We start from the raw sequence: 51,098 nt of genomic DNA, 5'->3' as shown, positions 1-51,098 counted from the left end.
TTATATTGTCTCAAAAATTTAGGTTAGCCCAGCTGACACGTGTCAGTTCCGTCTTGTTTTATGATTTGTCGCAGACCAACACGATTTTTCCGTCTTGAATCTCGCCTTCGAGCGATTCGACCATCTGTTTCGTCAAGCCGAGGCTCTCGAGCTGCTCGATGCGGTCGTCCGAGTTCTTCGTGAACTTGGACATGAGCGACTCCCAAAGTCCTTTCTCGGTGATCCGATACGGCTGGACACCGGCCTCGGCGGCGAGACGGAGCGTCAATTCTTCATCTTTGGCAAATAAGTAAATGTGCTCGTTCACACAGCCGCCCGACACCATCCCGTTCACTTCATGGTCGACCGACGTCATATCTCGTACGATTCTCGTTTCTAACATCCTTCATCCTCCTAAACGTTCACAGTCAAAATCGAATAATATACTATTCCCAAAAAATGAGCGCTAAAACCCGATTTCTGACGGATTGTTTGAAGGATGGTTCATGTGAACGTGACGGACCAAGATTCGATGTTGAAATGTTCGACGAGTTGACCGACCCGTGCCTGCTCGTCTTCTCCCGAATGAACGCCGTCCCGTGTCGCCTTGAACGTCAGCTCTCCCTGTCTCGGGGTGATTCGTGTGATCCGATAGCCGGCCTGCTGCAATAGCGAAGCGATGATCTCGAGCTTCTCACGCTCGATTGAGCGAAACGTATGATGCGCTTTCATGTCTCTCCTCCTCGCTGACTCCTCAGTATGTACGCTCAAATCAATGATGCTATACTTATGTCAATGAGACAAGGAGTGATATGGATGCCGAAACAAGATATGAATGCGATCATGCTCGACTACTTGAATGAGAAAGAAGACTATGAGGCGTTCGCGGCCAAACTGAAGCAATTGCTCAGCGAGTTGCTCGACAACGCCGGGATCCAATTCCATTCCATCGTCGCTCGGGCGAAAGAGGCCGAGAGCCTCTATGCAAAACTATCCAGGAAGCCGTATCAATATCGGTCACTTCGGGACGTACAGGACTTGGCCGGGCTACGGATCGTCACGTATTTTCATGACGATGTCCGGGCCGTCGCGCAAATCCTCGAAGAAGAGTTTCGGATCGACCGGGAACAGTCGATTGACAAATCGACGCTGCTCGATGCGAACGAGTTCGGTTACTTATCCGTCCATTATGTCGTCGGGTTGAGCGACAAGCGGCTCGCGCTCGGTGAATATGAGCGCTATCAGGAGAAAGAAGCGGAGATTCAGGTCCGCTCCATCTTGCAACACGCCTGGGCCGAGATTGAGCACGACCTCGGCTATAAGAACCCGAACGCCGTCCCCCCAGAAATCAAGCGTAGCTTCAGCCGCGTAGCCGGGCTCCTCGAGATCGCTGATTCAGAGTTCGTCAATATCCGGAAACAGCTCCGGACGTTCGAACAGGAGACGGTCGAACGAATCATCGCTTCCCCTGAAGAAGTGACGATCACCCGTGACAACTTGAACTATTATATCGCGAACGATCCGACGGTCGAGAAGCTCGACAACGCCATCTTCCAGAGCGACTGGTTGCTCGAGACGGACTTGTCGACAATCATCGAGCTGACGCGCATGTTCCATTACGCCCAGATTCGCACGTTCCACGACTTGAGCGAGACGCTCGATTTGTATTTCAACCGGGCCGTGAACTGTTCGGCGCTTCTCCCGTCTTCGCTCCTTCCCCGTCAAGGGATGGGTGTCGTCTATGCGGTTCTCGCCAAACTGCTCGTGGAAGGGGACGACCAACAGATTGAGTTTTTCTTCCGTCGCTTCTATCCAGACTTGAAACATTATGACGAAATCATCCAACAATTACGGATCCGGGAAGAGCCGACATAACTTTACAGACTTCATGTTTTTATTGTAGAATGTTTTTATGTACTGAAATATATGCAAATAATGATTTTAAGTAGGAGGTACTTCCGAGGATGACAACCCCTGTACAGACAGCATCCCGCCGTCAGCTCGTCGCTGACGCCGAACGCGGGATCCGCATGAACTATCGTGGAGTGAAAAAAAACCTCCGGGCGATGTTCTCACAGTATTTGACGCGTAACGAATTTTTCATCCTTCGGTCACTCTGCCAAACGAGTCCCCAAATCGCTTCGGCACTCTCGAACGAGTTCCAGTTCTCGGCCTCGATGATCACGGCACTCGCAGATGAGTTGACGAAGAAAGGACTCATCTCGCGTGAACGGAGCGAGCGCGACCGCCGCGTCGTCGAACTCCAAGCGACTGAAGAAGGCCGCGCCTTGTTCGAGACGTTAGAAGACATGAAAATCGAGTACTTGATGGACGTGTTCGAGGACTTCTCTGACGAAGAGCTCATCGTCTTGTCGAAGTTGCTCGACCGTATGGACGCGTAACGGTTTACGACGACATCAAAATAAGCCATGGACCCATCCCGATGATGGATTTATGGCTTATTTTTTTACATCTATTATTTAGTTTTCATGAGTCGCTCGATCCCGTTTCTTTTCTTCCCACCTACGTTTAGCCTCTTTATGCAAATCGTCCTCGTTGCGAAGGCGCATTCCTCTTAGCTCTCGATTTATCGCGCGTGCCTGCCTTCTGACTGATCTCTTGGTTACGTTGAACCAGATTCCATAGATCGCACTCGCAAGGAACAAGCTCCAAGCGGCCTGTTCTGTGGCGATATAGACGAGAAGGTACATCATAAGCCAAAGACCGACCGATGCGACATACTTTCTAAATGATTTGATAGTTATCTTCCCCGTTCCGCGTCCTGAATAAAAGTGACGACACCCCATTTAACAATAAACAGCCCGGAGTGGCAATCACTCCGGGCCATCGATTTAATTTCGTATGAGCTTCGCAGTCACGATGATTCGATCGCGATACCCACGTTCAGGGTCATAAGGCCCTGCACAGGTGATCAGTTGCAACCGTTCGGATTGTGTGGCCGCGAAGATGGAAGCGAGCGGCACGTCCTCGAGCCGGTATCGATTCACGGAGACGACCTCATACTGTGCGACTCGCTCGTCACGTTGGAGCGTCACCGTCTCTCCGAGTTGTAACGTGGCGAGTTCGCTGAAGATGGCCGGACCTTGGAGATCGTCCAAATGTCCGGATAAGACGACGTTGCCGATTGCGCCGGCACGTGCGCCGTATTGATACCATCCGACTGCATTGACGTCATCCGGCGTGTCCATCCGGTCGAGTCGGTCTTTCCCGACCGGTTCGATTGTCGCATCGACATCAATGGATGGGATGATGAGTCGTTTTGGGATGAACGTTTCCCGGTGAAACGACTGCCGACTGACCTCGGTCGAGGCGAGGACGAGCGGTTCGGCGAATCCGACGGTTGGGAGTCGGAACTCTTTGTCCGGCGCATCGACCTCAGCGGCCATCGAGAGAAACGCGAACGATCCAATCAGTAAAAGCTTAGGCGTCTTGCTGCTTACGACGAAAGACGTAGAAGCCAGCCGCTGCCGCACCGAGGACTGCTGCTGCGAGCAACCAGTTCATCGAAGCAGACTGGGCGAGTCCGCCTTGTCCAGTCTCAGGAGCTCCAGCCATTTCCCCGCCGTCTGCTGCGAGCAATACTTCAAACGCTGGTTCACCTTCGAGGAGTCCGATCGCGAATGCCGTGTAGTTCTTACCACCTTCAAGGGCGACACCGTCGAGCGCCTTCACGACGTCCGTTGCGCCGGCTGGGCGAACTTCGAGGTCATACGTTCCGGCGTCAAGTGTACCGTAGTCAGATACCGCTTTGAACTCGAGGTTCGAGAAGAGCGGGTCTCCGCCTTTCGGTGCCACATCGACTGCTGGCGCGTCTGGTGCGAAGTGAGCGACACGGACTTTCGACTTGCCATCTTCGAAGTTGGCGTCATCTTCCATCGCTGCGATCTCGATGTTCTCGAGTTGTCCAATCGCTGCAGCGGTATAGAATTTGCCAGCTTCAAGTGAGAGATCCGCTGCGACGACGACCGTCTCAGAGTCACCGGCTGGTTTGATTTCGACGTTATAGTCGCCGGCTGGTAGTGTCAAATAGTCAGTGAGCGCTTTGAACTCTGCGCCTTCGACCGCGACTTCGCCGTTGACATACACATCGACCGCCGGAGCATCAGGTGAAGCGTGAAGCACCCGGACCATCGCATCGCCGTCGTGACCGTCCGCGCTGACTGGTAAGACGAGTGCGAACGCGAGAGCGAGCGTTCCGAGTAGAGACATCAGTTTCTTCATGTGAAATTTCCTCCCTTTTCCCCTTAAGTGTGACCGATGGACTACGTACAACAGATTTGGTGTAGTGCTGCATAGCGTGCTACATCTGATTGCTATGTAGCTGGTGACATCTTAAACTTAAGACAACGGGACGATGGCGTAAAGGCGACAGTGTGTCTCGAATGTGCTGTGACGCCTTCTTCGAGTGTTACCGCTTTCTTTACAATATTGTTACTTCCCTGTCTCGATTAAATAAAAACCCCGTGACATACATTGTCACGGGGTCAAATGTGCTCGGGCCCATTCGACGTCGTTGACGAATAACGCGTCGACGCCGAGCCTGCTGAAGCGATGCAATTGTTCTTCCGTCTTGACCGTGTACGGCCGGACACGGATTCCTGCTTCGACCAATGCCTCGATCTCGGCGTCGGTTAACGCGCGGACGCTCGGATGAAGCGCATTCGCCCCGAGCTGTTTCAAATAGGAGACCGGGTCCGTCATCCGTTTTGAGGACAGGGCGGCAAGTTCATATTCGGTCGTCAACTCGCGTAAACGTCGTAACGTCTCGTGATTAAAGGAAGAGACGATAAGACGCTCGGCTGGAAAACCGGTCCGTTCAACGATTTCGATGAGACGACGCTCGATGCCCCGATAGTGCTCGACATCCGTCTTCAGCTCAAGGTTGACGAGGAGCGGTGTCGGCTTGACCAACTTGAGGAACGCTTCGAGTGTCGGAATCGGTTCCTCTCCCCCGAACCGGAACGCCGCGTTGGCTGTCCGGAGCTCGGCGAACGTCTTGTCGACGACACGGCCACGTCCGTCCGTCGTCCGCTCGAGCGATTCGTCATGGATGAGCACGAGTTCCCCGTCCCGCGTCATGTGCACGTCCGTCTCGATGCCGTCCGCACCGACCTTGATAGCGGCCTTGAACGCCGACATCGTGTTCTCTGGGTAGTGCGCCATCACCCCACGGTGGGCGTATAGCTTCATCGGCTCACGCTGTGCCATATTTGGCCGTCAAATAGCGCACGAGCGGACGGACCGAGATGTCTTCCCCCGTCACTTCCCGAATCAACTCGTTCGGTGTGAGCGATTTGCCGTGGCGATGCACGTTCGTCTCGAGCCACTGCTTGATCGGACCGAACTCCCCGCTCGCAATCCACGTGTCAAGCTCTGGGTGTTGGGCCCGTAGCGTCTCCGTCAATTGGGCCGCATAGACGAGACCGAGGGCATAGCTCGGGAAGTAACCGAACGAACCGCCCGCCCAGTGCACGTCTTGAAGCACGCCTTTCGCGTCGCTCGGGACGTCGACACCGAGGTACTCTTTATAGAGGCGGTTCCACGCCGCCGGCAGCTCGGCAACGGACAACGTGCCTTGGATGAGCGCCTTCTCGAGCTCATACCGGATGATGATATGAAGGCTGTACGTCAACTCGTCGGCCTCGATTCGGATGAGTGACGGTTTCGCCTCGTTCACCCCGGCATAGAACGTCTCGAAATCGATGGACGAAAGCGGCGGATGCTCGGCTTGTAGGCTCGGGTAGACGCTCTTCAAGAAAGCGACGCTTCGGCCGACGAAGTTCTCGAAGAACAACGACTGCGACTCGTGGATGCCCATCGAGGCACCACCGCCGAGTCCGAGTTCGTCGAGTGCGGCATCGATTTGTTGCTCATACGTCGCGTGCCCCGCCTCGTGCATCGTACCGAACAAGGCGTTCCGATAGTCGGCCTCATCATATTTCGTCGTGATGCGGACGTCCCGACGGTTGATCGTAATCTCAAACGGATGGACGGTCGCATCCAAACGTCCGCGGCTCAAATCGTAGTCGACGACCCGCATCCAGTCGTGACAGATTCGTTCTTGCGCCTTCTGGTCCATCGACCAGTCGAGGGGCGCCCCCGCCTGTTTCAGTTGACGGATGAGCGGGACGAGCTCATCGCGCAGTCCTTCGAACAATCGGTCGAGTTGCGCGACCGTCATCCCTGGCTCGAAGTCATAGAGCAACGCGTCGTACGGATGTGACGCATACCCGAAATAATCGGCGAACTTCCGTTGATACGCGACAATCTTTTCTAAATATGGTGCGAACATCCCCCAGTCATCCCGTTCTTTCGCTTTCTCCCAAGCGGTCTCCGCTTCTGACACGAGCGTGACGTACGCCTGGTACTCTTCAGGCGGAATCTTCGCATTGCGTTCATATTGCGTCTTGGCGACAGACAGCGAGCGGGACTCGATTGGCGTCAATCCATCTGCCCCTTCCATCTCGTCGAGCAGTCGTTTGAACGATTCGCTCGTCTGACGCTTGAACGCCTCGGTCGAAAGATACCCGATCGTCTCCGCCCGTAACGGTGCCGACTGTTCCGGCATTTGGGTCCGCATATCCCAATAAAGTAACGAGATCGCCTCGTCGAAGGCGCGCAACTGTTTAAAATGCTCGCGCCACTGCTTTGTCAATTCCATGTCATGACCACCCCTGTTCATTTATCCTTACATCACTACTTTATTATATTCGTCAGACGTTGCCTATCTCCGCATATGGATTTCGACACGGTTTACATTTATGGAACGGAATCCTGAGCCTTGTAAAAAAATATTGACCTGTTTCTTGATTTTTCTGACGATTTATTTGTTTGATATCCATTATGGTAGAAAAGTAAACAATAAAGGGGCGAATGTAGAGTGAATCGAACACGGAGACATAAACAACGAACATATATGATGCGACGAATCATTTTTGGCTTGATTTTGCTCGCAATCGTCGCATTAATCCCGGCCCTTGTCGGGTTCAAACGGGAGACGCCCGTCCAACCTTCAATCGAGGCTCCTGTCGTCGAACCGGTCAGTCAAGGTCCGACGTTTCCCAATATCCCGATGAGCGACTGGCGACTAGACGTCATGGAACAAGTAGACGATGAAGAGATCCTCGTCGGCGCGATGACGTTCGTCGATTTGACAGACGGCGTCATTTTACTCGATAAACAAGGGGAGGCCCGTGTTTATCCGGCGAGCACGACGAAATTGATGACGGCACTCCTCGCCTATGAGCAAGCAAGTCTCGCCGGCGAACTCGACCTTCCACTCGTCGAGATCAAACCGTCGACACTCGACATCCCATGGGACAGTCATATCGCACACCTCGCGGTCGGTGACACGTTGTCCGTCCGCCAAGCGCTCTATGCGACGTTGCTCGAGTCGGGCAATGATGCGGCCAACAGCCTTGCCGAGTATGTGAGCGGGACGACGACCGCTTTCGTCGAACGGATGAACGCTCGGGCGGAAGTCCTCGGTTTGACGGGAACGCATTTCATGAATGCCCACGGCTACTCTGACCCGGACCACTACACGACAGCTCATGACATGGCGAAGATTGCTTATGTGTTCGCTCGTTATCCAGAGCTCGTCGAGATTGCCGGCACATATGAGTACGAGGCAAAGTTCACGGACAAGGACGGGAACGGCAAACGTCGTTGGTGGTATCACCTCGGTTCGGCCGTGAACGAGCGCAGCATCCATTACTCTGATTTAGTGACGGCGACGAAGACGGGATATACGGACGAGTCAGGCTACACGATGGTCTTTTTGATGGAACAAGCGGGCAAACAGTATGCGCTCGTGACGATGCAAGCAAAGTCGGGTCAAACGTTCCCGACGATGCGGACGGTCGAACGAATCGCCTTCGGTCGGACGCTCGAATAGAACGTACATAGTTAATGAAGGGACTGCTCGAATGAGCCGTCCCTTTTTATTTTTTCATCGGATATCCACCACTTTTGTTACAACGAGATGACAAAGACGTCTCGACAAGGTGACGAAAATTCAGAAAATTTAAACTTTATATGTGAAAAAAGTAAGGCTCATGCCTTGGTATTATGCGATTTAGAGCCGTTTTTATGAAAAGGTTGCAGTTTGCAATGACTTCCGAGGTCCGTTAAGGTTAGTCACAAGTTCGTCTTTACCGTCCGCTTTCGTCACATTGTGGGAATGAAACCACATTGTCCGAACGGACGATTGAACCATATTTGAATCGCGTACAGGAGGTAATACAATGTTATGGCAAGAATGGGTATCCATCGCGCTTTACCTCGTGATGATGCTCGCAATCGGTTATGTCGCGTATAAACGCACGACCGACTCATCGGATTATATGTTAGGTGGCCGCAAGATGGGGCCAGGTGTCACCGCCATGTCGGCCGGAGCGTCAGATATGAGTGGGTGGATGTTAATGGGACTACCGGGGGCAATGTATGCCACGGGATTATCAGCAATTTGGTTAGCCGTTGGATTGGTCATCGGAGCTTACTTGAACTACTTGTTGGTTGCTCCGCGTCTTCGCGTCTTCACTGAGATGGCGAACGACTCGATCACGATTCCAGATTTCCTTGAGAATCGGTTCCGAGATCACTCGAACTGGCTACGGATCTTGTCTGCGTCCGTCATCATCATCTTCTTCACGTTCTACACGTCGGCCGGACTCGTATCGGGCGGTAAGTTGTTCGAAAGCTCGTTCGGCATCGACTATCAGACAGGTGTCATCGTCACGATTAGCGTCGTCATTTTGTACACGCTGTTCGGCGGCTTCACGGCCGTCAGCTGGACGGACTTCGCGCAAGGTGTCATCATGTTCCTCGCGCTCGTCCTCGTCCCAATCGTCGCATTGACTGACGTCGGTGGGATGACGAACGCCGTCAACACGGCGACGGCCATCAACACGGACCTGTTCGACTTATTCAAAGGGACGACGACGCTCGGCATCATCGGTCTCCTCGCTTGGGGACTCGGTTACTTCGGTCAGCCGCACATCATCGTCCGCTTTATGGCCATCAAGGACGTGCCATCGCTCAAGACGGCTCGTCGCATCGGGATGGGTTGGATGACCGTATCGATTATCGGTGCCGTTATGACGGGACTCGTCGGAATCGCGTATTTCCGCGGTCAAGGCAATGCCCTCGCCGACCCGGAAACGGTGTTCATCCAATTCTCGGACGTCTTGTTCCACCCGTTCATCACAGGCTTCTTGCTCGCTGCGATTCTCGCGGCGGTCATGTCGACGGTGTCGTCACAACTGCTCGTCACGTCATCTGCGTTGACGGAAGACTTCTACCGGAAGTTCTTCAATAAAGATGCCAGCGAGAAGACGATGGTCCTCGCCGGACGGATCGGGGTGTTACTCGTCGGTCTCGTCGCGACGCTCATGTCGCTCAGCCCGTCGAACACGATTTTGACCCTCGTCGGCTATGCATGGGCCGGATTCGGCTCAGCCTTCGGACCAGCGATTCTCTTGTCGCTTTATTGGACGAAGATGACACGCCAAGGTGCGCTCGCCGGAATCCTCGTCGGTGCCATCACGGTCATCTTGTGGATCGTCACTGGTTTATCGAACGTCATCTATGAGATGGTGCCAGGCTTCTTCCTCAGTATGCTTGCCATCGTCCTCGTCAGCACGTTCACGAACCAACGTGAACAAAAACGAATCAACCGCGAATTCTCTGAGATGGAGGCAGAACTCGCCGCCGCCAAAGAAGAATAAGCTTCAAAAGGCTCGCCCCGAACAATGGGGCGAGCCTTTCTTATGTCATTGGATTCACATCGTCGAGGCGAGCAACCAGACACGGATTGCGAACGGGACAAGCACGAGGACGAGCATGACGTTCCGCAGCGTCCGGTTCCGGTTCCAATAATAAGCCATGAGGACGAACGGGTGTAGCGCGGTCAGTTCATACGGATTGAACCAGAACCAAGTCAAGACCAAGACGATTAAAAAGTAAAGGACCGAACGTTGTTTCGTCGTCCGGTACTCTCGAAACATGTCATACGCCCCTTTGAAGAACGCGAGGAACGCGACGATCCAAAAACTGATGACGATTACATTTTCCAATCAAACAACCACCTTAAGAGACATTTTCGAAATAGAAGCCGCCCCAATAAATATGACGATACGTAAACTCTTTCCCACTCTCGGCCGTGATCACGATCTCATCTTCCGTCAAGACGAGCACATGGACCGGGATCTCACCTTGCTTGAGCATCGGACTGAATAGACGAAACTGCTTGTTGAGCCATTTGCGTTCTGTGAAATCACGGTAATGATGCAAGGCGAGCGTCGGGTGGACGAGAAAGACGGCGACGAGAAACGCGATGGCCGTCGGGGAAGCGGCTACTTCAATGAGCAGTGACGTGACGAGCACGAGAGATAAGACGCCATACCCGAATTCGAGCAGCTCCATTAAAGAGGCTCGGCTCGCAATCACATACTGGACGACCCGAAATGCCACGTAGAGCAAAAGACTGACCATCACATATTGGGAAAACGGGGCGACACGCATCGAGACGTCTAAATAGAACAAGACCGGTAGCAACATGATCCACTTCCATAATTGTAAGGCGAGGTAAAACAATGATTGATCGATGAAACGACGATTGTGTACGAGCCGTTGCATATCCATGTTTCCCACCTCCGATTAAAAGATGCGATCTTACGAATACCATTCCCCGTATCGAAGAATGCTAACTTGCAATTACACGTTAATCGGATTTTTCTTTTTGCTCGATGCGCGTCGCGTTGAGCAGCCCGCCGATCAAGATGACGGAAGCAGCCAAGTAGAACCAAATGAGCAAGACGATGAACGCCCCGAGTTGGCCATAGAACCGCTCATAGTTTGCATACTGTGAATAGTAGCTGAACACGTTCGAGACTGTCAAGATACCGATGGTGGCGAACGCCGCCCCACCCCAGCTGTCGCGAATCGTCCCGCGATGGCTCGGCAACCATTTATAGACGAGCAAGAACACGCTGAACAAGACGAGCGACCCGACAATCCAGCGGAAATAAAACCAAATCTGGGCGTAGGTGGCTACGATATCTTCGATGAAGATGATGTGCGTCGACACTTCACGGAGCGCCGCCTCGACGACCGGGATGACGAGCGAGAACGGAAGTACGAACATGAGCGCGAGCGTCACGGCGATATCTTGGAGCGCACCTCGCAAGAACGATTTGTTTCGAATCAATCGATAGGCATCGTTCAACGAACGGACGAGCGACTGAACCGCCATCGATGAAATCCATAGCGCCGGCAAGATGCTAATCGAGGCGAGACCAAGCCTTGAGTCGTCAAAGATGGATTCGATGTTGCCTTCTAACAGCTCGAAGCTCGTCTCTGGCATGACGAGGGCGAGCGCCTCAATCACATCCCCACTCGAGAACGGCAAAAGCCCGACGATCCCTAGCACGAACAACAGGAACGGGAACGTCGACAAGATGAAATAATACGCGAGCATCGCCGCCTGGTCGAAGAACCGTTCCACGAAAAAACGCTTGAATACAATTTTGAATGTGTGTAGCATGACTCTAACTCTTTTCTTTAGTGTTTTTTTAAAATAAATTCGGTAATTGAAATAAATATTTTATAATCGATTGAAAGCAAGGACCGGATGATGGCCCTTGCTTCGGCTCAACTGATATGTTCACGCTTCGGCTCCCACGCCTCGACGTGCTCCTTGCCCGGCAAGTCGACGTCATCCCGGCTGAAATGCGGGTCTTTCCCGGCCCGCTTCTGGGCGACGTAGTCGTCGAGCAGCACCCGGGCGATCTTGCTCAATCGGAAGATGGCGTACATGTTGACGAGCGCCATCATGCCCATGAAGATATCGGCGATCGACCAGACGAGCACGGCCGAGCGGACGGCACCGAACATGACCATCCCGACGACGGCGATCCGATAGATGACGAGATAGACTTTGCGTTCCGAGATGAACTCGATGTTCGTCTCCCCGTAATAGTAATTTGCCAAAATCGAGCTGAAGGCGAACAAGAGAATCGCGATCGTCATGAGCGAGGTCGCGACCGGACCGATCTCCGTCAAGAGCGCCTCTTGGGCGAGCTCGATCCCTTGAAGCTCCTCTGAGCCCGGCACACCTGAAATCAAGACGATCATCGCCGTCGCCGTACAGATAAAGAGCGTGTCGACGAAGACGCTGAGCGATTGGATGAGCCCCTGCTTCACGGGATGACTGACCTCGGCCGTCGCGGCCGCGTTCGGAGCGGATCCCATGCCGGCCTCGTTCGAGAACAGACCGCGTCGAATCCCTTGAAGCACGGCCGCACCGACCGCGCCGCCGAACAACTGTTGGAACCCGAGCACACCTTCAGAGAAGATGGCCGAAAAGACGGCCGGGACGACATCAAGGTTCGTCAAGACGACCCAAAGCGCCAACAGGATGTAGCCGCCGGCCATGATTGGGACGATGATCCCCGACAGTGTCGAAATCGAGCGAATCCCGCCGAAGATGACGATGCCCGTGACGACGGCCAAGATGAGGCCGACCCAGACGGTGTCGATGTCGAACACGTTGTTGACAGACAAGGCAATCGTGTTCGCTTGTACCGAGTTAAAAGCGAACCCAAATGAGAACGTGATTAAAATCGCAAACACGATACCGAGCCAACGCTGTCCGAGCGCCCGTTCGATGTAGTATGCCGGACCGCCACGCCACGCCTTCCCGTCATGCACTTTGTACACCTGGGCGAGCGTGCTCTCGACGAACGCCGAAGCCGAACCGATCAAAGCGATGAGCCACATCCAAAACACGGCACCCGGCCCTCCGAGCGCGATCGCCGTCGAGACACCGGCGATGTTCCCCGTACCGACGCGGGCGGCCGTCCCGATGGCGAACGCCTGGAACGAGGATACCTGCCCTTTCTCATGCTTCAATCCTTTGACGAACAACAACTTGAACATCTCCGGCAGCATCCGGAATTGGACGAAGCCCATCCGAATCGTGAAGAAAATCCCACCGGCAATCAACACAAAAATGAGGACATACGTCCATAGCAAATCGTTCGCCTGTGAGACGACATCTTGAAAGTCCACGTTACATCCCTCCTCTTTAAGGAGTTCTTACCCGCTCTCTGACAGCGGAAAACGAATCAGCGGCGCTTGACCGCCTCGACGATCCGTTCACAAATCAAATGTGTCTCGAGGCTGTCCTCGGCCCGGACCGACTCGTTCGGTTTTCCGGCGACGAGAGCCAAGAACGACTCAATCATCGACGTGAACCCGCGGCGGTCCAGATTCGACTCCCACGGGTTTAAGGCGTGTTCGAGGACACCAGTCGCGGTATGGTCGTATACGCGCTCGACGTCGCGAGATACTCGTTTCAGCCGCGAAGACATCACTTCCATCACTTCCTCTGTACAGCCGTTGTCTCGGTTCATGATGCCGATCGCCTCGATGCCGCCCGCTGTGAACTGGATCTGCAGCTGCTTTAACGTGTCACCTTCGAACCGCGGTCGGACGGTGAGCGCCTCGATCGGTTGGCGACCCGTCAAGTAACGGAGCGTATCGACGACATGGACGAAATCCTCGACGATGAACTCTCGAAGCGTCGACGGATTGTATGTCCGATTTTTCTGAATCAGCACCATGTTCGGGTCTTCGACTTCTTTTAATGCAGACGTCGCCGTGGCGAAGCGACGATTGAACCCGGTGACGAGTTCGACGCCTTGTGACGCCGCGAGACGGGCGAGGCGCTCGGTCTCTTCGAACGTGAACGTGACCGGCTTGTCGATGAACACGTGTCGCCCCTGTTCGAGCACGTACGTCACTTGGCTGACGTGGGCGGCCGTGGCCGAATGGATCAATACGGCGTCCGCGTCTTGGAGCGGCGCCTCCTCGAGCGAGCGAGAATGACCGTTGAACCGATACTTTGCAACAAGTTGCTCGGCTTTGGCTGCATCCCGTGAGACGAGATGCACCTCCACCCCGTCGAGTCCGGCATAAACCGGGAGGTACGCCTTCTTTGCGACGGCCCCTATTCCTACGACAATCAATTTCATCGTGATACCTCTCCTTTTCGGTCGACCAAACAAATCCCCCGGGCTCATGCCCAGGGGTGATGTGTCAGCGAACCGCTAAAATTTCAAAGCTTGTGATCGGTTTACGGATCGCATCCGATACGATCTGATACATCTGGGCCAATTGCTCGTTGTCGTTCAAATCGGGCGTGCGGTCGAGCTGGACCTCACACGTCCGGGTCGTCTGCTCTTTGTCTTGAAACGCGTATTCAACGGTATATGTCTGCATGACTCGTCTCCTCTCACGATGTATACGTATGTATAGCCTGTATCGAAATGATTGAAACGCCTCCCCGACACGTCCGGGCCATGCCGCTTCTCGACGCCTCGTTTACGATTGTACCATGCGGCAGCCTCCAACATCCGACGTCGACGTCGGGTAAGGTGCAATCGCTTGTCAAACGTCACAATCCTTTCTACACTAGACGGATACATCATTTATCGTAGGAGGCAACATATGACATCTTATCAAACGATTCTCGCATTCCCCCTCGGCTTCCTGCTCCTCGTCGGCTGTGCCGCCGAGACCGACTCCGTCACATCGACACCGATCGAGACCGAGTCTCAAGCAATCGAAACGACGACGCCCGAACAAACCGATTCGCCTGAACACTTCGATGGGTTCGAGCTGATCGAAGTCGACGGTGGTGATTTATCCGGCGAGCGGAGAGCGAACGTCGTCGTCGATGTCGGCTATGGCGACCGGACGTATTGGGCGTTCACGAATGAATTCGGTCAGCTCGTACGCGTCATCGCCGACTCGCTCGGAGGCGTCTCGAACGCCTATAACATCACCCCCCAAAACAGCACGCTCAACCGGCACGGGGACCAAGCCTATATGGAGACGATGATTCGCAACGCGGGCGGCGTCACCGACTTCGAGGCGCTCATCACTTATTCAACCCCTTCGACCCATATCCCGTCTCACTATCAGTATACATACACGCTGAACGGGAACGTCATCGTCGACAGATTCGACAACGTCAACCCGGACGACGTGAACGCGGCACTCGGATTGACCGAGAAGTCGCCACAGACCGCTCGGCCCGAAGACGAAGGCGACGTCTCGACCGTCGATACGAACGGCAACGGACACGTGACGATACAAGAGGCGAAAGACGCCGGCTTCACGATGCCGATCACGCGTGACCATTGGCTTTATCCGTACATGCGTGACAACGACAACGACGGCATGGTCGGCGAGTGACGGACTGGTCATGAAACGACGCCCCTCTTAACAGGGGCGTCAGGCTGTTGACGAACCAAATCGCCCCTTGCGATTTGGTTCGTCTTTTTTTGTGTTCAACGAGCTCGAGGCGCTCTGCCCGACATAAAATTGAAGAACTGCTATGTAGACGGTCTTTTTCGGCCAACAGGTTGGCCAGCTTCTTCATGTTTTGTGCGGTGGCTGCCACCAGGTTGGCGCGCTGGACCTTCTCGGTCCCCCGGTAGAACGTGAACCGGAGCCCGTGAAGCTCTTTCGCGTCGGCGAACGAGCGCTCCACGGTCTGCGGCCGGAGGCGATAGAGGGATCGTCCGGATGCGGACAGCCGGTTCTGGTTCACCACTTCGCGGTAGCTTTCGTCAAGATGACGGGTGATGACGCGACGGTGGGCGCGATTGGACGTGCACTTCTCGAGGAGCGGACAGTTCTGGCAGATCGCGGGGTCGGAGGCGTAGTGGCGATAGCCGTGTCGGTCGGTCGTGCGATAGGTGAGACGCTGTTTCGCCGGGCAGATATAGACGTCCTCTTCTGACACATAGTTGAAGCTCGTCCTCCGGTACATCCCCTTCTTCCCGCCGAAGCGACGCCGGGCGATGACCCCGAAGACGCCGCGCTCGACGAGCGCCTTCGCGATCTCGGTCGTGAAGTACCCGGCATCGAGGGCGACCGCTTCTAACGGAAAGGCGAACCGGTCGAGGATGTGCTCGAGACGGGCGACGTAGACGGTGCTGTCTGAGACGTTCCCGGGCGTGACGTGCACGTCGACGATGAAGTTGTGTTTGGCGTCGACCGTCCGGTGCGCCAGCCAGAAAAAGCCTTCCGGCTTCTGGTCACGATACATGTAGCCCGCGTCCGGGTCGGTCCGGCTCACCTTGATGAACCGGCTCTCCTTTTTGGGTGGGGCGGGCTTCAGCGCTTTTTTCCCCGGTCCGACCGTTCCTCGTTCACCCGGTCCAGGAGTTCGTCCTCGATCGTGTTCACCACACGTTCGACCTCGACCTTGTCGAACTTTTTCTTGTTCGCGTTGGCACGGATGTGGGTCGAGTCGGTGATCAGGATTCGCCCCGACACGAAGCCGTGGGCTTCGGCCTGGCCCAAAATGTCCTCGAAGATCTGTTGGAAGACGTCCTTCCCTTTGAAACGACGCCGGTAGGCCTGGCTGATCGTCGAATGGTCGGGCACCTTCTCATCGATGCCGAGTCCGAGGAACCAGCGGTAGGCGAGGTTCGTCTGGACCTCTTTGACCGTCTGGCGGACGGAACGGATGTTGAACAGCGGGCCGAGGAGGATGATCTTGATGATGATCTCGGGGTCGATGCCGGGTTGTCCGGTGTTCGAGTACAGGGGCGCGCAAAGCCGGTGCACGATCGAGAAGTCTATGTGGCGGTCGAGCTTTCGGACGAGGTGGTCTTGCGGGACCAGTTGGTCCAGGGTGGTCTGCGTCCGGATCGGTTCATGTCTCTTCTCCGGGTGGGCACGGTACATATGGGTTCCTCCTTAGTCAGCGGACGGGTTCGGCGTTTATCTGCCTTTTCCCGTTTTCCCCCGGTTCGAAGAACATGTCCGAGGCTTTTTCTTCGGCCATCGAGGCCTCAGAAAAAGACAAACGGCCGCCAGATGGCGACCGTTTGCGTTGCTCGTCCGACGGCGCCCCGACTCCTGCAGGAGAGCAATCCGACGGAGACCCAGCAGCGACGCTAGTCGCGATGCGGCTCCGGGATTGCCTGCGGAAAGCGTGGGCGTCGGAAGGACGAGCGATTCGATTGATGTTAGTCAACAAGCTGACGCCCCTCTTAACAGGGGCGTCGTTTTCGTCTCGTCAGACCGCTTTCTTTTGCATCCATTTCATCAAGTTCGAGGTGACACCCCGCGGCAAGAACCGCTCCCCGAAGACGAGCGACTTGTTCGGTAACCCATAGATCGCGACGACTTTCCCTTTTTCCCATGCCCTGTAGCCGAACTCGGCCACGTCTTTTGCCGGGACAGGCCGGAACCGCTCGAACAGGACCGATTTCTCGAGACCGGTGACGTCGGCGAACCCGGTCTCCGTCGGCCCAGGACAGAGCGCGGTCACGGCGATGCCGCTACCGGCGAGCTCAGAGGCCAACGCCTCGGTGAAGGAGAGCACGTACGCCTTCGACGCATAATAGACCGCCATCAACGGGCCAGGCTGAAAGGCGACAATCGAGGCCAAATTGATGACACCTCCATGCCGACGCTCGAGCATCGCCGGCGTATACAGACGGGTGAGTGCCGTCAACGTGACGATGTTCACTTGCAACATATCGTGATTCTTTTGCACGTCCGTCTCTGTAAAATCACCATAGTCACCGAAACCGGCATTGTTGACCAACACATCGACATGTCGTCCGCTCGACGACGTCTGTGCATAGAGCGTGGCCGCACTTCCTGGCAACGACAAGTCGAGCGTGACCGGCGTGACGGAGACGGGATGGATCGATTCGAGTTGCCGCTCCAAGTCGAGTAACAAGGACTCGCGACGGGCCACGATAATCAAGTCATATCCTTTACTCGCAAACACGTGTGCCAGCTCGAGCCCGATCCCGCTCGAGGCCCCTGTGATGAGCGCAGTCTGGTTCATCATACTCGTTCCCCTTTCAATGTTGACAATGTAAACATTTGTTGATTTTAGTCTACGCCTTTATGTTTACACCGTCAACATTTTTCTTTTATAATGGTGAGACAGACGAACGAGAAATGAGGGATTCGATGGACCAGAAAACGTATCATCACGGCGAGCTCCGCCAACAATTGATTGACGAGGGACTCTCGTTAATCAATGAATCCGGTGTCAACGGATTATCCATTCGAAAAGTCGCCGAACGTTGCGGGGTGAGTCATACGGCACCGTATCGACATTTTACGAACAAGGATGAACTGATTCAAGCGATTGGGCAGACCGTTTGGACCGCCTTCTCGACCGCGCTCATGAAGGCGATGCAGGACGAGGACGAGCCGGGCGCACAAATCGTCAAGATGGGCGTCTGCTACGTCCAGTTTTTAGTCGAGCATCCGGCATACCGGTACTTCATCTTCTCCTCTGACCAAGCCGTCCCCATCAAAATCGGACCCGCGGCCATTGATTCTTCGGTCGAAGCGTTCAACGTGTTCCGGAGGTGTGCGCTCAACTATTTGGCTACGACACCGACCGACACGTCTGACTATCCGGACAAGATCGTCCTCATGTGGAGTACGGTCCATGGCATGGCGCAATTGATCGCGAACGGGAACCTTGTGTACGACGGTGACGAGCTCGACTGGGTCGAATCGATGTTAGCGCTCTATTTACAGGGTTGACGTCCGTCCTGTCTCACATACAAAAAAGACCGTCGACGTGTCGACGGTCTCGAACCGCCCATGTGGCGGTTTTTTTATTACTCTTCTGTGGCCGCTTCGACCGGACGTCTCGGCGGACGCTTCCCGAAGTATTGATAATACTGCGTCTCGATATTCCCGTTATACAGCTTGCGGCGTTTCGTCGCCGGGCGGCCGTACGCCTTCTCGAAGTCCTCATAGCTCGTCAACATGTAGACGCTATAGCCCGGATACTTATCAAACTGACGGCCGATCCGCTCGTACAGGTCGATAATCTCGTCCTCGGTTTGCAGACGCTCACCGTAAGGCGGGTTCCCGATGATGACACCGTACTCTTCTTTCGGCTTCAACGCGGCCGCGTCACTGTGGACGAACGTGATGGCGTCACGGACGTCGGCGAGCTCCGCGTTGTCTTTGGCGAGCTTGACCATACGCGGGTCGAGGTCGATGCCGTAGATTTTGAGCGGTTTGTCCCACTCGGCTTTTTCGTTCGCCTCGTTAATCGCCTCGTACCAGGCCTTCTTCGGCACGCACGGCCAGTCTTGTGAGCAGAACTCACGGTTGAGGCCCGGTGCGATGTTGCGGCCGATGAGCGCCGCTTCGATGGCGAGCGTCCCCGAACCGGTGAAGACGTCATAGAACGGCATGTCCGGCTTCCAGTTCGTCAGCTGAATCATTGCCGCGGCCATCGTCTCTTTGAGCGGTGCCTGTGAGTGGAGCTCACGGTAGCCCCGACGGTGGAGCGCATCTCCTGACGTGTCAATCGTGATCGTCGCCACATCTTTCAATAAGGCGACTTCGATCGGGTAATAGGCGCCCGTCTTCGGGAGCCACTCGCCCGGTTTGTTATAGCCGCGTTGCATCGCGTCGACGATCGCCTTCTCTGTGATCTTTTGACAGTCACGGATCGAGAACAGCTTCGATTTGACCGAGCGGCCGTCGACGATGAAGCGAGCGTCCCACGGCATGAGGTCGGTCCACGGCAATTCGACGACACCGTCGAACAGCTCCGTGAACGTCGTCGCTCTGAACTCAGCGACGACGAGCTTGACGCGGTCGGCCGTCCGGAGCCACAAGTTCAAGCGTGGAATGTCTTCCATCTCCGCGTCGATATAGACGCGTCCGTTCTCGACTTCGCACGTGTAGCCGAGGTCGCGCACTTCTTTGGCGACGAGCGCCTCAATTCCCATCGCTGCGGTGGCGATTAATTTACGTTTTGCCATCGTATCCCTACTTTCTATGTGTTCGTCCTAAAATGGTCAAGTAAAAAGGAGCTCAAGTAGGATTGCTTGAACTCCTGGTCGATGTTTAATGAGAGACTATGCTGCCCTGTAAGCCATGTTCTGTACTCCGGTGCTCGTAGCGGTCTCCCTGGCACGATGGAGTGACAATCATCTATCTGCGCCGTTTGGCGCCTTCCGTCCCGTTCGGTTCCAGTCGGGAAGTTCCCCTACCATAGTTTGGGTTTCTCGCTCGTGGGGTTTACCTCGTTCCACTCTGACCGTTTCCGGACAGACTCCGTCACTGTGGCACTTTCAAGAAGCTTGCACCATATCCGAGGACTTAGGTGCTTCTTCTGCCGTCAACTTGCGTTGCCTACACTTATCGTTTCGTGTAGCACGATCACTACAGCCATCACAGGCTGTGCGAGCATGGACTTTCCTCAAAGCTTGCGCCCCGCGATTGTCCAGACCTCATAGTCACCTCAATCATTGTAGCCGATAAACGTCTCGTTGACAACCGACAACCTGAACTTGATTTTCATGGCCGTCAGCGCTAAAATAAGGCGTGTTCCATTGAACAAGGAGGGATTTTGATGCGTCAAGATGCAAAGAACGGTTGGATTCAACGGCTGACCTATGTGATTGAAATCGATGACATTAAAGCGCTCCACCTGAACAACGGCGTCTTCGCCTTCTATCGTAAAAATCGACTCGTCCAAGGGTTCGAGCCGTTCGACATTAAAGCACCGAATGAGATGTCTAAGCGGCCGTATCATTTCGATCATCACAACTTGGCCCATCTCCATGAACGTTTCCCTGAATCGATTCCGATGTATGATGCATCGATTCAGACGCGTCGTGCTTGGAGCGATCTCGTCCGCGCCGGCTTGTGCGACATCATCGCCGACGGGAAGTTAAGTTTTGAACATATCGATGATAACGGGAACGTGCTAGAAGCGAGCATTCGTTGGATTGGTGAGCCCATTACCATCGACTAATATATGAAACCACCACCAAGTGCGACGTGTCGGACCAGGTGGTGGTTTTTTATGTTGCTTCAATCGTTTCCGTCGCCTCTTCTGGTGGTGGCGGTGGCGGTGTGAATGTCGTCGAGACGATGCGTTCGGTGAGGTCAGTCGGTTTCAGGATGACCGTCAATTTATTGGTCGTATCGCCGCGGACCGGGAACGTGCCCGGAACATGGAGCGCTTCGTACACGGTCTTGCCGCTCGCGTCGAGAATGGTGACCGTGCCTTTACGTGTCGTCGTCACCGAGAACGTCGCCTCGTCGGTCGCCTTCACCGTCACATTCGTTTTAACTGGATTGACATACGTGACGTTTCGGCTCGACGTGCGCTTATACTTTCCATCCGTCACGACGGCCGTTAGCCGATATTGACCACTCGGCAACCAGTCGCCGCCGGCGTACATCGTGAACGCTCCCCCGTTCGCCGGGAGCGTCTTCACTTTGCGCGTGCCTTGATAGAGCGTGTACGTCGTCTTCAAGTTCGGGCGGTTCATGACGGAGAGTTTGGCTTCTTGGACGTATCGATTCGTCAATGTCGCCGGAGCAGACACGCTTACCGGGCGCGGGGTCGCATCAAGCAACCGTTTCGTGTTCAGTTCCGTATACGACTTCCCGCTCACGCGCGGCATCTTTTGAATCAACCCGTCGATGTCGGTCGGTGTCAGAAACGGGTTGACCGATTTGACGAGCGCGATTCCCGACGTCACCATCGGCGCGGCCATCGACGTCCCATCCATAAAGATAAAACTGTTCTTCAAGCCGAGCGATAGGACGTTCACACCCGGTGCGACGACCTTCACTTGGCTGTCCATGTTCGAGAACGCGGCGAGCCGATGTCTCGAATCGACGGCACCGACGGCGATGACTTCTTTCATATTGGCCGGGAACGAGACTTTCGTCGCGCCGTCATTGCCAGACGAGGCGACGATGACGACACCTTTCGCCCGGGCCCGTTTAATCGAATCGGCCAGCACCCGGTCGTAGTCTTGGCCGCCGAGCGACAAGTTGATGATCGTCGCCCCTTTCGCGACCGCCGTATCGACGGCTTTGGCGACGGTCCAGGAATCCGTGAACTCTGAGTTTCTCCCATAAAAGACGTTATAGAAGTGATAGCGGACGTTCGGGGCGAGACCGGCGATACCGTACTTGTTGTGAAGGCCTGACATGATGCCGGCCGTGTGCGTACCGTGATAGTCGACACTATACGGCCCTTTCATCGAGTTGACGACACGCGGCACGTTCAACAGCTCCCGATGGCTACGGTCGGCCGATGAGTCGATGAGCGCGACGACGATATCGCCCGACCCTCTCGTCGTGTTCCACGTCAAGTCGGTCCCGGTCTGTTTGATGTAATATTGGTTTCCGACGCGCGGCTCCGCGACGACGTAGCCGTGTTTCTCCAAGATGACAGGTTTGGCGGCCCCGGCTGTCGTCGGGACGAGTAATGCCAACGCCGTCAGTAAAATCATTTTCTTCATCGCCTTACGCTCCATTCACACTTCATAAGATGGGACCATTATCTCAAATTTACGATACGATTTCCCTTTTTTCATAAAAAAAGAGTATGACATTTTTCCGACAGTTCACCAATAGTCAAGTTTGTCGGGATGCTCCATCTCGAAGTCGACGATTTTTCCGATCGTCAAATACGTATAATACCGTGCCAGCTCCGTGCGATACGGGTCCGGGGTGAACCCTTCCAAGTCCTCTCCGAGAGGCGACCCGTCAATCGTCTCGAACTGTTGGCAGAAGAACGATTCCGTCTCTTTGTTCCAGATGATCGTGTCCCCGATGTACCCGCTTCCGAACCGGATATAGTCGATGACGGACGGGACGATCACTTCGGCAGGCAACCGCTCGCTCATCCGGCCGACGAGTTCATAGCGGTCCCGCTCTGCGAACGTCGCCTCTTCGAGTGACGTACACTTCAACACTTCTTTATTGATCTCGATTAAGACGATATAGTCGCCAGACTCAATCGACAGCTTCATCTCATCACCTCGTCTCCACATCCCATTGTTAACTCTATCTTAACAAATATTCGGAGAAATGCGCCGAAATCCTGTCAGCCTGTACAAATTTTCCATTCGGTTCATTCAATCTACATGAAGAAAACGGTTTTTGCTATACTAGACGTATACGACCGTAGAGAGGAAGTGCACCATGGCTAAACGTCCTTTGACCCCACGAGAAAGCGAGCTGATCGCGACGGCCTTGTTCGTGATCGGGACCGTCCCGTACAACGGTCACATCGACCGTCTCGAATCGCTCACGTTACGCGACATCGCGGACGACTATTTATCAGGGAAGCGTACGGTCGCCGATGCGATTGACGCACTCGACCAATACATTTACGTCCGGCGCCACCGGTTCAAGAACGTGACGCCCCACAACCTATGGACGCTCGACGACCGGACCGAACAGGAGGCACTCCGTTATATCGTCCGCCGGCCCGAGCTGAAAAAAGGGCAGACGCTGAACAAGAAGAATCAGCCGTATCAAGTCGGGCAAGACGTCGAGTTCAAAGTCGACAAGCACGTCGACCGCGGGCAGTTCCGGATTTATATCGGCAAACAGAACGGGTTCACGTTCAAGGCCCAGTCGAAAGACAAAGAAAAACTAAAAGCGGCGAGCGGGTGGATCACCCATATGGACTTGAAAGACCGGCTCGTCTTCGTCAACTTGACCGATTTCGGCCGCCAAGCGATTGATCCGGCGTTGCGCGAATCGCTTGAATCGATGAGCGCTTCGCTCATCGGTTGGTTCGCCACGGCGACACTGCCGACCGAGGACGAGGCGAAAGCGGCGAAACAACTGATCGCCACGTTGCAGCGCCGGGACAAGCCGTACTGGTTCACGTTGACGACCGCGATGAACCATCCGAAGCCAGAGCACGTGAAGCGTTGGGGCGCTTTCATCAATTTGCTCGTCAAGGCGAGCACCGGGGACAAGACCGCGATTGAGACACTTGAGACGCAAGAAGACAAATACTTCAAGGACGCCTTCTTGCGAGCGATGCGCGCACTTCACGGTAACTTGGGCACGACTTGACAACGAATGAGACGGTAACGGCGTTGGCCGCTGCCGTTTTTTGTACGGATAGAAAGGACGAGACCAATGCAGATTATGATTGTTGAAGACGATGAACATATCCTCCGTCTAGTCGACGAGACCCTTCGCCGCGCCGGGCACGGGACGATGCTCGTCACGGACCCGTTTACGGCCGAAGCAGCGTTCATGGCCGACCCGCCGGACGCGGCCGTCATCGATATCCTGTTACCGGGTATGGATGGACGGGAACTGTGCCGCCGGATGAAGGCGACGCTCGACATCCCTGTCATCTTATTGACCGCGCTCGGTGAATGGGACGACAAACGGATTGGGTTCGAACACGGCGCCGACGACTATATGACGAAACCGTTCATTCCGGATGAACTGTTGTTCCGTCTACAGGCGATCTCGAAACGATACGAACGGACGGCCGCGAGCTCGATTCACGCCGGCCCGCTCTCGCTCGACTTACGCCACTATCGGGTCGAGCTGTCCGGCGAGACGATCCATCTGCCGAAACGTGAGTTCGAGCTGCTCTATCAGCTCGCCGCCTTCCCGAGCCGCGTGTTCAGCCGGGAAGAGCTGATCGAACACGTCTGGGGGCTCGATTTCGACGGCGACGACCGGACCGTGGACGTCCACATCAAACGGCTGCGGACCCGTTTACGAAGTGACGTCGTCTCGATTCGGACCGTGCGCGGGGTCGGTTATACGTTCGAGGTGATCGAATGAGGACCCTTTATACGCGCATCGTCTTGACCGTGTTTATGATTTTACTTCTCTCCGGCGCGATCGCCCTGCTCGTCAGCAACGTCGCGTACTATACATGGTGGCAACCGACCTATAGTGAGAAGACAAGCGAGGCGGCGAGCACCGCCGTCGGCTACTTCTCGAATCATACAGACCAGGACGAGTCCGCCCTCTATACGTTCCTCGCCCGCACCGGGTATCAGCTCCACGTCGTCAAAGCCGACGGTCGGGTCATGCGGTACGGTGGCTCGTTCCGCGACGAGTCAATCGATGAGCGGACCGTCACCTCGGTACGGGAAGGAACCGTCTATGAAGGGATGCGCGACTACCCGTTCCATTTGTTTTTGCTCGGACTGTTCGACAATGAAGTCGTCAATACGTACGGGTTTCCACTAGAAGGCCCGGACGGTGTCGACGCCGTCTTTATACGGCCGGACTTATCGGCTCAAATCCGAGAGTTGCATCTATTCGTCGGGTTGTTCTTCGCCCTCTTGACCGGACTCGCATTTCTCTTGATCGCCGTCGCGACACGTTCGATCGTCAAGCCCGTCAAATCGTTGACCGACGCGACGGCATCGGTCGCCTCTAGAAAGACACCGCGCGACTTGCCGCTCGAGCGTTCCGACGAGATTGGCGTCCTCGCTCGCCGGTTTGACGAGATGGCCCGGACGATTGAGACGTCCGAACAAGCAAGACGACGTTTCGTCTCCAACGTCTCGCACGAGTTCCAGTCCCCGCTCACGTCGTTAACCGGCTACGCCTCGACGCTCGTCGAGTTGACCGACGAGAAGGCCCGACCGTACGCTGAAATCATCCGTGACGAAACGACGCGGCTGTCGTCGTTGACAAGACAACTGCTCCTGCTCGCCAGGCTCGACGAGGCCGACATCTCGCTCGAGCAAGATGTTCTGCTCACCACGTCAATCGAAGACGTGATTCGCGGGCTCTCGTTCCAACTCGACCAAAAAGGGATCGCCGTCGTCACCGACCTCGACGACATGACAGTGAAAGGTGACCCCATCTTGCTGGCGCAAGTGTGGATGAACTTGCTTCAAAACGCGATTCACGCCTCGCGCGAAGGCGGGACCATCCGAATCAAGTTGAAACGAGACGAACGTGTCACAATCATCGTCTCAGACGATGGGCACGGGATGGATGACGTGACGCGGGCACACCTGTTCGAACGTTTCTTCCAAGGTGACGCGTCACGTGGGACGGCCGGGACCGGGCTCGGACTCTCGATCGTCCACGACATCGTCAGCTTGCACGGCGGCACGATTCAAGTCGAGTCCACGCCCGGATCGGGGACGACGTTCACGATTCAACTGTGACGTGTTCATGTTCCGTTCATATTCGTTCGGTATGCTTCCTTCATCGACATGAAGGAGGCTTTTTATAATGACACTCGGACTAAAAGAAATGTGGCGAAAACGTGGTCAGTACGGACTCATCCTCCTGATCACACTCGCAATCGTCTTGTTGACGACACTAATCACCGGGCTCGCGGACGGGCTCGCCTATGACAACGGGGCAAGCGTGCGCGAACTCGACATTGACACGTTCCAACTGACAGACGACGCGGACGGACAGTTGACGCGTTCATTCATCGAAGAGACGCCAATCGACGCGGTGACCCCGCTCGCCGTGAAACCGCTCACGTTCGTGAACGGAACGAAGCAAGATGCGACGTTGTTCGCCTTGCCGACAGACTCAACCATCGGGCCGACACTCGATCTTTCTGTCGGAGAAGTGCTCGTCGACCCTAGCTTTTTACAGACGTATGCGGTCGGCGATACGGTCGAGGACTTCGTCAGTGGGTACCGTTTCACGATTATCGGTGTGACAGACGGACGATTCAGCCACGGCCCCGTCGTCTGGACGACGATGGAGACGTGGGACGCGTATCAACAGACCGCGGGCGGGCCGACTTACGTCTCAGCTTGGCTCGGAGACGAGGTCACATCGCTCACTCGTCATTCGAAACAAGATATCATCGAATCTGTGCCCGGTTATTCCGCCGAGCAAGGGACGTTCGATATGATGCGTGCGTTCCTCCTCATCATCGGGGCGTTCATCCTGACCGCATTCTTTTATATGGTGACGTTACAGAAACTACCGCAACTCGGCATCTTGAAAGCGATCGGGATTCGGTCACGGACGATCGGTGCGGCGCTTGTCTGGCAAGTGCTCGTCACGGTCGTTGCAGCGAGTACCATCGCGATGCTCGTGACCTTGCTTATGACGCGTGTCGTACCCGAAGCGGTCCCGTTCCAGTTCGAATGGTCGAACGTGGCATTTTATAGCACCCTCTTCCTCATCATCTCGTTACTCGGTACGGTGTTACCGTTACAGACACTTCGTCGGCTCGATGCTGCCGACGCGTTAGGAGGTCGCATCAAATGAAGTTAACCAACATTCATCACGCCTATGAGCAACCGATTTTAACCGGTGTCGACTTGACCGTATCACCGGGTGAGTGCATCGGAATTATCGGGCCGAGCGGCAGCGGCAAGAGTACGTTGCTGCAAATCCTCGGCTTGTTGAAGCGTCCAGATGCGGGCAGTCTGTCGTTCGACACGGTCGACGTCTTCTCGCTCGACGAGGAAACCCGGCGGAAGTTGCGGTTGAACGAGATCGGATTCGTGTTTCAGGACGCGCAACTCGTCCCGTATTTGACGGTGCGAGAGCAGCTTGAACTCGTCCAAGCCGAAAGCGAGACCGAAGGCGACGCGATGGCCCTCCTGATGGACCTCGGGTTAGGCCATCGCTCAAACGAGTTACCGAACCGGCTATCCGGAGGGGAGCGGCAACGGGTCGCCGTCGCCCGTGCCCTCATCAATGACCCGAAACTCATCTTGGCCGACGAACCGACGGCGAGCCTCGACTACCCGAACGGCCGTCTCGTCATGGAACGCCTGGCCGAGGCGGCTCATGAACGCAACAAACGGGTCATCGTCATCACGCACGACGAACGGATGCTCGACGTGTGCGACCGCGTCCTCCGCTTGCGTGACGGACAGTTGAATCCAGTTTAAAAAGGGAGTGGCAACATCGCCACTCCCTTTCGTCATGTACCGACCCGGAGCTGGGCCGCTTCTCGAACCATCTCCAGATGAAACGCCAACCAGGCACAGAGCGTCACGTGCACAGTCATCCCTTTCGACGAGTCGAGCTCGATGTGACGAATCGTGAGCAGCCGTTCTTCGATGTGGTTCGAAACGAGATACACGTCCGTGAGGGCGAGAAGCGCACGCACCGTCTCGTCCGGTCCCACGCCCGAAGCGGTGACGAGCGACCGGACCGATAGTTGCATGTCGCGCCCTGCCCCGTCCAAATATCGGTCCATCAAGGCATCGAGTACGGGTGACAGCTGATTCGTCCCATGTTCGCCGCGCTGGATGATCGAGATGCCCTCCTCCGTCACATAGTCGATGTCCCCTTCCACACAAGCTTGAATCAGCCGATACATCCCCTCACGCGTCACACGGAGCCCTCCTTTTCTTCTACCGGCTAAGCATAATCCCCATCCATGCAGCGTGCAATGAACGTCTTTTACCGGAACGGTCGCGGAATCGTCACGTTTGCGCCCGGAGACGCAACTCGTACGTGAACGAAACGTCACGTTTCGGGTACAATGATGGAGAAAGGAGCGATGTTCATGCAAGCTAAATGGAAATACGGGCTCGCGACACTGTTCACCGGCTACTATGCCATCAGTTATTACGCCTTCAAACGGATGACGCGAGGGAAACGGAAGACACCGGAGATGCTGCTCGCCCCGTACACGACCGAAGATCAATCGTTCTATCACGACGTGCCGTTCGAACACGTCTCGCTCCAATCTCGGGACGGCTATCGCCTTTACGGCCGGGTTTACCGGAACGGCGAGGCAAAAAAATGGATCGTCTTCGTCCACGGCTACACGGCTTCGCACAGTTTCATGGCACCGCACTTGGCCATGTTCCACCGGCTCGGGTATAACCTGCTCGCCGTCGACTTGCGATCACACGGGGAGTCCGAGGGCGTCTACGCCTCGTACGGGTATCACGAGAAACACGATATCGTCGACTGGGTCGATTGGCTCCGGACCCATGAGACGGTCGATGAGGTCGGCCTTCACGGCGTATCGATGGGTGCGGCGACCATCTTACAGGCGGGACCGCTCACGGATGTCGATTTCTTGATTGCCGAGTGTCCGTTCGATGACATGCGCCAACTGATGCGTCATCAATTGAACAACCTACATCGGCTGCCAGGCGACTTATTGCTCCCCGGAATCAACTATTTCCTTTGGAGCCGGGCCGGGTTTTTGATGCACCAAGTCAGTCCGAAGCGTTCGCTCGCCGAGACGAGCGCCCCGGTGTTGTTCGTCCACGGGACGCGCGACGATTTCGTCCCGACGTGGATGTCCATCGAAATGAACGCCCTCAACCGGCGCAACGAGCTCGCGCTGATCCACGATGCCGAGCATACGAACTGCATCTTAAAAGACCGAGACGCCTACGAGGCCGCCGTCACGAATTTTTTGGCTCGGCGACGTGAATCGGGCCAGCAATCAGATCCAGTAACACATGCAAGACCATGACCGGCCAAAGTAAACCTGTCGCGAGGAACAAGTAGCCGAACACGAAGCCGACGGCGCCGGTCACGATGACACCACGGACGCCTTGATACGCATGGGCGAGACCGAACAAGGCGCCGCTCGCTAAGGCGAGCGATCCGTCCGAGAGGTCGACATAGAGCGCGAGCGTATAAATCAAGACGCCGCGGAAGATAAACTCTTCCGTGATCCCGGCCGTGACCGAGATGGCTTTCCAAGCCTGTGCCTCTTCCTTTGTCCGTGGCAACAACACTTTTTCAATCTCAAGCTCATAGTGCGGACGAAGCCGTGCCCGAAGCCGCGCCGACGTCAAGACGGACAAATAGAAGACGAAGAGGCCGCCCATGAGGACACAGCTAAAGACGAAATAGTTCCACGCCCGTGCATCGGTCACGTCGGGCATGAAGGCAAGGCCAACCGCATCACCCGGCACGTCGAACAAGAACACGAGTGCGACGAGCAACAGCGTCAAGCCCCATGCGGACTTGATCGCCTCCTCGTAGACGCGTCCCCGACCGAGCGACGTGATCATCGATTTCATCAATCGGGCGTTGAACAGCTGAATGATCAATAAGTAGGCGAGAATGACGGTAAAGACGATTCGTTCGAGCATCGATATCCACTCCTGTCCTTCCTGTTAGCTATATGCTACACTATTCGGGTATTGTCTAGAAAGCTAGGAGGCGGTATCTTGAAACGATTGATGCTGCGACTGACCAGTATCATGCTTGTGACAGTGTTGTTCCTCGTCGCAATCGGCTGGTTCGGTCAAGATGACAAAGTGAACAACGCCCTTTACCGGGCCTACTATGGAGATCACGGTGTCCCGTCGGATCATGTCTCGGTCTATGAAGACGCCGCGGACACGTATGACGTCGATTGGCGCCTACTCGCCGCCGTCCATCGCGTCGAGACGATTTTTTCACACAGTGCCTCGATGCGGTCATCGGTCGGTGCGATCGGTCCGTTCCAGTTCATGCCCCGGACTTGGCTCGGTTGGCAATATGACACGGACGACCAAAAAGGCGACGTCCCTGAGGACGAGGTCGACTTGACGGATTTGACGTTGATTGAGCAATACGGCGGGCTCGGCCGTGACGGGAACAATGACGGACAAGCCGACCCACACAGCTTAATCGATTCGGCCCATGCGGCCGCTTATTACTTGAGTGAACACGGCGGCCGATCGACCGATTCGACCGAATCGATCCGTTCGGCCATCTTCGAGTATAATCGCAGCGAACAGTACGTAGACAACGTCATGTCCTACTATGAACAGTATCAAGACGAAGTCACGCTCCTTCCCGGTGACGCGAAGTCGACGAAGCAGCAAGTCGCACGCTACGCAATTCGTTACTTGGAATGGTTCGCGAGTCTGACGTGACCGTTGATCTTTAGTTGAAGTGAGGAAACGATATGAATACACAAATCGAGGAAGTGACGATTCGAGTCAAGTCGGTCTTCAATGACGACAAGACGAAACGCTATATGCGCTCCTATGAGTTCACCGATGTCGTCGATGGCGTGATTTGCGCCGTCATCATCTATTCCCCTCGAATGAGTGACGCGTTCTTGTCTGGGACGACGACGCAACGGGCTTACATGCTCATGCGCAACCATCTCGACAAACCGATTCGGGAAGTGCGCGTCATCAGTCTCGTCCCGACGCTCGCCATAAACGACAATCTGCCTTACGTCGAGTCTCAACTCGACGAGACGAACTTCCATTACGTCGAGGAGACGCTCGACGAGGTCGAACAGAGCAGGGGCATGGTCATCGTCGGCTGGGGATCGCCCGGTCGGCTCATGCATCACGCGACCGCGTATAAGACGCTCTTCGCCGACCACGAGGCGAACATGTTCTGTATCGGGACGACCGCCAAAGGTGAACCGCAACAGATTCGAATGGCCAACGAGAACACCGTGCTCGAGCCGTTCAACAACGAATCAATCAAACCGAAGTTCCGTATCGTCAAAGAAACGAAACAGGACGACTCCGAGTGAGTCGTCCTCAGCTTGTTGACTAACATCAAGCGAATCGCCCGTCCTTCCGGCGCCCACGCTTTCCGCAGGCAATCCCGGAGCCGCATCGCGACTTACGTCGCTGCTGGGTCTCCGTCGGACTGCTTTCCTGCAGGGTAGGGGCGCCGTCGGACGAGTAACGCAAACGGTCGCCGTCTGGCGGCCGTTTTTTTCTGTCGCCACGATGGCCGAAACGAACGTCGACATCGTACGTCATCCATTCCGTGTCAGGGTGACTAGATCGAGCTCGTTGAACACAAAAAACGAACCCATTCGCTTTTTACGAATGGATTCGTCAACAGCCTGAGGACGAGTCGTCCTGTTTTTTTAACGGATCCCCACCCACATACTCACGACGAACAAGAGGACTAAACATGCGGCCAAGACGAAATCGTTCCGCGTGACGGGGACGACCTCGTACGTGCTGCGGCGTTCCCCCGTGAACCCGCGCGCCTCCATCGAGAAGGCGATCCGTTCGGCTTGGCGGATCGAACCGGCCAGGAGCGGAATCAATAGCTTCGGGACATGTCGGACGTGGTCGAGTCGCGTCTCGAGCCGGACGCCCCGGAGCGCGTGCGTCTCATAGAGCTGGATCAGTTCGCTCTTTAAAATCGGAAAGAACCGAAATCCGACGAAGACGCTATAGGCGATCTTCGGTGATAGCTTGCCTTGTTGCATCAAGCTGTAGACGAAACGCTTCGGGTCCGTTGTCAGCGTAAACAACAGTGAGAGTGCCGTGAACGCCAAGACGCGCAAGGCGAGCGTCACGGCAAGGCGCACGTTCTCTTCCGTCACGTCGTTGCCGAACAGCGTGAACACGACCGCCCCACCCGCCTCTCTTCCGAAGACGAGCGTCGTCCAGAGTGTCCCGATCGCGGTCAATAGAAACGGGATCATGTACAGTCCCCACCGCCGCCAGCTCACGTCGGCGAACAGTGTTTGCAGGAGGAGCGTGCCGGTAAAGACGAGCAGCGGGGTCCATGGGTTGTACATGAAGGCGAGACCGAACATGAGGCACGTCACGGTCAAAAACTTGAGCGTCGGGTTCATCTCATGAAACGTCATCCCATCCCCTCCATCCATAACCCATGAGCCTGAAGGAGTTCCGGCTGCTCCCAAATCGATGCGTCATACGGACCGTTCAACTTCCCGTCGTGCATCAAATAATACGTATTCGCAGCCCGGGCGAAGTTGAGGTCGTGCGTCACGAACAGCACGGCCTGACCGTCACGTGCCCGCTCTTCCATCAAGTCATAAAGCGCACCGAGCGACGCCTCGTCTTGTCCGGCGGTCGGTTCATCGAACGCGATGAGTCGTTTCCCCGAGAGCAACATCACGCCAATCGCGAGTCGGCGCTTTTGTCCGTGACTGAGCGAGAGCGGATGGGCGTCATGTAATCGCTCGAGACCGAGCCGCGTCAACACGTCTTCAATCGGGTGATCGTGTCCGTACGCGAGCTCGTGCGCCACCTCGCTCGTGACGAACAGGTGTGCCGGCGATTGCGGGACGAGCCCGACGTCGCGATGGTTCCGGGCGAGACTCCTGAGCCATGTCGATTTGCCGCTCCCGTTACGACCGAGGATGGCGACGACCTCTCCCTCGGCGACGGTCAAGTCACTCGTTGCGAGTTCGAATTCTTTTCGTTTTAAATTCGGTATGTGAAATAAATTGTGTTTCCCTTTTTCGCTCGTAATCGGTGCGAACGTATAGTCGGGGCGCATCTCGAACGGTCCATCGTAGACGATTCGCCCCTCCATAAGTTCGACTTGCCGGTCGAAGAAATCGCCCCACACGTACGGGCGATGTTCGATGACGACGACGTTGACGCTACGGGCGACGCCGTCGAGCCAACGGACGAACCGAGCCGCGGTCTCCGGGTCGAGATGGGCGAGCGGTTCATCAAGGAGGAGCCATTCCGGACGGCCAATCAGTGCACAGGCGACGGCGATTTGCTGCTTCTCGCCACCAGACAAGTCATGGATGTAGCGATGTCGATAATTGTCGAGCCGCAACGTCCGTAACATCATCTCGACGCGCCCCATCATCTCCTCGCGGGGGACGTGAAAGTTTTCGAGCGTAAAGATCAGCTCTTCCTCGACCGTCTGCATGACGAACTGACTGTCGGGGTCTTGGAACACGGTGCCGACCCGACGATTCACCTCGCCGGCCGCGTACGTGTCATACGGCCGGTCGAACAAGTCGAGCCTTCCGGTCACGATGCCGTCACAGTTGTCCGGATAGAGCCGGTTCATCATGGCGAACAGTGTCGATTTCCCCGACCCGCTCGACCCGCTGATGAGTGTCCGCCCATCCCGGAGCGTGAGCGTGACGTCTGCCAATACGTCGGTCGACTTGCCGGGATAACGAAACGTCAACTGCTCCGCCTCAACCATGGGCGCGTCCTTGACGTGCGAGCGCGTAGCCTTCGAGCGCACCCGTCCTGAGCAACAAGTCGCTCAAAATCTTTCCACCGAGCCCTGCGATGAGCATCCCGCTCGTGGCGCGCAGGGCGAACATCGTCGCCACGTACGTCGGGCTGAGTGCCGCGAGGCCACCCATGACGTATGTATAGGCGAAACTTGTCACGGCCGCACCGAAGCCAGCGAGCATGAGCACCCACAGGTCATATCGTTTATACCCGGTCACGGCGAACGCCGCCTCGGCCCCGAGTCCTTGAATGATCCCGACGAGAATGATGCGTGGTCCGATGGCGTTCCCGATCATCATCTCAATCGTCGCCGCGAGCACTTCCGACAAAAAGGCGGCACCGGGCTTACGGATGATATAGGCGGCGATAATCGAGACGATGAACCAAATCCCGAAAATCCATTCATAGGCGATCGGCCCAATCAGCCCGGCCCATAAATTTCCGACGTGGACGAACGCCAAATAGACGACGGCGAAGACGACCGATAATATCGACAACAAAACGATCTCCTTTAACTTCCACGACTTAAGCATTGTTTTGTCCCTCATGTGACGGACTGTTCACACTGATCGTCACCGTCATGACGACGTGGCTCGTCTTCGCCCGTACCCGGTCGAACGTCGCCTCGTAAAACGAGAACACCGGCTCGATGTCGCCGTGGATGCCGGAGGCGTAATGCATCGACTCGTTGAACACACCGCGCGCTTTCGCGAAGTCGATCTCTTCATAGATGATGTCCATATACTCCGCGTCCCCGAGCGGATAAAGCGCGAACTGGGAAGAGACGTACTGGGTCGCGACCTTACCGTTCGCCAGCTCACTCGTCACGTCGAGCAAGTTGTCCCCCGTCGTGTCTCCCGGACAGCCCACGGAGAATGTCCCGCTCATCGAGACGTGTGCGCCCGTCTTCGTCGCATGGGACAAGACGGCTTTGGCCACATCGAACACGTGTTCACTCCGTCCCCGGATGACCGTCGAGACGTCATCGGTATGGCGCCAGACGTTCTGTAAGTCCGTCTCGTTCAATGCCCCTTTGATGACGCTCACGAAATCGGACGTCATCGGGCTCAGTGTAAAGCGGAACCCGACGATCGGGCTCGTTCCACATTGGTTGTTCATGTTGTATTCCCCCTTTTTCTATGTGCACAAAAAAAGCCGCATCCATGAGAATGCGGCCACTCGTCCAATTGAAATCCATTAGAAAAAGTGCCACACTTCCTCACGCCGGTATTACCCGGATCGAGTCATAAGGGATTGGAGCCATGCTCACATCTCAGCCGAAGCACCCCTAGTGTAGTCCAATGTATGCGGTTTGGTCATGCAAGGAACAGTATAGACGAGCGATTTCGATTTGTAAACGGTTTATGAGAAAGTGACGACACCGTTCCCCGGGAGCGTGTCTTGGAGCGTCGCCCAGTCGAGCGCCATCTCGGCATCCGTCAACAAGCAGGCGTCGAGCGCCGATTCGACGGTCTTGCGGTCCATTTGCTGCCCGATCAAGACGAGCTCGGTCTGGCGATCGCCGTATGGCTCGATATAGTCGTCGGCGAGTTCCGGTTCTGCCGCGAACATGAGCCGGCGCTCCTCTTCCGGGAGCGTCGCGAGCCAACGTCCGGCGTGCTCGAGCGTCGAGGCGTATCCGGCCTGGGAGAACAAGCAGGCGATGTCGTTGCGCGAGGCGATCCAAAGGAATCCTTTCGCTCGGACGACTTCCTCTGGAAACTGCTCAATCCACGCATGGAGTCGCTCCGGGTGGAACGGGCGACGCCGACGATAGACGAACGAGCTGATGCCGTACTCCTCGGTCTCCGACGTATGTTCTTCCGCCTCAAGCTCTTGGATCCAGCCGGCCGAATGCATCGCCTGCTCGAAATCGAACAGCTTGACGTCTAACAGTTCCGTCAAATCGACGTTCGAATGGACCGACGTCAACAGTTTTGCTGACGGGTTGAGCGTCTTCAACAAACCAGCCATCTCGTTCAGCTCGGTCTCGGATACTCGGTCTGCCTTGTTCAGGACGATGATATCGGCGAACTCGACCTGGTCGACGAGCAGGTCGACGACTTCGCGGACATCGGTCTCATCGATCGCTTGTTTCCGCTCATGGAGCGACTCGCCGGAGTTGAAATCTTTCAAGAACCGGTAAGCGTCGACGACGGTCACCATCGCATCGATATAGACACGGCTCGTCAAGTCGATGTCGAGCGCGTCATCGGCATACGTGAACGTCTGGGCCACGGGAATCGGTTCCGAGATTCCGGACGACTCGATGATGATCCCGTCGAGCTCACGGTCGTTCGTGAGTTCTTGGACCGCCTCGAGGAGGTCTTCACGGAGCGTGCAACAGATGCAACCGTTCGACAGCTCGACTAGCTTCTCATCGGTCCGCGAAAATCCACTTTGTTCGATTAAACGCTCATCAATATTCAATTCGCTCATATCATTGACGATGACGGCATACTTCTTGCCGGTGCGATTGTTTAAAATATGGTTCATTAACGTCGTCTTGCCGCTCCCAAGATAGCCTGACAACACGGTGATTGGAATTCGTTTCATCATTAACAGCCCCCAAATAGTAATCATTACTTTTTAGATAATGAACGGGATTGACCATCTTGTCAACAAAAAAACACGCTCGCACGGAGCGTGTTTCAGGCATGGCTATTCTTCGAGTGCTTTCCGTTCCGCCTCGGAACGCGGGTAAGCGTTCGCCTGCCACTCGGCCCGATAGATCGAATCGAGCTGCGTCAAGCCGACCTCATCCTCATCTTTGTCCGCGTCGACGCTCGGCGTCTCGTCCCATTTCGGTTCGAGGTAAGAATGATCGTTCGTCTCGCGGTCGTCGAGGTATTTCTTCACCCCGACTCGCGCTACCGCCGCGAGCGCGAGACCGATTCCTACGCGAACGAGCATGCGTTTCACCATGATTCTCCCTCCTTAACGTCCGAAACGATAAAGTGGCATCCCTTTCACTTCCGTATCGATTTTAAACACCGACCCGGCATCCGGATACGTTTCGAGCGCCTCGTCATCCATCCCTTCACGCGCGGTCGTGATGGCGAGTTGCTTCAAGTCGTCCCCGATGAAACAGCATGACGTCACGTTCGGCGCCGGCACCATGACTTCGAGCACTTTCTCGCCCGTCTCGGGGTTCCAACGCGAGACGCGACCGCCGGCGAAGTGGGCGATCCATAAATGACCCTCTTCGTCCGAGGTCATGCCGTCAGGGAAGCCGTCCTCATCCTTAAATTCGATGACGACCTCCCCTTCCCCAAACGTACCGGACGACAAGTCGTACGGATAACGTCGAACCGTCTCGGTCGGCGTGTCGATATGATAAAACCATTTGTGGTCCGGTGACCACGTCAGACCGTTTGATAAGGTCAGACCTGTGAGCATCTCTTCGGTCGTGCCGTCGCGGTCCAACCGATAGAGTGTGGCCTCATTCTCCTCGTCTTCCAAATGGAGCGTTCCCGCAAAGATTCGTCCGTACGGGTCGGCCTTGCCGTCGTTGAATCGAAGCACGCCGTCCGCATCATCGAGTTCGACGAGCTTGTCGAGTTGTTTTGAGGACTCGTCCCATTCATAGATACCGTCCTTCAATCCGACGATGACACCGTCCGTCACTTTCGGAACGGCGAAGCCGATCTGTTGGCCCATATCGGCTGAAGAGAGCTCATCTTCTTTCTCATCGTACCACCAGAGCGTGTGCCCTTCGATGTCGACCCAGTAGAATCGCTTCAACTCAGCGTCCCAACACGGCCCTTCCCCAAGCGTATTTCTGACTCGAATCCAACATGTCGCGTTCACGTTCTCCATTAAATAGCCTCCACTCTCTCCTGTGATGTCAAAAGACTATTCCCTAGACCGGACGTCTCTAGTCCTATTTCTGAAAATTGTTTATCCTGTCCTGCGTCCGGACGTCAACAAAAAAACTCCCGCTGAGGTTAGCGGGAGAATCGACTTATTTGGCACCTTCCACGTTCATATGCTTGCTGCGGAGCTGTCCGCAGGCCGCATCGATGTCGGTCCCATGTTCGAGACGGACACCCGTGTTGACGCCACGTTTCTTCAAAATGTCGTAAAACGCCATGATGTCCTCCGACGTACTGCGCTCATATTGGATATGCTCGTTGACCGGGTTGTATGGAATCAAGTTGACGTACGACTTGTCTTTGATGTCCGCGATCAAGTCGGCGAGCTCTTCGGCATGTTCCGGCAAGTCGTTCACTTTCGAGAGAAGAATGTACTCGAACGTGATTCGCTTGTTCGTCTTCTCGACATAATAGCGGATGGCCGGCATGAGCTTGTCGAGCGGGAACGCCCGGTTGATCTTCATGATCTGTGTCCGGAGCGCGTCGTTCGGCGCGTGGAGCGACAGCGCCAAGTTGATGCGCAAATCGAGGTCGGCGAACTTGTAAATCTTATCGGCGAGCCCACTCGTCGAGACGTTGATTTTCCGCGGCGCGATGGCGAGACCGCGCTCGTCTTTGACGACACGAAGGAAATCGACTAAGTGATCGAAGTTGTCGAATGGCTCCCCGATTCCCATGACGACGATATGACTGACGCGGCCTCCTTCCCCGACTTCGTCCAAGTAATGTTGCACGGTCATGATCTGCTCGACGACTTCGCCTGCCGTCAAATCGCGTGTCTTCTTCAACAGACCGCTCGCACAGAAGCTGCACCCGATATTGCACCCGACTTGTGTCGTGACACAGACCGAACGACCATATTTGTGACGCATGAGCACCGTCTCGATATAGTGGCCGTCGTGGAGTTTAAGTAAGAATTTGACCGTCCCGTCGCCCGCCTCTTGTTTGACGAACAACTCTTGTGTCGAGATGACGTAACGCTCCGCGAGCGCTGTTTTCACTTCCTCACGCACGTTGATGGCATCCATCGACTTGACCCGGTCGATGTAGAGCGAGTCCCAAATCTGTCTCGCATGGTAGGCGCTGTATCCAAAATCGACACAGACGTCCGTCAGCTGATCAAACGTCAGCCCGTATATAGATGGTTTCATTGCAATCTGTCCTTTCTTCAATCCGCATAATTCCCATTGTAGCGGACCGCGTCGAAGGGTGCAACGTTCTTACAACGGCGGAAGCGGCCGCGTGACATGACGTTCGAACGCGTAGGCGATGCGGATCAAATCGCGCTCCGCGTAACTCGTCCCCGTGAACGACAACCCGAACGGAGCGCCGCTCTGTTTGACGGCATACGGAATCGTGATCGTCGGATGCCCGGCTTTCGCGGCCATGTCATAATTGTGGTCATGCGGTAAGACGAGCGCATGGAGCGCCTGCTCGGCCAACAGTCGGTCGATGCCGTCCGTCTTGGCGTGACGGACGTCGTCGAGGCGACGTGTCAGATAGGTGGCCTCAATCAAGCGGCCCGATTGTTCGTCCGCTTTCTCGAACGTCTTCTGTCCGTGCGGAATCGTCTCCGGATGACTGCTGTTCCAGTTAATCAAATCCGAAAGCGTCTTATACGAGAGCGTCGTCGAGGCTAGATACGCCTCGATTCCGAGCTTAAACTCATGATACAGGATATCGCCTTGGTCGAGCGATGTTGTCGACGGCAGTTCGACAGTGACGACCTCGATGCCGCTCTGTTTCAGCAAGGCGATCGCCTCATCATAGAGCGCCTGTTCTTCTTCCGACAGATCAATCTTGACGATCCCGACGCGCATCCCGACCGTTTGGCGTTCATCGAGACACGTCCGATACGGCGGACCGGCCGGAAGGTGCGTCGTCGCCGGGTCAGCCGGGTCTTCCCCGACCATCGCCTCAAGGGCAAGCACCGCATCCCGGAGCGTTCGTGCCATCGGGCCGGCCGTGTCCTGCGACCGAGAGATCGGAATGATGCCGCTCCGGCTAATCAAACCGACGGTCGGCTTGATGCCGACGATGCCGTTATGGACGCTCGGATGGATAATCGAGCCGCTCGTCTCGCTGCCGACGGCGAGAAGCGTCATGTTCGCCGCGACCGCGGACGCCGAACCTGAACTCGACCCGCCGACATCGAGCTTGTCCCCATATGGATTGAGCGTCTGGCCCCCGACCCCGCTCCAGCCGTTCGGCATCCCCTCGGTCAAAAAGTTGGCCCACTCGGACAAGTTCGCTTTCCCGAGGATGATGGCCCCGCTCGCGCGTAAACTTTGAACGAGGTGGGCGTCTCGGCCGGCGAAGTGATGCGCGAGGGCGACGGCCCCAGCCGTCGTCTTCATCTGACCGGCCGTCTCGACGTTGTCTTTAATCAGTACCGGAATGCCGAGCAGCGGCAAGCGATCACCACGTCGGAACGCCCGGTCGGCCGCCTCGGCCTCGAACAGAGCGTCCGGGTTCACTTGAATGACCGCTCTCAGCTTGTCGTTCAATGCGGCGATTCGGGTCAAATAATAGGCCGTCACGTCACGCGCGGTGAACGTTCCTTCCTTATATCCGAGATGGGCGGTCTCGATATCGAGTTCGAAAAATGGGTTTGGTTCAGTCATGTTGATTCCTCCTTTGCTCACTCGTTCGTATTCGCTATTTCCACTTGATTTCCTGTTTTCGTTCGCCAACGAATGTGTAACTTGGTAAACTGAAAAAAAAGGGAGGTTACTATGAACCGTTCGTACGTACTCGTCTTGTTGTCCGTCTTTGTCTTGTTCTTCTTACAGCTCTATGCCGGGGAGGCCCCGTATACGCTACCGCTCTCCATCGTCCTCGTCGTCTTGATTGTCGGGGCCACGTTGCTGCAACTTCGGCGAAAACCTAATCGTTGACGACACTTTCGGACAGATGGTATGATGCTTTCACCAACTACATATCGATATCTTGAGTGAACGAGAGACCTGGCTCTATGACTTCACAGCAACCTGCTTCGGCAAGGTGCTACTTCCAGCAAGGCGTTTGCCTTGGACGATATGACAGAACGCTCATGTCGATGACATGGGCGTTTTTATTTGGACAATACGTGTACAGGGGGAGTTTTTTATGGAAAAAGCAACATTCGCGGGCGGCTGTTTTTGGTGCATGGTCACCCCGTTCGAGGAACAGCCCGGAATCGAATCAATCGTATCCGGCTATACGGGCGGACACGTCGACGATCCGACGTATGAACAAGTGAAGACCGGCACGACCGGGCATTACGAGGTCGTCGAGATCACGTTCGACCCGTCGCTGTTCGCTTATGAACGTTTGCTCGAGCTCTATTGGATTCAGACCGACCCGACTGATGACGGCGGCCAGTTCCAAGACCGCGGCAGCCAATACGCGCCGGCCATTTTCTATCATTCGGAGGAACAACGCGTGAAAGCAGAGCAGAGTCGCGACGAACTCGCCGCGAGCGGACGATTTAAGGATCCGATCGTCACAAAGATTTTACCGGCCGACACGTTCTATCCGGCCGAAGAGTATCATCAGGATTTCCACAAAAAAAATCCGGACCACTATAAAGCAGACCGGAAGAAATCTGGACGAGACGCGTTCATCGACGTGGCTTGGCAATCATGAAAGACGGGCAATCGCCCGTCTTTCAACTTTTCGCAATCCCGAGCATGAAGCCGGCGACGACGATGAGCCCGATGCCCATAAAGACGAAGACGCGCTCTTTCGACGTCTTCTCTTCTTTCAATAGATAAATCCCGCCGAGCGTCGCGACGACGACGTTCAGTTGCGACAAGGCGAACGACGTGGCGACCCCGACCTCTCCACTCGAGACGAAGAGACCGAAGTTCCCGATCCCCCAGGCGATCCCGGCCAAGATGTTCTTGAACGTCTTCGGATCGAACCGTTTCACGTCCTTCTCACGAAGACTGAAGAGAAGCGCCGCGATGAACATCCCGACCGATTGCGGGACGATCGCCGTGATGCCGTCGACTTCAAAGTAGTTCGTCAATACGGCGTACGTCACATACCCGAGACTCGAGACGAGGAGGACGAGGAGACCTTTCTTCAACGCCCCGGCGCTATCCGAGTCTTTCTTCTGTTGATACGACGTCATCGTCGCCCCGATGATAATCAAGACGAGCGCCGAAAATCCGAGCCAGAGCTCGGTCGACGTCTCCCAGTCCCCGAGCACGATGACCCCGAAGAGCGACGTTCCGACGAGCTGCATCCCGGTACTGATCGGCATCGCTTTCGAGACGCTCAAGATTTGGAACGATTGGAACTGAAGATACTGTCCGAGCGCCCAAAAGATTCCGGAGATGAATCCGGTGACGACGGCAAGGGTCGTGAACTCCGGATTGAAGACGAGAAAGATGACGAACGCCATGACCATCGCACCCATCGTCGTCCCGATTAACTGCTGAATCGGCTTCCCGCCGACTTTCGATACGATGAGCGGGATACTCCCCCACATGAGTGCCGGAAGCAATGCCAATAAAATCATGCCCATATGATTCACCTGCTTTCGTAATATAACATCATCGTTGATTTTCCCATTGCGTCAACGGTTTAAACTTTTGAATCTTTTTTGAAAAAGGGCATTGCCAAACGTTTTACTAGGATGATATAATAATTTTCGAACGGGGCATTAGCTCAGCTGGGAGAGCGCCACGCTGGCAGCGTGGAGGTCAGCGGTTCGAGCCCGCTATGCTCCATTACTAGGTCACTTCACTTTCGTGAAGTGACTTTTTTTGTCGTCCCGGCGCGGTTTAAGCGATACGGTATCGGGTAATGATTTGAAGATACATTATTCTGCTAAGGGGGACTTATCATGGACCGGGAATCAATTGAAGAGACGATTTCAGCGATTATCGACTGCATGCGGACGAGCAATCATTGTTTTTCAAAAAGTTTACAAGAAGAAGACGTATTGATGGTGAAAGAATGCATTCGCTTGACGCGCGAATGCGCCGACGTCTGCGCCCTCGCCTTGAACGCACTCGAGACCGATTCGGCGTTCGCGAAACCAATCGGTGCCCTCTGTGCGCAAGTGTGTGACACGTGCGCCGTCGAATGTGGTCGCCATCAGATGGACCACTGCCAACAATGCGCCGAGGCATGCCTCCGCTGTGCCGAAGCATGCCGCAATTTAGCAGCCGCTTAATCGCTTTTCAGTCTAACGTTATGTTAGACTTTTTTTGTGGATTCAATTCGTAAGAAGAAAGGAACGATTATGTCACATTCTATTTTAGCCATCGACGTCGAGACCGCCAACCGTGACAGCCGAAGCATCTGTTCGGTCGGCTGGAGCTTGCTTTACGCCGGCGAGGTCGTCGAGACGAACCAGCTTCTCGTCAACCCGGAAGAAGACTTCGACCAAGGGAATATCCGTGTCCATGGCATTCGGCCGAGCGATGTCTGGGATGCCCCGACACTGCCCAAGGTGCTCGAACTGCTCTATCCGACGCTCCAAAAGGTCGATCTCGTCATGGCCCACAACGCCTCGTTCGATATGGGCGCTTTGAAAAAAGCGATCGCCAAATATGACCTATATACGTTCCCGAGCATCGAGTATGGCTGTACGGTCAAGTTGTCCCGTAAGTTGTACCCCCAGCTCCCGAACCATAAGCTGAACACGATGGCCGAGTATTTGAACGAGCCGTTCCTGCATCATAACGCTGCCGAGGACGCACGGGTTTGTGCGCTCCTCATGCGCGACATGATGATGAAGACCGGCATCGCCGACCCGCGCGAGCTTCATCGCTATACGTCCGTTAAAATCGGAAAGCTCGCCTACTGATAAAGGCCCGACAACTGTCGGGCCTTTATCGTTTGAAAATCCAGCGTTTTTGTACATAGTAACTGGCGATAAACAAGAAGCTGTCGACGACGACTTTCAAGATGACCTCGCCGTCTCGAATGACGAAGAAGAGCGCATAGACGAGGGCAGCGGAGACCGCCATCTGTGCCCCGACGAGGCCAAAATACTTGACCATCGCCCGTCTCGCTTTCGATTTGAAGACGACTTTCCGGTTGACGAAATAGTTGAATAAGGACGAGACGACTCGACCGACGACGGTCGCGACGATGACGTGCGCCGTATCGAACCAAGGATTCAATAGGAAAATCAATAGCGCGTACACGCCGATGTCCATTAAAAACGATGCAACAGATGATAACGAATAAGCGAGAAACATACGATAAATCAAGATTGAGTCGATGACCGGACGAAAATGCGACGAGGCGTTCTCGTCCACATAGACGGTCTGAATCGGTGTCTGATGAATCGGGACGTGCATCCGCTTCGTGAACGTCAACATGTTCATCTCGAACTCGTAACGGTTGCCAGGGACGTCGAGCAACTGTCTCGCATAGCGGACCGGGATGGCCCGAAGGCCGGTCTGGGTGTCTTTCAAACGAAGTCCGCTCCCAATCGTCATGACGAGGCGTGTCACTTGATTACCGAACCGGCTTCGAAACGGAATCGCTTCCCCTGAAAAATCGCGACACCCCATAATCAGATGATGCGGCCAGAGGACGCCTTCGCTGTAGACGTGGTGGACGTCGGACGGTAAATGCTGGCCGTCGGCATCGACCGTGATGGCGCCTAACGTCTCTGGGTAGTGGTCGACGATGTACCGTATGCCGGTCTTCAAGGCCGCACCTTTTCCTGCGTTCTTTTCATGCTCAAGAAGCCGAGATACGTGCGGCTCAATGGCCTCAAACACAGGTCGGCACGTTTCCGCACTCCCGTCATTGACGACGACGATGTGGAGGAAACCTTCCTGTTTCAACGCATGCACCAATTCAACTAGTGCCTGATCGGGATTATAAGCGGGAATCAAGAGGACGTATTCACTCAACCGCTCAACGGAATGCATTTGCATCGTCACCCCTCCTTCCCTCCTACTATACCCACGTAAATGCCCGGTCACGCCTCAATGAAAAAAAACACGGCCGCAAGAGCGACCGTGTCATCAACCAATGAAAATCAGGTAAGACGAGACGAAGTAGACGAGAACGACGAGCACAGACGGGACGATATAACGAACTTTCGACGTGACGTCTTTGCGAAGCACGCTATACATGACCAAGATTGACAAAATCGTGATGCCGACGGCTGTGACCAAGTGCGACGCCGAGACATCCGCCAAAATCGATCCATTCTGATAGAACACGTCCGACATGGCGATGATGACCATGTTGAAAATGTTGCTCCCTAAAATTGACCCGAACGCCAAGTTCACGTTTCGAAGTTTCAAAGCGACGAACACGGCGACCGCTTCCGGTAGCGAAGTCGAGGCGGCGATCAAGAAGCTGCCGACAAAGCTCGAGCCGAGGCCGGTCACGACTGCGATTCGGTCACCGGAGATGGAAAGCGCCGTTCCTGCCGCCATGATGACGAGGGCGGCGACGGCAAAACCGATAACGGCCCGTTTCACGGTAATCGACTCGGTCGTGCTGACGACGACTTCTTGTTCGACTTCAGGTGTCGCCGTCGGCGCTTTTGGCCGCTTGCCGATATAATAAATCCCAATCCCGTACAAGGCGGCGATCAACAAGGCGTCGACCCCGATGCCGATAAACGTCAAATCGATACGGACGACGAGGGCGATCATCGTCAGCACCGTCAATAAGAGACCGAGCCCAGCCGTATACAAGTGGTCGCGGCTCGCTTCGTTGAACAGGCGTTTTTGACGGAAATACAGGTCGAACATCGCCAAGATGAAGATGTTGAACAAGTTTGAGCCGAGCATATTCCCGACGGCGATATCCGGGTTGTTGATCATGACCGCCGAGATACTCGTCGTCACCTCAGGTAGCGACGTCGCGCCTGCGAGTAAAAGCGTTCCGACGAGGACGCCTCCCATCGATGACTTCTCACTGATGACGTCTGCATACGTCGACAGTTTGATCGCTGCATACACCGTGATGGCGGCCGCGAGTAAAAAATAAACAAATACCATTGCGTTTTCTCCCCTCGATTTTAAACGTCAAAAAAGACCTTTTTACGGACGCCAAAAAAGCATCCATAAAAAGGTCTTGCGGACTAAAAGAAGCTCGATGGACCGAGTGCGTTGCACTGTAATGACGACCCACCGACCACGAACGTGGTCGCTACTCCCCTTCTTATGTTCAACCCGACTATAGCACGGTTCGTCCCGGATGACAATCGTTTCACTTCGTCAATCTCACGATGTCTTCGCTCGTCAATGCCGTCCGATACGAGAGCTCGGTCAACCCTTTCAAAATGGAGTCATCACCGCCACTTCTGTCACTTCGTTCAGTAACGCTCATCGTCTCGTCCAACTCGAAAGCGGTCTGATAGAGCGTCGGAGCCTCTTGCACCCAATCCTCTTCTTGGAAGCCGTTCGTGACGACGGTAGACAATTTTTGAAGTTTAAGCACGCGCTCCGTTTCTGTCCCGTAAAACAAACGATTCAACTCTTGTTCGTACACTTCGATGAGTCCTGACGTCGATTGGAACGGTCGGAGCGCCTCTAACAGTTCATGATAGTACCATGACTGGTCACGTAGCGGCCGGCGAAACCGCGACCAAACCCCTTTTCCGACTACATCGATATCGAGCCGAATCGAGCGGAGGTTATGTAACTTGTCCGCCACGAGTAAGGCGATCTCATCGTACTCGAGCGAAGGGATACGTTCGAGCATCGCCTGCTTCCGCTGCTCCCAAGGCAGGCTCTTATCCGGCTCAGAGACGGCTTCGACAAGCCGTGCGACTTCCGGTCCAAACTGTTCATGGAGCTCATCTTTCGTCGTGAACGTGTCTTCGAGCACATCATGCAGTAACGCTGCCGCGACGACCGGTACCGGTTGGTGGTCTTCGGTCAAGATCATCGCCACCGCGACCGGATGTGTCACGTATGGGATACGTGATCCTTTACGAAATTGACCGTCATGTCGCGCGGCCGCGAATCTGAGTGCCTCCTCAACCAATCGATGCATCGGGACCCCTCCTCGTATTAGAAAAAGCGCTTCATCCGTAACATACCCGTCGGTAGGTATATTCACGCATGCAGCGCTTTAAAATTTAGGGTAATAGTCCTAATACATCAAGGTTCATAAATCATCTTTTTCGTCATGCCCCCGTCGACGATCAAGTTGTGCCCGTTCACGAAATCGTTGTCACGGTCAATCAAATATGTGACGGCTCGGACGATATCGGTCGGTGTCCCGACCCGCCCAGACGGATGCTGGCGATGGTCGATATCACGTAGAACCTCGTCCGACGTGTGAATCCACCCGGGACTAATCGCATTCACCGTGACGGGACGTCCCGCGAGCGAGACGGCCATCGAATGCGTGAGCGCGACGATGCCCCCTTTCGATGCGCCATACGCTTCCCAATCCGGTTCGTTCTGGAGTGCCCGTGTCGAGGCGACGTTTACGATACGGCCGTATGCCGCGTTCTCGTTCAGCGTCAAAAAGGCTTTGGCGCAGGCGAACGTCCCGACGAGGTTGACATCGATCACGTGTTTGAACGTCTTGACGTCGAGCTCGGTCATCGGAGTCTCAAGCGAGGACACCCCACCGTTGTTGATGAGGACATGGGCCGGTCCGAACTGTTCGCCAATCGCCGCGAACGTCTCGGCCACCGCCTCGTGATCCCCCAAATCCACTTGCATGAACGTCACACCACTCAGTTGCGGGTCATCCCCCACATCGAGACCGATGACGCGATACGCCTTTGAAAACGAACGCGCCAAGACGTTTCCAATCCCTTGGCTGATTCCCGTAATGATCATCGTTTCTTGCATATTGGTCCCCTCCTTCCTCTGTCTATACCCGCCATGCTCATTTTGAGACGTAGCGTCCATCCCAAAGCGTGCGATTCGACGTCGTGATGACCGATGCGCCCGCCAAAAGCGCCGCCTCGACTTCATCTACGGTCGATATCAAGCCTCCGGCGAACACCGGGATGCCGGTACGCGCCTTCACCTCACGAATATATTTCGGGACGAGCCCTGGCAGCACTTCGATATAATCCGGCCGAGTGCGTTCAATCATCCGATAGCTTCGCTCGAGCGAGCTCGAATCGATGAGAAACAGTCGCTGCACCGTCTTCACTTGCTTTTGTTTCGCCTTCAAAATGACGCTCCCTTTCGTCGAGATGATCCCATACGGACGATATGTCTGGCAGACGAACTCGGTCGCATACTCATCCGCTTTCATCCCTTGAATCAAATCCAAATGGATGAACACGTTCTTCCCATGCTCGGACAAGAGTCGAAAGACGGCATCGAGTCTCGCGATATGGATTTCAAGCAACACCCCGACGACGAAATCGCTCGCCAAAAACACTTCTAAATCCCGCATGTCACGGATCGCCGGTAAAATCGATTGTTTCTCTAGCATAGTCCCCCTCCTTTGCTTTCATACGGTCTCATTATGGAGAAGTTGTCCTTCACAAATCAAGGTTTATCGAGTCAATATATCGGGAAAATAATTTCATCTAGTGTGGAAGGGGATTTAAACATGGTCAATGAAGTCAACGTGAAGCATGAGACGCCGTCTCCGAAAGAACATCAGCGCTTACGCGTCAAAGCCGGCATGCCGAAACGGTCGGACAAGGCGACCGAGAAAGGGCTCGCCCATACGCTGTTCGGCGTCTGCCTATATTTGAACGATGAGATGGTCGGCATGGGGCGTGTCGTCGGTGATGGGGGGATGGTGTTCCACCTCGTCGATATCGTCGTCGACCCGGACTGCCAAGGGCTCGGGCTCGGTAAGCTCATCATGGAACATCTGATGGAATGGATTTTGCGAGAAGCGGACGAGACGGCAATCATCAGCCTGATTGCGGACATCCCGGCCGATGGGCTGTATCGGCATTTCGGTTTTGATTACTCGCGTCCTGAATCCGTCGGGATGGAATATCAATGGCCGAAAGAGTGAACCGGATTCCACTGTTCACCCGTGAAGGAGGTGGCGCATGAATCTTGACATCAACATCATTATCTTCCTTGGCGCGGCACTCGCCCTCATTTCCATCGTCAGCCTTTTGATTGAGCGTTTATTCTTTCCAAGCATTCTTGCGTTCATCGGAATCGGCGTCATCGTCGGTTTCTTTTGGGACGGTAACGAAGTGTTCAAAATTGCGGGTGAGATCGGCATCGTCTTGTTGTTTTTCTTGCTCGGCCTCAAGTTTCCCATAAACGAGCTGACAAAGCGGATGCGGCAAGTATGGAAGGCCGGTGTCCTCGATATCGGTCTCGCCTTCGGTGTCTCGATGTTGATTGCGCTTGCGTTCGGTCTTGACGTCCCACAAGCGTTCTTGATTGGCGCGGTGTTGTATGCGACGAGTTCGTCGATATCCGCACGGCTACTCGAGCGCCATCAGCATAAGCATGAAAATATTAAAGAGTTCGTGCTTGCGCTACTCATCTTTGAGGATATCTTTGCCCCGCTCCTCTTGACGATTGCACCGTTCATCATTCAAGATGAACCGATTGTGTTCAGCGACGTCGGAAAAGTGTTCGTCGGTTTCCTCGTTTTCGGTGTTCTTTTGTTCCTCGGCATCAAGTTCGTGACGCGCCATCCACGGACGGTCAAACATTTGCTCCGTCAAGACGACGCGAGCATCGGATTAATCGGATTGATTCTCTTTTTCGCAGGGATCGGGATGGTGTTCGGCCTATCCGAGATTCTCGGGGCATTCATCGCCGGCATCATGCTCGCCGGCATCCACGATATCCGTCCGTTGAAGCGTTTGACGGTGCCGGTTCGCGATTTGTTCCTACCGATCTTCTTCATCTCGTTCGGGATTTCCATCAACCTCGAACAAGGGGTCATCATCAACGCGCTGTTTTTCGTGTTGATCGTCTGGGGCGTGTTGTCGAAGTGGATCGTCGGACGGATCGGTGGGCGGATGTACGGACTGAGCCGCGTCCAAGCGAACGAGGCTGGCTTCTCGCTCGCTCCGCGCGGGGAGTTCTCGATTTTGTTCACGGCACTATCGAACGGTGCCATCAACCTGTTCGTCGGTCTCTATATCTTTGTCTCGGCCATCATCGGAATCGTCTTGTTCCGTTTCTCGGAACGGTTAGCGGAGAAGACCGAACAGACGATTGAAAAGATGAGACCGAATCAAAAGAAAGACGACTAGACCGTACGCTCTTCGGAGCACCCGGTCTAGCCGTTTTTTTGTTTTCAAAACGAAGAGGCTTGTTTCGATTTCTTTTGTTTTCGGCGCTTCCGCCAGATGAAGTACAGAATCAGGCCGACAGCGAGCAACGCATAGATGGCGTATGAGTAAACGTCAAGGTAACGGAGTATCGATTCCCAGTTCTCCCCGACCCGAATCCCGATAAAGATTAAAATCGAGTTCCAGATGAGCGTCCCGGCCGTGCTGAGCAGTAAAAACTTGACGAACGGCATGTTCGACATGCCGGCCGGGAGCGAGATCAAGCTACGGACGACAGGCATGAGCCGACCGAAAAAGACCATCCATCCCCCATACCGGTCGAACCAGGCATCCGCCTTATGCACGTCGTCGAGATCGAGCCGAATCCACTTCCCATACTTTTTCGTCCACTTCTCAATCTGTTCGACATCCAAATATAAACCGATGCCATATAACAAGACGGCCCCGGCGATCGCCCCGACCGTGGCCGCGACGATCACGAGCCAAATCATCAAGTCGGTCTTTACGGCGAAGAAACCGCCGAACAAGAGCACGACTTCTGACGGGATCGGCGGGAACACGTTCTCGATAAAGATCATGAACGCGATGCCGACATATCCGAACTGTTCGATGATCCCAATCATCCAATCACGCATTTGATCACCCTCCACTCTTCGCTATTATACCCCGCCGTCGCATTCGAAAACCGGTTCAACGTGTTACACTATAGGTAAACGTTGGAAGGACTGAGACGAATGAATGAAGCCATGCGTTGTCCGTGGTGCGGGACCGACCCGCTCTACGTCCGCTATCATGATGAAGAATGGGGGAAACCGGTGCACGATGACCAGAAGCATTTCGAATGCTTGACGCTCGAGAGCGCGCAGGCCGGCTTGAGCTGGCTGACGATTTTACGAAAACGTGAGCAGTACCGCTCGGCCTATTCCGATTTCGACGTCAACCGTGTCGCCGCCTTCACGGCAGAGGATGTCGAACGTTTGATGCGAGACACGGGCATCGTCAAAAACCGGCGTAAAATCGAGGCGTCCATCAACAACGCCAAACGTTTCCTCGAAGTCCAATCCGAGTTCGGTTCGTTCGATGCGTATATTTGGTCGTTCGTCGATCATCAAGTGGTCCGCAACGAATGGCGTTCTGTCGAAGAGATTCCCGCCGTGACCGAACTGTCCGAGCGTCTCAGTAAAGACTTGAAGCGTCGGGGATTCAAGTTTCTCGGTCCGACGACCGTCTATGCCCATCTGCAGGCGACCGGTCTCGTCAACGACCATCTCTCGACATGCCCGGCCAAATAGTTTTTTATTTTTTTGGGACGGTTTGTCAAATTAAGCGCAACACTTC

Annotated in this window: 56 protein-coding genes, 1 tRNA gene, 1 other RNA gene, 1 pseudogene and 2 riboswitches; of the genes and pseudogenes, 23 read left to right on the top strand and 36 right to left on the bottom strand. The window is 55.1% G+C overall.

The genetic code is table 11. The features are described from left to right. Window positions 1–58: 58 nt before the first annotated feature. Window positions 59–382, bottom strand: a complete 324-nt coding sequence (locus RT52_RS02785; RefSeq protein WP_034806639.1) for a YflT domain-containing protein — start codon at window positions 380–382, stop codon at window positions 59–61. A gap of 101 nt (window positions 383–483) precedes the next feature. After that, window positions 484–711, bottom strand: coding sequence for a hypothetical protein (locus RT52_RS02780; protein WP_034814961.1), 228 nt, complete (start codon window positions 709–711; stop codon window positions 484–486). 84 nt (window positions 712–795) lie between these two features. Here RT52_RS02780 and RT52_RS02775 point away from each other — a divergent pair, with 84 nt between their 5' ends. Then, window positions 796–1,854 (top strand): GTP pyrophosphokinase, encoded by a 1,059-nt coding sequence (locus tag RT52_RS02775; protein ID WP_245175455.1) that lies wholly within the window; start codon window positions 796–798, stop codon window positions 1,852–1,854. Window positions 1,855–1,943: 89 nt separating this feature from the next. Beyond that, window positions 1,944–2,381, top strand: a complete 438-nt coding sequence (locus RT52_RS02770) for a MarR family winged helix-turn-helix transcriptional regulator (protein WP_034806634.1) — start codon at window positions 1,944–1,946, stop codon at window positions 2,379–2,381. 450 nt (window positions 2,382–2,831) lie between these two features. Here the strand turns inward: RT52_RS02770 and RT52_RS02760 are convergent, their stop codons facing one another. From RT52_RS02760 to RT52_RS02745, 4 genes are all read right to left on the bottom strand, one after another. Next, entirely contained in the window at window positions 2,832–3,386 is a 555-nt protein-coding gene (locus tag RT52_RS02760; protein ID WP_245175454.1) for a class F sortase, read from the bottom strand. A 34-nt stretch (window positions 3,387–3,420) separates the two neighbouring features. After that, window positions 3,421–4,221 carry a DUF4397 domain-containing protein gene (locus RT52_RS02755; protein ID WP_034814956.1) on the bottom strand — a complete coding sequence of 267 codons (801 nt, stop codon included), beginning with the start codon at window positions 4,219–4,221 and terminating at the stop codon, window positions 3,421–3,423. A gap of 255 nt (window positions 4,222–4,476) precedes the next feature. Next, window positions 4,477–5,208 carry a glycerophosphodiester phosphodiesterase gene (locus tag RT52_RS02750; protein WP_245175453.1) on the bottom strand — a complete coding sequence of 244 codons (732 nt, stop codon included), beginning with the start codon at window positions 5,206–5,208 and terminating at the stop codon, window positions 4,477–4,479. Next, complete coding sequence (locus tag RT52_RS02745; protein WP_034814955.1) at window positions 5,195–6,661, bottom strand: carboxypeptidase M32; 1,467 nt, start codon at window positions 6,659–6,661, stop codon at window positions 5,195–5,197. Before RT52_RS02745 ends, RT52_RS02750 begins: the two co-directional genes overlap by 14 nt. Window positions 6,662–6,919: 258 nt before the next feature. Between RT52_RS02745 and RT52_RS02740 the strand changes: the two genes are divergently transcribed. Together RT52_RS02740 and putP are read left to right on the top strand one after the other, a co-directional pair. Continuing rightward, window positions 6,920–7,897: a D-alanyl-D-alanine carboxypeptidase family protein gene (locus RT52_RS02740; RefSeq protein WP_034814976.1), complete on the top strand. Its 978-nt coding sequence runs from the start codon at window positions 6,920–6,922 to the stop codon at window positions 7,895–7,897. 349 nt (window positions 7,898–8,246) lie between these two features. Continuing rightward, on the top strand, window positions 8,247–9,728 hold the full coding sequence (gene putP, locus RT52_RS02735) for a sodium/proline symporter PutP (RefSeq protein WP_034814953.1): 1,482 nt from the start codon (window positions 8,247–8,249) through the stop codon (window positions 9,726–9,728). 54 nt (window positions 9,729–9,782) lie between these two features. Here the strand turns inward: putP and RT52_RS02730 are convergent, their stop codons facing one another. The 6 genes from RT52_RS02730 to RT52_RS02705 form a co-directional block, all read right to left on the bottom strand. Further along, window positions 9,783–10,076, bottom strand: a complete 294-nt coding sequence (locus RT52_RS02730; RefSeq protein WP_034814952.1) for a hypothetical protein — start codon at window positions 10,074–10,076, stop codon at window positions 9,783–9,785. 13 nt (window positions 10,077–10,089) lie between these two features. After that, window positions 10,090–10,638: a hypothetical protein gene (locus tag RT52_RS02725; RefSeq protein ID WP_245175452.1), complete on the bottom strand. Its 549-nt coding sequence runs from the start codon at window positions 10,636–10,638 to the stop codon at window positions 10,090–10,092. Window positions 10,639–10,723: 85 nt separating this feature from the next. Next, window positions 10,724–11,545 carry a YihY/virulence factor BrkB family protein gene (locus tag RT52_RS02720; RefSeq protein WP_034814948.1) on the bottom strand — a complete coding sequence of 274 codons (822 nt, stop codon included), beginning with the start codon at window positions 11,543–11,545 and terminating at the stop codon, window positions 10,724–10,726. A 107-nt stretch (window positions 11,546–11,652) separates the two neighbouring features. Continuing rightward, a complete protein-coding gene (locus tag RT52_RS02715) occupies window positions 11,653–13,071 on the bottom strand; it encodes an alanine/glycine:cation symporter family protein (RefSeq protein ID WP_034814947.1) in 1,419 nt (472 codons plus the stop codon). A 56-nt stretch (window positions 13,072–13,127) separates the two neighbouring features. Then, on the bottom strand, window positions 13,128–14,036 hold the full coding sequence (locus RT52_RS02710; RefSeq protein ID WP_034814945.1) for a Gfo/Idh/MocA family protein: 909 nt from the start codon (window positions 14,034–14,036) through the stop codon (window positions 13,128–13,130). Window positions 14,037–14,100: 64 nt separating this feature from the next. Continuing rightward, the gene (locus RT52_RS02705) at window positions 14,101–14,283 is read right to left on the bottom strand and encodes a hypothetical protein (RefSeq protein WP_034814943.1); all 183 of its coding nucleotides are present in this window, start codon (window positions 14,281–14,283) and stop codon (window positions 14,101–14,103) included. A gap of 228 nt (window positions 14,284–14,511) precedes the next feature. Here RT52_RS02705 and RT52_RS02700 point away from each other — a divergent pair, with 228 nt between their 5' ends. Next, entirely contained in the window at window positions 14,512–15,261 is a 750-nt protein-coding gene (locus RT52_RS02700) for a hypothetical protein (protein WP_034814942.1), read from the top strand. Between the two features lie 172 nt (window positions 15,262–15,433). Here RT52_RS02700 and RT52_RS16140 read toward each other — a convergent pair. Both RT52_RS16140 and RT52_RS02680 read right to left on the bottom strand, forming a co-directional pair. Continuing rightward, window positions 15,434–16,764 (bottom strand): annotated as a pseudogene (locus RT52_RS16140) (IS1182 family transposase); the annotation flags it as partial. A 334-nt stretch (window positions 16,765–17,098) separates the two neighbouring features. Continuing rightward, entirely contained in the window at window positions 17,099–17,884 is a 786-nt protein-coding gene (locus RT52_RS02680) for an SDR family NAD(P)-dependent oxidoreductase (protein ID WP_034814938.1), read from the bottom strand. A gap of 125 nt (window positions 17,885–18,009) precedes the next feature. Here RT52_RS02680 and RT52_RS02675 point away from each other — a divergent pair, with 125 nt between their 5' ends. Next, complete coding sequence (locus RT52_RS02675; protein ID WP_034814937.1) at window positions 18,010–18,597, top strand: TetR/AcrR family transcriptional regulator; 588 nt, start codon at window positions 18,010–18,012, stop codon at window positions 18,595–18,597. A gap of 77 nt (window positions 18,598–18,674) precedes the next feature. Here the strand turns inward: RT52_RS02675 and RT52_RS02670 are convergent, their stop codons facing one another. After that, on the bottom strand, window positions 18,675–19,838 hold the full coding sequence (locus RT52_RS02670; protein ID WP_034814936.1) for a THUMP domain-containing class I SAM-dependent RNA methyltransferase: 1,164 nt from the start codon (window positions 19,836–19,838) through the stop codon (window positions 18,675–18,677). 104 nt (window positions 19,839–19,942) lie between these two features. Continuing rightward, an RNA gene (gene rnpB / locus RT52_RS16130) (RNase P RNA component class B) lies at window positions 19,943–20,310 on the bottom strand. A 121-nt stretch (window positions 20,311–20,431) separates the two neighbouring features. Between rnpB and RT52_RS02665 the strand changes: the two genes are divergently transcribed. Then, window positions 20,432–20,836 (top strand): hypothetical protein, encoded by a 405-nt coding sequence (locus tag RT52_RS02665; RefSeq protein WP_034814935.1) that lies wholly within the window; start codon window positions 20,432–20,434, stop codon window positions 20,834–20,836. Between the two features lie 49 nt (window positions 20,837–20,885). On the opposite strand, the gene RT52_RS02660 is transcribed toward RT52_RS02665, so the two are convergent. Continuing rightward, window positions 20,886–22,343, bottom strand: coding sequence for a S8 family peptidase (locus RT52_RS02660; RefSeq protein WP_245175451.1), 1,458 nt, complete (start codon window positions 22,341–22,343; stop codon window positions 20,886–20,888). A gap of 105 nt (window positions 22,344–22,448) precedes the next feature. Next, window positions 22,449–22,856, bottom strand: coding sequence for a hypothetical protein (locus RT52_RS02655; protein ID WP_034814932.1), 408 nt, complete (start codon window positions 22,854–22,856; stop codon window positions 22,449–22,451). A 172-nt stretch (window positions 22,857–23,028) separates the two neighbouring features. Here RT52_RS02655 and RT52_RS02650 point away from each other — a divergent pair, with 172 nt between their 5' ends. The 5 genes from RT52_RS02650 to RT52_RS02630 all read left to right on the top strand — a co-directional run bounded on the left by RT52_RS02650 (window position 23,029) and on the right by RT52_RS02630 (window position 27,701). Next, complete coding sequence (locus RT52_RS02650) at window positions 23,029–23,916, top strand: hypothetical protein (protein WP_034814930.1); 888 nt, start codon at window positions 23,029–23,031, stop codon at window positions 23,914–23,916. A 66-nt stretch (window positions 23,917–23,982) separates the two neighbouring features. Next, complete coding sequence (locus RT52_RS02645; protein ID WP_034806586.1) at window positions 23,983–24,648, top strand: response regulator transcription factor; 666 nt, start codon at window positions 23,983–23,985, stop codon at window positions 24,646–24,648. Next, a complete protein-coding gene (locus tag RT52_RS02640; protein ID WP_034814928.1) occupies window positions 24,645–25,997 on the top strand; it encodes a sensor histidine kinase in 1,353 nt (450 codons plus the stop codon). Before RT52_RS02645 ends, RT52_RS02640 begins: the two co-directional genes overlap by 4 nt. 67 nt (window positions 25,998–26,064) lie before the next feature. Further along, window positions 26,065–27,069, top strand: a complete 1,005-nt coding sequence (locus RT52_RS02635; protein WP_034814925.1) for an ABC transporter permease — start codon at window positions 26,065–26,067, stop codon at window positions 27,067–27,069. Continuing rightward, window positions 27,066–27,701 (top strand): ABC transporter ATP-binding protein, encoded by a 636-nt coding sequence (locus RT52_RS02630; RefSeq protein WP_034814922.1) that lies wholly within the window; start codon window positions 27,066–27,068, stop codon window positions 27,699–27,701. The genes RT52_RS02635 and RT52_RS02630 overlap by 4 nt, the downstream gene beginning before the upstream one ends. Before the next feature lie 32 nt (window positions 27,702–27,733). Here RT52_RS02630 and RT52_RS02625 read toward each other — a convergent pair whose 3' ends face one another. Next, on the bottom strand, window positions 27,734–28,150 hold the full coding sequence (locus RT52_RS02625; RefSeq protein ID WP_034814921.1) for a hypothetical protein: 417 nt from the start codon (window positions 28,148–28,150) through the stop codon (window positions 27,734–27,736). A 174-nt stretch (window positions 28,151–28,324) separates the two neighbouring features. Between RT52_RS02625 and RT52_RS02620 the strand changes: the two genes are divergently transcribed. Further along, window positions 28,325–29,251 (top strand): alpha/beta hydrolase, encoded by a 927-nt coding sequence (locus tag RT52_RS02620; RefSeq protein ID WP_034814972.1) that lies wholly within the window; start codon window positions 28,325–28,327, stop codon window positions 29,249–29,251. On the opposite strand, the gene RT52_RS02615 is transcribed toward RT52_RS02620, so the two are convergent. Next, the gene (locus RT52_RS02615) at window positions 29,181–29,879 is read right to left on the bottom strand and encodes a CPBP family intramembrane glutamic endopeptidase (RefSeq protein ID WP_034814918.1); all 699 of its coding nucleotides are present in this window, start codon (window positions 29,877–29,879) and stop codon (window positions 29,181–29,183) included. The genes RT52_RS02620 and RT52_RS02615 overlap by 71 nt on opposite strands. A gap of 78 nt (window positions 29,880–29,957) precedes the next feature. Between RT52_RS02615 and RT52_RS02610 the strand changes: the two genes are divergently transcribed. Together RT52_RS02610 and RT52_RS02605 are read left to right on the top strand one after the other, a co-directional pair. After that, window positions 29,958–30,650: a lytic transglycosylase domain-containing protein gene (locus RT52_RS02610; protein ID WP_245175450.1), complete on the top strand. Its 693-nt coding sequence runs from the start codon at window positions 29,958–29,960 to the stop codon at window positions 30,648–30,650. 32 nt (window positions 30,651–30,682) lie between these two features. Then, a complete protein-coding gene (locus RT52_RS02605) occupies window positions 30,683–31,270 on the top strand; it encodes a DUF1643 domain-containing protein (RefSeq protein WP_034806567.1) in 588 nt (195 codons plus the stop codon). 345 nt (window positions 31,271–31,615) lie between these two features. Here RT52_RS02605 and RT52_RS02600 read toward each other — a convergent pair whose 3' ends face one another. From RT52_RS02600 to RT52_RS02560, 9 genes are all read right to left on the bottom strand, one after another. After that, window positions 31,616–32,353, bottom strand: coding sequence for an energy-coupling factor transporter transmembrane component T family protein (locus tag RT52_RS02600; RefSeq protein ID WP_034814916.1), 738 nt, complete (start codon window positions 32,351–32,353; stop codon window positions 31,616–31,618). Further along, window positions 32,350–33,681 carry an ABC transporter ATP-binding protein gene (locus RT52_RS02595; RefSeq protein WP_034814914.1) on the bottom strand — a complete coding sequence of 444 codons (1,332 nt, stop codon included), beginning with the start codon at window positions 33,679–33,681 and terminating at the stop codon, window positions 32,350–32,352. The genes RT52_RS02600 and RT52_RS02595 overlap by 4 nt, the downstream gene beginning before the upstream one ends. After that, a complete protein-coding gene (locus RT52_RS02590) occupies window positions 33,674–34,249 on the bottom strand; it encodes an ECF transporter S component (protein ID WP_034806559.1) in 576 nt (191 codons plus the stop codon). Before RT52_RS02590 ends, RT52_RS02595 begins: the two co-directional genes overlap by 8 nt. After that, on the bottom strand, window positions 34,242–34,835 hold the full coding sequence (locus tag RT52_RS02585) for a YkoF family thiamine/hydroxymethylpyrimidine-binding protein (RefSeq protein WP_034814913.1): 594 nt from the start codon (window positions 34,833–34,835) through the stop codon (window positions 34,242–34,244). Before RT52_RS02585 ends, RT52_RS02590 begins: the two co-directional genes overlap by 8 nt. Before the next feature lie 80 nt (window positions 34,836–34,915). Next, window positions 34,916–35,016: riboswitch (TPP riboswitch) on the bottom strand. A 62-nt stretch (window positions 35,017–35,078) separates the two neighbouring features. Further along, on the bottom strand, window positions 35,079–36,275 hold the full coding sequence (locus tag RT52_RS02580; RefSeq protein WP_034814912.1) for a CobW family GTP-binding protein: 1,197 nt from the start codon (window positions 36,273–36,275) through the stop codon (window positions 35,079–35,081). A 102-nt stretch (window positions 36,276–36,377) separates the two neighbouring features. After that, the gene (locus RT52_RS02575; RefSeq protein WP_034806555.1) at window positions 36,378–36,641 is read right to left on the bottom strand and encodes a hypothetical protein; all 264 of its coding nucleotides are present in this window, start codon (window positions 36,639–36,641) and stop codon (window positions 36,378–36,380) included. Window positions 36,642–36,653: 12 nt separating this feature from the next. Next, complete coding sequence (locus RT52_RS02570) at window positions 36,654–37,535, bottom strand: SMP-30/gluconolactonase/LRE family protein (protein WP_034814911.1); 882 nt, start codon at window positions 37,533–37,535, stop codon at window positions 36,654–36,656. A 145-nt stretch (window positions 37,536–37,680) separates the two neighbouring features. Then, window positions 37,681–38,742: a dual-specificity RNA methyltransferase RlmN gene (gene rlmN, locus RT52_RS02565; RefSeq protein WP_034814967.1), complete on the bottom strand. Its 1,062-nt coding sequence runs from the start codon at window positions 38,740–38,742 to the stop codon at window positions 37,681–37,683. Between the two features lie 69 nt (window positions 38,743–38,811). Beyond that, window positions 38,812–40,215: an amidase family protein gene (locus RT52_RS02560; RefSeq protein ID WP_051690250.1), complete on the bottom strand. Its 1,404-nt coding sequence runs from the start codon at window positions 40,213–40,215 to the stop codon at window positions 38,812–38,814. A gap of 111 nt (window positions 40,216–40,326) precedes the next feature. On the opposite strand from RT52_RS02560, the gene RT52_RS16435 reads away from it, so the two are divergent. Both RT52_RS16435 and msrA read left to right on the top strand, forming a co-directional pair. Next, a complete protein-coding gene (locus tag RT52_RS16435) occupies window positions 40,327–40,488 on the top strand; it encodes a hypothetical protein (RefSeq protein ID WP_034806550.1) in 162 nt (53 codons plus the stop codon). Between the two features lie 44 nt (window positions 40,489–40,532). Then, window positions 40,533–40,633, top strand: a riboswitch (SAM riboswitch). 66 nt (window positions 40,634–40,699) lie between these two features. Beyond that, window positions 40,700–41,218, top strand: a complete 519-nt coding sequence (gene msrA, locus RT52_RS02550; protein WP_034814910.1) for a peptide-methionine (S)-S-oxide reductase MsrA — start codon at window positions 40,700–40,702, stop codon at window positions 41,216–41,218. 22 nt (window positions 41,219–41,240) lie between these two features. Here the strand turns inward: msrA and RT52_RS02545 are convergent, their stop codons facing one another. After that, the gene (locus RT52_RS02545) at window positions 41,241–42,104 is read right to left on the bottom strand and encodes a GRP family sugar transporter (RefSeq protein ID WP_034814909.1); all 864 of its coding nucleotides are present in this window, start codon (window positions 42,102–42,104) and stop codon (window positions 41,241–41,243) included. A gap of 132 nt (window positions 42,105–42,236) precedes the next feature. Between RT52_RS02545 and RT52_RS02540 the strand changes: the two genes are divergently transcribed. The 3 genes from RT52_RS02540 (at window position 42,237) to RT52_RS02530 (ending at window position 43,394) form a co-directional block, all read left to right on the top strand. Next, window positions 42,237–42,309: transfer RNA gene (locus tag RT52_RS02540), tRNA-Ala, on the top strand. 116 nt (window positions 42,310–42,425) lie between these two features. Beyond that, window positions 42,426–42,758, top strand: a complete 333-nt coding sequence (locus RT52_RS02535) for a four-helix bundle copper-binding protein (RefSeq protein WP_034814908.1) — start codon at window positions 42,426–42,428, stop codon at window positions 42,756–42,758. A gap of 69 nt (window positions 42,759–42,827) precedes the next feature. Next, window positions 42,828–43,394, top strand: coding sequence for a 3'-5' exonuclease (locus RT52_RS02530; protein WP_034814907.1), 567 nt, complete (start codon window positions 42,828–42,830; stop codon window positions 43,392–43,394). A gap of 25 nt (window positions 43,395–43,419) precedes the next feature. Here RT52_RS02530 and RT52_RS02525 read toward each other — a convergent pair whose 3' ends face one another. The 5 genes from RT52_RS02525 to RT52_RS02505 form a co-directional block, all read right to left on the bottom strand. Continuing rightward, entirely contained in the window at window positions 43,420–44,481 is a 1,062-nt protein-coding gene (locus tag RT52_RS02525; protein WP_051690249.1) for a bifunctional glycosyltransferase family 2/GtrA family protein, read from the bottom strand. Between the two features lie 90 nt (window positions 44,482–44,571). Next, complete coding sequence (locus RT52_RS02520) at window positions 44,572–45,561, bottom strand: sodium:calcium antiporter (RefSeq protein WP_034814906.1); 990 nt, start codon at window positions 45,559–45,561, stop codon at window positions 44,572–44,574. Between the two features lie 211 nt (window positions 45,562–45,772). Continuing rightward, the gene (locus tag RT52_RS02515; protein ID WP_034814905.1) at window positions 45,773–46,561 is read right to left on the bottom strand and encodes an HD domain-containing protein; all 789 of its coding nucleotides are present in this window, start codon (window positions 46,559–46,561) and stop codon (window positions 45,773–45,775) included. Between the two features lie 107 nt (window positions 46,562–46,668). After that, window positions 46,669–47,373, bottom strand: coding sequence for an SDR family NAD(P)-dependent oxidoreductase (locus RT52_RS02510; RefSeq protein ID WP_034814904.1), 705 nt, complete (start codon window positions 47,371–47,373; stop codon window positions 46,669–46,671). A gap of 37 nt (window positions 47,374–47,410) precedes the next feature. Beyond that, window positions 47,411–47,971: a glycerol-3-phosphate responsive antiterminator gene (locus RT52_RS02505; protein ID WP_034814903.1), complete on the bottom strand. Its 561-nt coding sequence runs from the start codon at window positions 47,969–47,971 to the stop codon at window positions 47,411–47,413. Between the two features lie 120 nt (window positions 47,972–48,091). On the opposite strand from RT52_RS02505, the gene RT52_RS02500 reads away from it, so the two are divergent. Then, entirely contained in the window at window positions 48,092–48,511 is a 420-nt protein-coding gene (locus tag RT52_RS02500; RefSeq protein ID WP_034814902.1) for a GNAT family N-acetyltransferase, read from the top strand. Between the two features lie 37 nt (window positions 48,512–48,548). Continuing rightward, on the top strand, window positions 48,549–49,721 hold the full coding sequence (locus tag RT52_RS02495) for a cation:proton antiporter (protein ID WP_034814900.1): 1,173 nt from the start codon (window positions 48,549–48,551) through the stop codon (window positions 49,719–49,721). Between the two features lie 44 nt (window positions 49,722–49,765). Here RT52_RS02495 and RT52_RS02490 read toward each other — a convergent pair whose 3' ends face one another. Further along, entirely contained in the window at window positions 49,766–50,395 is a 630-nt protein-coding gene (locus RT52_RS02490) for a DedA family protein (protein WP_034814898.1), read from the bottom strand. A gap of 99 nt (window positions 50,396–50,494) precedes the next feature. On the opposite strand from RT52_RS02490, the gene RT52_RS02485 reads away from it, so the two are divergent. Beyond that, complete coding sequence (locus tag RT52_RS02485; protein WP_034814896.1) at window positions 50,495–51,052, top strand: DNA-3-methyladenine glycosylase I; 558 nt, start codon at window positions 50,495–50,497, stop codon at window positions 51,050–51,052. Window positions 51,053–51,098: the final 46 nt, after the last annotated feature.

The sequence above is a fragment of the Exiguobacterium alkaliphilum 12/1 genome (assembly GCF_000714435.1).
Lineage (GTDB): Bacteria > Bacillota > Bacilli > Exiguobacteriales > Exiguobacteriaceae > Exiguobacterium > Exiguobacterium alkaliphilum.
The sequence above is the reverse complement of the archived record's forward strand: the minus strand, read 5'-3'. Positions and strand labels throughout refer to the sequence as shown.

Coding starts and splice junctions, on each gene's coding strand:
- RT52_RS02525 (WP_051690249.1), bottom strand. CDS start 44,481: ATGCAAATGCATTCCGTTGAGCGGTTGAGTGAATACGTCCTCTTGATT.
- RT52_RS02560 (WP_051690250.1), bottom strand. CDS start 40,215: ATGACTGAACCAAACCCATTTTTCGAACTCGATATCGAGACCGCCCAT.
- RT52_RS02510 (WP_034814904.1), bottom strand. CDS start 47,373: ATGCAAGAAACGATGATCATTACGGGAATCAGCCAAGGGATTGGAAAC.
- RT52_RS02725 (WP_245175452.1), bottom strand. CDS start 10,638: ATGCAACGGCTCGTACACAATCGTCGTTTCATCGATCAATCATTGTTT.
- RT52_RS02750 (WP_245175453.1), bottom strand. CDS start 5,208: ATGGCACAGCGTGAGCCGATGAAGCTATACGCCCACCGTGGGGTGATG.
- RT52_RS16435 (WP_034806550.1), top strand. CDS start 40,327: ATGAACCGTTCGTACGTACTCGTCTTGTTGTCCGTCTTTGTCTTGTTC.
- RT52_RS02675 (WP_034814937.1), top strand. CDS start 18,010: ATGGACCAGAAAACGTATCATCACGGCGAGCTCCGCCAACAATTGATT.
- RT52_RS02760 (WP_245175454.1), bottom strand. CDS start 3,386: ATGGCCGCTGAGGTCGATGCGCCGGACAAAGAGTTCCGACTCCCAACC.
- RT52_RS02530 (WP_034814907.1), top strand. CDS start 42,828: ATGTCACATTCTATTTTAGCCATCGACGTCGAGACCGCCAACCGTGAC.
- RT52_RS02780 (WP_034814961.1), bottom strand. CDS start 711: ATGAAAGCGCATCATACGTTTCGCTCAATCGAGCGTGAGAAGCTCGAG.
- RT52_RS02595 (WP_034814914.1), bottom strand. CDS start 33,681: ATGGTTGAGGCGGAGCAGTTGACGTTTCGTTATCCCGGCAAGTCGACC.
- RT52_RS02680 (WP_034814938.1), bottom strand. CDS start 17,884: ATGATGAACCAGACTGCGCTCATCACAGGGGCCTCGAGCGGGATCGGG.
- RT52_RS02505 (WP_034814903.1), bottom strand. CDS start 47,971: ATGCTAGAGAAACAATCGATTTTACCGGCGATCCGTGACATGCGGGAT.
- RT52_RS02490 (WP_034814898.1), bottom strand. CDS start 50,395: ATGCGTGATTGGATGATTGGGATCATCGAACAGTTCGGATATGTCGGC.
- RT52_RS02600 (WP_034814916.1), bottom strand. CDS start 32,353: ATGACGTTTCATGAGATGAACCCGACGCTCAAGTTTTTGACCGTGACG.
- RT52_RS02630 (WP_034814922.1), top strand. CDS start 27,066: ATGAAGTTAACCAACATTCATCACGCCTATGAGCAACCGATTTTAACC.
- RT52_RS02650 (WP_034814930.1), top strand. CDS start 23,029: ATGGCTAAACGTCCTTTGACCCCACGAGAAAGCGAGCTGATCGCGACG.
- RT52_RS02670 (WP_034814936.1), bottom strand. CDS start 19,838: ATGGCAAAACGTAAATTAATCGCCACCGCAGCGATGGGAATTGAGGCG.
- rlmN (WP_034814967.1), bottom strand. CDS start 38,742: ATGAAACCATCTATATACGGGCTGACGTTTGATCAGCTGACGGACGTC.
- RT52_RS02645 (WP_034806586.1), top strand. CDS start 23,983: ATGCAGATTATGATTGTTGAAGACGATGAACATATCCTCCGTCTAGTC.
- RT52_RS02720 (WP_034814948.1), bottom strand. CDS start 11,545: ATGCTACACACATTCAAAATTGTATTCAAGCGTTTTTTCGTGGAACGG.
- RT52_RS02785 (WP_034806639.1), bottom strand. CDS start 382: ATGTTAGAAACGAGAATCGTACGAGATATGACGTCGGTCGACCATGAA.
- msrA (WP_034814910.1), top strand. CDS start 40,700: ATGGAAAAAGCAACATTCGCGGGCGGCTGTTTTTGGTGCATGGTCACC.
- RT52_RS02615 (WP_034814918.1), bottom strand. CDS start 29,879: ATGCTCGAACGAATCGTCTTTACCGTCATTCTCGCCTACTTATTGATC.
- putP (WP_034814953.1), top strand. CDS start 8,247: ATGTTATGGCAAGAATGGGTATCCATCGCGCTTTACCTCGTGATGATG.
- RT52_RS02745 (WP_034814955.1), bottom strand. CDS start 6,661: ATGGAATTGACAAAGCAGTGGCGCGAGCATTTTAAACAGTTGCGCGCC.
- RT52_RS02775 (WP_245175455.1), top strand. CDS start 796: ATGCCGAAACAAGATATGAATGCGATCATGCTCGACTACTTGAATGAG.
- RT52_RS02620 (WP_034814972.1), top strand. CDS start 28,325: ATGCAAGCTAAATGGAAATACGGGCTCGCGACACTGTTCACCGGCTAC.
- RT52_RS02515 (WP_034814905.1), bottom strand. CDS start 46,561: ATGCATCGATTGGTTGAGGAGGCACTCAGATTCGCGGCCGCGCGACAT.
- RT52_RS02575 (WP_034806555.1), bottom strand. CDS start 36,641: ATGGTGAAACGCATGCTCGTTCGCGTAGGAATCGGTCTCGCGCTCGCG.
- RT52_RS02495 (WP_034814900.1), top strand. CDS start 48,549: ATGAATCTTGACATCAACATCATTATCTTCCTTGGCGCGGCACTCGCC.
- RT52_RS02640 (WP_034814928.1), top strand. CDS start 24,645: ATGAGGACCCTTTATACGCGCATCGTCTTGACCGTGTTTATGATTTTA.
- RT52_RS02660 (WP_245175451.1), bottom strand. CDS start 22,343: ATGAAGAAAATGATTTTACTGACGGCGTTGGCATTACTCGTCCCGACG.
- RT52_RS02605 (WP_034806567.1), top strand. CDS start 30,683: ATGAATACACAAATCGAGGAAGTGACGATTCGAGTCAAGTCGGTCTTC.
- RT52_RS02655 (WP_034814932.1), bottom strand. CDS start 22,856: ATGAAGCTGTCGATTGAGTCTGGCGACTATATCGTCTTAATCGAGATC.
- RT52_RS02580 (WP_034814912.1), bottom strand. CDS start 36,275: ATGATGAAACGAATTCCAATCACCGTGTTGTCAGGCTATCTTGGGAGC.
- RT52_RS02740 (WP_034814976.1), top strand. CDS start 6,920: ATGCGACGAATCATTTTTGGCTTGATTTTGCTCGCAATCGTCGCATTA.
- RT52_RS02545 (WP_034814909.1), bottom strand. CDS start 42,104: ATGGGCATGATTTTATTGGCATTGCTTCCGGCACTCATGTGGGGGAGT.
- RT52_RS02535 (WP_034814908.1), top strand. CDS start 42,426: ATGGACCGGGAATCAATTGAAGAGACGATTTCAGCGATTATCGACTGC.
- RT52_RS02500 (WP_034814902.1), top strand. CDS start 48,092: ATGGTCAATGAAGTCAACGTGAAGCATGAGACGCCGTCTCCGAAAGAA.
- RT52_RS02590 (WP_034806559.1), bottom strand. CDS start 34,249: ATGCTTAAGTCGTGGAAGTTAAAGGAGATCGTTTTGTTGTCGATATTA.
- RT52_RS02520 (WP_034814906.1), bottom strand. CDS start 45,561: ATGGTATTTGTTTATTTTTTACTCGCGGCCGCCATCACGGTGTATGCA.
- RT52_RS02585 (WP_034814913.1), bottom strand. CDS start 34,835: ATGAACAACCAATGTGGAACGAGCCCGATCGTCGGGTTCCGCTTTACA.
- RT52_RS02710 (WP_034814945.1), bottom strand. CDS start 14,036: ATGAAATTGATTGTCGTAGGAATAGGGGCCGTCGCAAAGAAGGCGTAC.
- RT52_RS02700 (WP_034814942.1), top strand. CDS start 14,512: ATGACATCTTATCAAACGATTCTCGCATTCCCCCTCGGCTTCCTGCTC.
- RT52_RS02635 (WP_034814925.1), top strand. CDS start 26,065: ATGACACTCGGACTAAAAGAAATGTGGCGAAAACGTGGTCAGTACGGA.
- RT52_RS02705 (WP_034814943.1), bottom strand. CDS start 14,283: ATGCAGACATATACCGTTGAATACGCGTTTCAAGACAAAGAGCAGACG.
- RT52_RS02770 (WP_034806634.1), top strand. CDS start 1,944: ATGACAACCCCTGTACAGACAGCATCCCGCCGTCAGCTCGTCGCTGAC.
- RT52_RS02755 (WP_034814956.1), bottom strand. CDS start 4,221: ATGAAGAAACTGATGTCTCTACTCGGAACGCTCGCTCTCGCGTTCGCA.
- RT52_RS02570 (WP_034814911.1), bottom strand. CDS start 37,535: ATGGAGAACGTGAACGCGACATGTTGGATTCGAGTCAGAAATACGCTT.
- RT52_RS02665 (WP_034814935.1), top strand. CDS start 20,432: ATGCGTCAAGATGCAAAGAACGGTTGGATTCAACGGCTGACCTATGTG.
- RT52_RS02485 (WP_034814896.1), top strand. CDS start 50,495: ATGAATGAAGCCATGCGTTGTCCGTGGTGCGGGACCGACCCGCTCTAC.